We start from the raw sequence: 54,709 nt of genomic DNA, 5'->3' as shown, positions 1-54,709 counted from the left end.
CCGGCCCGGAACAGCAGGGGGGCGGGGTGCCCGGCCTGTGCCCAGGTCAGGGTGCGGGTGTCCGGACGGTAGCGGCAGCACAGGGCGCTGCCCAGGGCGGGCTGGACGGTGGCGTCCAGCAACTGGTTAAGCCAGGTCAGCAGTTGTCCCGGCCCGGTGCCGGCCATGGCCATGCCCCGCAGGGCCCCCAGCATCATGGCGATGTGGGAGGTGACGGCCGGCCCCTGCCCGGTGAGATCGCCGAGCCCGAGCAGCGTGGGGCCGTCGGGCAGTTCGAGGGCGTCGTACCAGTCGCCGCCGATCAGCGAGGCCGTCGCGGCGGGCAGACGGCGGGCGGCGAGATCCAGGGATCCGGGGCCGCGGCCCGGCAGGCTCAGGGGGCCGCGCCACGACGGCAGGACGGCCTCCCGCAGTTCGGTCGTGAGCCGGTGTTCGGCCTGCGCGCGGTGTTGCCCGCGCTGGAGCGAGTCATGGCTCTCGCGCACCTCCCGCTGGCTGCGGCGCAGTTCGCTGACGTCGCGCAGCACGGCCCACATCGAGGCGGTGCCGCCCTCGGCGTCGAGCACGGGCTCGCCCATCATGTGCACGGTGCGCGGGCCGCCGTCCGGGTGGACGACCCGGAACTCGCCGTCGATGGGACGGGAGTCCACCAGGCAGTCGGTGACCATGGCGGTCAGCTTCGGGCGGTCCTCCTCCAGGACGAGCGAGGGCAGTTCGTCGAGGGTGAGGGCGGGGGCGGCGGGGTCGCGGCCGAGGATGCCGTAGAGCTCCTCGGACCAGAGGGCCTCGTCCGTGAGCAGGTTCCATTCGGCGCTGCCGACCCGGCTCAGGAGCGACGCGCGCCGCTCGGCCTCCGGGGCGGCGGGCGCGACCGGGTCGCTCGGCGTCGGCGGGGGGCCGTCCCGTAACTGGGCCAGGTGCGCGTCGAGATCGTCGAGTTGGTGGCGTGCGAGCTCGTAGAGCGCCCGTTGCCAGCGGCCCCGGGGGTCGGTCCGGTCGGCCGGTGCGCCCAGCCGGGCGGCGTCCATGTCGCCCTTGAGCCGCCGCGTCTGCGAGATCAGCGCGTCCACCGAGCCGCGTCCTGGCGGCTGGGCGGCTGAGCGGTCCGCGAAGACATGGGGCGGCATGACGCACTCCGATACGGGACGGTTCGACGGGGGCTGACACATCGGCCGTCACGACTGTTGCACAGCGCGCGACGACGTGTAAGGGCTTCGGCAACACCCGATTCGGTGGTGCTTCTGGCATATGCCAGAGTCTCCCGGACGGTGTGGCGGGGCGCCCTCCGGTCGGCTCGGGGCAGGCTCAAGTCGTATGAGACGTACGTGACTTGAGGGACGGGTGGGTATGCAGGGAAGACCGTCATTCGTGTGTTCGACGACCCTGTGTTCCATGGCTCCGCGGCTCTGTGCTCCACTATTGCATGGGTGTGATGCAGGTCACAATAATTGGACCGCGCTTTCCCGTAATGCGAACGGCCTCCACGAGGTCGTACATGCATGGACATCACTCTGGAACAGGCCGTCCACGCCCGGCTGATCACCGCGGAGGACCAGGAGCTGCCGGTGCCCGCCACGCTCCGCTACGACTGCGCCGACCCCTTCGCCGTGCACGTCGACTTCCCCTCGGAGGTCGCCCTGGAGGGCGAGCCGGTCACCTGGACGTTCGGCCGCGGCCTGCTGGAACAGGGAGTGGACGGCCCGGCCGGGACCGGAGACGTGCACATCTGGCCCTGCGGCCCGAGTCTCACGGTGATGGAGTTCCACTCCCCGCTCGGAATGGCCCTGCTCCAGTTCGACACCGGCGCCCTGCGCCGTTTCCTGCTGCGCAGTTATGCGGTCGTCGCGCCGGGGCGGGAGGACGTGACAGCCGCGGTCGACCGGGGGCTGGAGGTCCTCCTCGGCAACGTCTGAGGCCCGTCCGGCGTCAGCGGCCGGTTCCGGCGTACAGGCCCGGGCGCGGGGCGAGTTCGACGACGGTGCGCGTGCCGCTCTCCAGCGCGCCGACCCCGGCCTCGGCGACGGCGGAGGCCGCGTAACCGTCCCAGACGGTAGGGCCGGTGACCTCGCCACGCCGGGTTGCGTCGACCCAGGCCTGCACCTCGCGGTCGTAAGCGTCCGCGAACCGCACCAGATAGTCCCGGGGCACGTCCGTGCCGGCGGAGCCCCGTGCCGTGACCAGCGGGCCGTGGTCGTCGCCGACGCGCGCGGCGCCCGCCTCGCACACGGCCTCGCAGCGCACCTGGTAGCCGAAGCCGCAGTTGACGAAGACCTCGACGTCGACCAGGGCGCCGCCCTCGGTCTCGAAGAGCACGAACTGCGGGTCCTGCACGCCCTGCGGGGCGCCCGCGGAGACGCGGGGGCGCACCACCGTGACCGCGGTCAGCTCCTGACCGAGCAGCCAGCGGGCCGCGTCGATCTCGTGCGACACCGAGCTGTCGATCAGCATCGCGCTGGTGAAGCCCGGCGGCGAGGAGACGTTGCGGTGCACGCAGTGCAGCATCAGGGGCCGGCCCAGGCGGCCGTCGTCCAGCAGCGCCTTGAGCCTGCGGTACTCGGCGTCGTAGCGCCGCATGAACCCGACCTGCGCCAGCCGTCGTCCGTGCCGCAGCTCCGCCTCCATCACCCGCAGCGCCCCGGCCGAGTCCGGCACCATCGGCTTCTCGCACAGCACCGGCAGGCCCCGGGCGAAGGCGGCGAGCAGGGCGTCCTCGTGCGCGGGGCCCGGCGAGGCGATCAGCACGGCCTCGACGCCGGGCGCGTCGAGCGCGGCCTCCGGGTCCGTGTGGACCGTCGCCCCGTCGATCCCGGCGACGGCCTCCTTCGCGCGCGCGGCGTCCGGATCCGCCACGGCCGCGACCCTGGCTCCGCTCACCACGCCGTCGAGACGGCGCACATGGTCGGCGCCCATGTGTCCGGCGCCCAGCACGGCGACGCCCAGCAGGTCGGCCACGCGTGATCCCCTCCCCGGTCGACGATCACGCCGTAGCGTACGCCGCCGGGGAAGAGGACCGCAGGGGCCCGGTCAGTAGCGCAGCACGCCGGCGAGGCCGTCCGCCGCGCCCAGGGCGCCGTCGGGGAGGAAGCGCACCTCGGCGCCGGTCTCCAGACACTGCTCGACGATCTCGTCCACGATGTCCTCGCGGGCGTCGAGGTCGCCGCTCACGGCGGGGACGAGGTGCTCGCCGTCGTCGCGGACCGTGACGCGGTAGTTCTCCTCGACGGCGAGCAGCCGGACCCGGCCCTCCCGCGCGCTCTGCCACAGCTCGTCGACGCCGGCCGCGAACGTCCGGTGCCCCCGGGCGGAGTCGAGTTCGGCGGCGACGGCCTCGGCGTCCCTGCGGGACCGCTCGTCGAGCACGGGACGCACCGCCTGCCACACCGCCTCGGGCGTGCCGTGGGAGAGCCCGCCGTGCGGGAGGTGCACCGCGTCGCGGACGGCCGGGCCCTGGGCGTCGAGAAGGGCCAGCGCCGCGGGCTCGCCCGTGACGTACAGCGGCTGCGGATCCTCGCGTTGGAGCCTGGCGACGGCGGCCTCGGCGTCCCGCAGGAAGTGCCGGGTGTCCTCGTCGCGGAAGGTGCTGGGCTGGTCGCCGATCCGCTGCCGACGCTCGGCGTCGAAGTTCTCCCGGCTCCTGGTCATCGGGAACCCGCCGCCCCGCGCCTCGGCGACCCGGTCGACGCCGCCGTTCCACAGCGTGACGCGGTCGGCGGACACCGACAGCACCCGGAACGGGCGGTCGGCGGCCTGTGCGGAGACCAGGTTGCGGGTCAGGAACGTGTCGGAGAAGACCACGCGTTCGGGCACGGGCCGGGCCAGGGACCACACCTGGTGCTCGCCGGGGGCCGCGTAGATGATCAGGCCGTCCTCGCTGTGCGCCAGGTCGATCTCGGCCAGCGCACGGTCCAGCCGGCCGGCGACGTCGGCGCGCCGCTCGCGGGTGACCGCCGGGTCGTGCTCCAGCTGCTTCTTCGCCTCGGCCACGACGTTGCGCAGCCGGACGCGGTCCTGGGCGCTCCCGGGTTCGCGCCGGTGGGTCGGGGTCAGCACGGACACCGCCGGATAGGGGCGCGGGCGGCGTAGTTCGGAGAGGGTCGCGGGGCTGAGTGCGTACTCCATACGAGCACGATAGGGCGGATTCGCGTAGGGGGCATTTGGGGCAAGATCGGCATATGTGTGCCATGGGTGCGAGGGGCGCGAATCTCCCGCCGCCGTCGCGAATTCGCCGCCTCCGGCCGGTGACGCGGGGCCGGGCCGCCGGTTACCGTACGCGTCAGTAACCGGAACCGCATCGCAGGAGGCACCATGCCGCAGCTCGAGGTCGACGGCGCAGCCCTGACGTACGACGACGAGGGCCCGCGCGACGGCGGCGGCGTGCCCCTGGTGTTCGTGCACGGCTGGACGGCCGACCGGCGCCGCTGGGACCACCAGATGGCGCACTTCGCCGCGCACCGGCGGGTGATCCGGCTCGACCTGCGCGGTCACGGCGAGAGCGGCGGCGCGGGCGTGCGGACGGTCGCGGAACTGGCGGGCGACCTCCTCGCCCTCCTCGACCATCTCGACGTGCGGCGCTGCGTGCTCGTGGGCCACTCGATGGGCGGCATGATCGCGCAGACCGTCGCCCTCTCCCACCCCGAGCGCGTGGAGCGCATGGTGCTGGTGAACTCCATCGCCCGGATGACCTACAGCCGGGGCAGGGGCCTGCTGATGGGCGCCTCCACGCTGGTCCCCTTCAAGATGTTCGTCGCCGCCAACATCCAGCGCGCCTTCGCCCCCGGCCACCCCAAGGACGAGATCCGCGCCTACGTGAAGTCCTCCGCCGGCACCCCGCGCGAGGTGGTCATGACGCTCTACGGCGCGATGCGCGCCTTCGACGTCCTCGACCGGGTCAAGGAGATCCAGGCCCCGACCCTGATGATCCACGGCTACCACGACATCCAGCTCCCCGTACGGCAGATGCTGCGGATGGCGATGGCCTATCCGGACGCCGTCGTCCGCATCATCGACGCCGGTCACGAACTCCCCGTGGAGAAGCCGGCCGAGCTGACGGCCGCGATCGACGCCTTCGTCACCGACAAGGGCGTGACGGCCGCCGTCACCGACGGGTCCTGAGGACCCCCGTCACCGACGCGGCGTCGAGGGCACGGCCGGGCGCGCGGGCGGACCGTCAGTCGAAGCCGTCCGGGTCCGCCGCCTTCCAGTCCGCCTCCCACGACGGGGGCGGACCCGCGAGCAGCTCGCCCGGCGCCAGCCACTCGTGGAGGTCGGCGTACGAGCGTTCCACGCCGGGGGCGACCCGGCGGACCAGGTGCGCGGGCGTGAGTCCGCCCGGCTCGCGCACGCCCATCGCCGCCATGATCCGCACGGCGTCGCGCACCGTCTCGCGCTGGTAGCGCTCGACCTGCCGGGCCCGGCGGGCCACGTGCAGCGCGCGGGCGCGCAGCGGGTCCTGCGTGGCCACGCCGGACGGGCAGCCGCCGGTGTGGCAGCGGCCGGCCCGCACACAGCCGACGGCGAGCATCATCGCGCGGGCCGCGTTCGTGTAGTCGGCGCCCTGGATCAGGCGCGTGACCACGTCCCGGCCGGTGGCCACCCGGCCGCTCGCGCCGATCCGGATCCGGTCCCGCAGTCCGACGCCCGTCAGCGCGTTGTGCACGGTGACGAGCCCCTGGGTGAGCGGCATGCCGAGCCGCCCCGCGGATGCCGGGGGCGGCGCGCCCGTGCCGCCCTCCGCTCCGTCGACCACCACGAAGTCGGGCGCCACGCCCTCCGCCAGCATCGCCCTGCACAGGGCGAGGAACTCCGACCGGGCCCCCACGCACAGCTTGAGCCCGACCGGCTTGCCGCCCGCCGCCTCGCGCAACCGGGCCACGAACAGCACCAGTTCACGCGGTGTGGAGAACATCCGGTGGGAGGGCGGCGACACCACGTCCACGCCCCGCGGCACCCCGCGCTCCCGCGCGATCTCGGCGCTCACCTTCACCGCGGGCAGCACCGCCCCCGTGCCGGGCGCCGCCCCCTGCGACAGCTTCAGCGACACGCACCTCACCTCGGGCAGCGCCGCCTTGTCCGCGAACTCCCGCCAGTCGAGGCCGCCGTCGTCGGCACGGCAGCCGAAGTACCCCGTGCCGAGCTCCCAGACGAGGTCGCCGCCGCCGCGCAGATGGTGCTCCGACAGTCCGCCCTCCCCGGTGTCCTGCGCGAAACGCCCCAGCGCGGCCCCCCGGTTGAGGGCGAGGACCGCCCGCCCCGACAGCGCCCCGAAACTCATCGCCGACACGTTCAGCAGGGCCATGTCGTAGGGCTGCGAGCAGTCGGGGCCGCCCACCCGCACCACCGGCGGCTCCTGCGCCGCCTCGACCGGCCACAGCGACGGCACCAGGAACTCCGGCTCCTCCCACGCGTCGGGCCGCGGCTCGCGCACGGCTCCCGGGGGAGGCCACCCGGCGGGGCGTCCGAGACGTCCGGCCGACGGGTGGCCGCGCCGCGCGGAGCGGCGCCGCCACAGGAGGTCACCGACGCCCGCGCAGGTCAGCGCCAGCGCCGGGGCGGCCGCCCACCACCACCGGGCGCTCACGAGGAACGCCGCGGACGCCGAGAGGGCGGCGGACAGGGCGACGAGCGGCCACGGCCCCGGCCGGCCCACTCAGCCGGCGTCCTCGTCGGGGCCGCACGAACTGCCGCTGGGCGGCAGGGAGCCGTACAGCAGGAAGTCGTCGACCTTGCGGTGCACGCACTTGGACGACCCGTACCCGGTGTGCCCCTCGCTCCGGTTGTCGAGCACCACGGCCGACGGCCCGAGCCGCTTCGCCGTCTCCACGGTCCAGCGGTACGGCGTCGCCGGGTCGCCGCGCGTGCCGACCAGGAGCATCTTCGGCGTGCGCAGGTCCTTCACCTCGTCGCGGATGAAGTCCGTGCCCCTGGGGCGGCCGTAGCACATCAGGACCTCCGCCAGCCGGTAGCGGCCGAACACGGGCGACGCCTTGTCGTAGGCGGCCCGCAGGCGCGCGAGGTCGGCGGTGATCCGGCGGGCGTCCGGACGGTCGGGGTCGTCCGCGCAGTTGATCGCCATGAGCGCGGCGGGCAGGTTGTCCGGGGGGACGTCCTCGGCGTCGACGAGCGCGCCGGGCGAGGGCCCCGCGCCCGGTGACCGCAGCGGGAAGGGGAGCGGAAGCGCGATGCCGCCGCCGGCGAAGCCCAGGACGCCGCCGGCGTCGCCGCCTTCGACCAGCTGGGCCAGCGCCCGCTCCAGCAGCGGCCACAACTCCTTGCTGTACAGGCCCTGTCCGAGGGCCCCGACCAGGTCCTGGCCGGTGAAGTCGGCGCCGAAGTCCGTCGGCAGCGGATCCTCGTCGAGCGAGCGGACCAGCCGCACGACGTCCTCGCGGGCCGTGCGCGGATCCTGCCCGAGGGGACAGGCGATGTCCTTCGCGCACCAGCCGACGAAGTCGTCCAGCGCCACCTGCTGCCCCCGCGCGCCCGCGATGCCCTGCTCGGTGAGCGGCTCGGTCAGCGTGTCCACGCCGTCGAGGACCATGCGGCCCACCTTGTCGGGAAACCGGGCGGCGTAGACCGCGCCGAGCCGGCTGCCGTACGAGAAGCCCAGGTAGTTGAGCTTCTTGTCGCCGAGCGCCTGGCGCAGCACGTCCATGTCCCGTGCCGCGTTCACCGTGCCGATGTGCGGCAGCACCGGCCCGGAGTGCTCGGCGCAGACGGCGGCGGCCTTCTTCAGCCGGGGCAGCAGGGTCTGCGGATCGGCCAGGGCCGTGTCGTCGTCGAGCGCGCTCAGTGCGCTCTGCTGCCCGTTCCCGCAGCTCACGGGGGACGAGCGGCCGACGCCCCGGGGGTCGAAGGCGACCACGTCGTAGCCGTCGGTGAGATCCATGAACTCCTTGCCGCTGTGGGCGAGTTCGGGGACTCCCGCACCGCCGGGGCCGCCGAAGTCGAGCACCACGGAGCCGCGCTTGTGGCCGGTGGCCCGGTACCGGGCGATCGCGAGGTCGAGCGTGGCCCCGTCGGGGTGGGCGTAGTCGAGCGGCACGGTCACCTTGGCGCACTGCAGGTCCTTGGGCATGCCCTCGCCCCTGCACGCCGACCAGGCGATCTTCTGACCGTGGAACCGGGACAGGTCGAGGCGGTCGTCCGCGTCCGCGTCGCCGTGGGCGGTGATCGTCGGCAGGCCCGCACCGAGCAGGGTCAGTGCGGCGGTGGCGGCGAGCGCACAGCGTCGCAACCCGGGCCGCGTAGACAGCTTGGCCAGCATCAATGCCTCCAGGGACGCCCGCAGCGGTCCGGGGGACGGCGTCCTCGCTCACGATAAGCGGCGGCCCCGCGACCCGCCTCCGGGCGGCCCGCCCGGTCCGCGCGGCTCGCGGGGCCGGCGCGCCGTGCGCGGCCGCAGGGCGGGGTTCGACACCTGTTCGACGGGCGTGCCGTCCGAGCGGGTGAACGGACGATCAGGCATGACCCGGACGGTCCGCCCGCGTTCTGTCCGGTGCGGGCGAGTGCTCGCGACTCATGTCTGGAAGGCAGGGACCCCATGAGGCGGGTTACCCGAACCGAAGTGCTGGCCCTCGCCGCCGTCTCCGGCGCGATGGCCGTGACACTGCCCGCCCACGCCGACTCCGCGGCCGACGGCTCCGCGGTCGGCTCGCCCGGGCTGATCTCCGGCAACGGCGTGCAGCTGCCCGTGCACCTCCCGGTCGATCTGTGCGGCAACACCGTGAACGTGGTGGGCGTGCTGAACCCCGCCGCGGGCACCACCTGCGCCGACGCGGGGGCGGCCGCGCACGGCGCGCACCGGGCCCCGTCCGGCGGCTCCGCCGCGCACGGCGGGCACCGGGCCTCCTCGGGGGGTGGCGCGACGGCGCACGGCGTCGCGGCGGGCTCGCCGGGCGTCGTCTCCGGCGACGGGATCGAGCTGCCGGCGCATCTGCCGGTGAACGTCAGCGGCAACAGCGTCGACGTCGTCGGCGTCGCCGACCCGGCCTTCGGCAACGAGTCCGTCAACGCCTCCGGCGAGGAGCCCGCGCAGCCCGCCGAGCCCGCGTCGCGGCCGCCGGTCCGGCACGACCCGCCGTCGCAGTTGCGGCACCCGGGCCCGCGGGCCGTGCCCCCGGCGCTCGCGTCCCGGGCCGTGGCGCCGGTCGCCTCGCTCGCCCGCACGGGGGCCGACGCCGCCGTCCCCGCCCTCGCCGGCAGCACCGCCCTGATGCTCGGCGGAGCCCTGCTGTACCGGAGGTTCCGCCCGCGCACCGAGCGCTGAGCGGCCCGGCAGGCGGACGCACCGCGGGTGTCGTCGGGCGTGGGCCCGCGGCCGACGAGTCCGTGCCGACGGCCCGGCCCGCGCCGTACGGCATCGCGGCGGAGGGCGCCGCCGCGTCAAACACGTTGTGCGCGGGCGGACACGGGTGCTGGAGTGGGCGCATGGATCACACCGCGGTACTCGCCCTGTACGACCGGGAGATGCGCGAAGGCGCGCGGCCCGAGAGCTCCGACGCCCGGGTCGAGAGGGCCGGGGGCGTGGTCCGGCACGTGGGCGGCGACGGTGGCTGGAGCGGCGTCCTGTGGTCCGACCCGGACGCGGCCGACGCCGACGCGGTCATCGCCGAGCAGATCGCCTATTTCGGCGGCCTGGGCCACGAGTTCGAGTGGAAGCTGTACGGGCACGACCGCCCGGCGGACCTCGGGCAGCGGCTGACGGCGGCCGGGTTCGCGGCCGATCAGGAGGAGACCCTGATGGTCGGCGAGACGCGGGACCAGGTCGGCGACGTCACCCCGCCCGAGGGCGTGCGCATCGTCCCGGTCACGGACCGGGCGGGCGTCGAGCTCATGGTGGAGGCCAACGAGAAGGCCTTCGGCCGTGACGGCTCCTGGCTGCGCGACCTCCTGCTCGCCCGGCTCGCCGCCGACTCCGACGCCGAGCAGTTCGTCGCCCTCGTGGCGCTGGCCGGGGACGAGCCGGTGAGCTCGGCGCGGATGGAACTCGTCCCGGGCACCCGCTTCGCCGGTCTGTGGGGCGGCGGCACCGTCGAGGGCTGGCGCGGCCGTGGCGTCTACCGTGCGCTGATCGCCCACCGCGCCCGCATCGCCGCCGAGCGCGGCTACCGGTACCTCCAGGTCGACGCCCTCGACCAGAGCCGCCCCATTCTGGGACGCCTCGGCTTCGCCGCGCTCACCACGACCACCCCGTACGTCTACACGCCCTGACCCCCGGCCCTCCGAGGTCGACGCACGGATGGCGACGACCTTTCGGCGACCGGGGGTCCCGTCGTCGAGCAGGGCCGACCGCCGTGCGCGGCCCGCCGCGTCGGTGTCAGCGGCGCGACCTGGCGCGGTCCAGCGCCGCGACGCCCACCGCGGCCAGTCCGATCTGGATGAGCCACTCGATCCAGTCGACGCCGTCGGTGTCCGCCACTCCGAGGCCCGCGGCCAGCACGGAGCCGATGAGCGCCGCCACGATGCCGACCACGATCGTCCACAGCACGCCGATGCGCTGGCGTCCCGGGACGACGAGGCGCCCGAGCACACCGATGACGATGCCGATGAGGATGGCACTGATGATGCCGTCGATCTCCATCTCCGCCCCTCCGCTTCTCCGTGAGAGCCCGTCGACCGATGTCTGCCCACGCGGCGGTGGGACAGTCCGCCGCGCCGCGATCCGTCCGGCCGCCGGACAGGCCGTCGCGAGGGCGAGTGACGGGTGCGGGCCGGGTGACGTGTGACGGCCGGGGCGACCCGGATCCGCGGGTCGGCCCGGCCGTGCTCCCGGGTGCGGGAAGGGACTACGGGGTGGGCGTGCGGGTGCTCCGCGTCGCCGTGGCGATGCACATCAGCCCGAGGAGCAGGGCCAGCGCGCCGATGACGATGTTGTTGACCGCGACGCCGGTGTCCGGGCTGTCGCCGACCACCCACGGTGCGACGATCATCCAGATGCCCGCCGCGCACATGGCCCAGCTCAGGCCGTACATCCGGGCGGGAGCCGCCGTGAAGCCGAGGCCCAGCAGGGCGATCGCGATGCCGACGATCAGGTTGTGGGTGACGAGGGCGGGCTGGCCGGCGGTGTAGTGCAGGACCCAGGGGGACACGGCGCAGTACAGACCGAGCAGGAACACCGGTCCGTCCACGAGTGCCACGTCACGCCCGCCGAGCATGCGGGCGTAGCGCGCCTGCATCTCGTGAACGTCGGGGTGCGTCGACATGTCGCCTCTGGTGGGCGAGACGTTGGCCATGATCCGTCTCCTTTGACTCTCAAGGCCGACCGCTTCGGTGCGGTGTGCGGTAGGTGCCGCGCGTGTTCATTCTGCTCTTATTAATCCTTTATGTGTAGAGTTCGCAGCTTCTGATCCGCCCTCGCAGACCGGGCCCGCCGCCCCCCCCGGCGGTCGGGCGTGCCGCTCACGCCGAACGGTCCGCCGGCTCGCTCGTCGTGCGTCGCTTCTGCGTCGTATCGTGGGGCCATGAGCGAGTTGCCGAGTCCGGACGACGCCGGTCTGACCACCGGGGCGCTGGCCCACCGGCTCGGCGTGGCGCCCACCACCCTGCGTTCGTGGGACCGGCGCTACGGCATCGGGCCCGCCGTGCGCGCGGACGGCCGGCACCGGCGCTGGCGGCCGAGCGATGTGGCCGTGCTGGAGGCGATGTGCCGCCTCACGTCCTCCGGCGTGCCGCCCGCCGACGCGGCCCGCGCGGCGAAGGACGCGGTGCTCCGGCCGTCCGCCGCGCCCGCGGCCGCGGTGGCCGAGCGGACGGCGGGCGACGTCGAACGGGTGGCGGGCGTCGTCGAAGAGGCGGATGCGCCGGCCGCCGCCGTGCTCGGCGGCGGCGACGTCCGTCAGGAGTGCCGGGGCCTGGCCCGGGCCGCCGTGCGGCTCGACGCGCCGGCCGTGGCGGAGCGGCTGGAGGCGGCCGTGGCACGGCACGGGCTCGCCGTCGCCTGGCAGGAGGTGATGGTCCCGACCCTGCACGCCGTGGGCCGCAAATGGGCGTCGTCCGGCGACCGGTACGTCGAGGTGGAGCACCTGCTGTCCTGGCAGGTGTCCACCGCCCTGCGCCGTGCGCCCCGCGCCGTCGTGACGGGCGGCCAGGAGGGCGCCCCCGGACCGGTGCTGCTGGCCTGCGTGCCGGGCGAGCAGCACAGTCTGCCGCTGGAGGCGCTCCATGCCGGACTCCTCGAACTCGGCGTCCCGGCGCGGATGTTCGGGGCGGCCGTGCCCGTCGAGGCGCTGACCGCGGCCGTACGCCGGCTGGGCCCGGCCGCCGTGGTGCTGTGGGCGCAGACGCGCTCCACCGCCAGCCTGCCCCTGGCCCGGCACCTCGCGGACACCCGCTGGGGGGTCACCGGGGCCCGACGGGCGCCGACGGTGGTGCTCGGCGGCGCCGGCTGGGCCGGGCGCCCCGCCCCGGGGCTGCCCCGGCCCACGGGCCTGAGCGACGCGCTCACGCTGCTGGCCGGCGTCCACGGACACGGTCCGGCGTGAGGCACGCGGGCGCGCGAGCGGCCCGCCGGGGCCCGTGTCCGGGCCGGCGGGCGGCCGGCGCGCGCTGACCGCCGGGCCGGGGGCCGCGGGCGCGTCGGTTCAGCGCAGCTTCTTCAGCAGTTCGTCCGCGAGCGGGGCCGAGGAGGCGGGGTTCTGGCCGGTGACGAGGTTGCGGTCGACCACCACGTGCGGCGCCCAGGGCTCGCCGACCCGCACGTCGACGCCCGCCTCGGTGAGCCGGTCCTGGAGCAGCCACTTCGCCTTGTCGCCCAGGCCGGCCTGGTGCTCCTCGGCGTTGGTGAACGCGGCGATCCGGTAGCCGGCGAAGGCGTTGACGCCGTCCTCGGCGACCGCGGCGAGCAGGGCCGCGGGGCCGTGGCAGACGACGCCCAGGGGCCTGCCCGAGGCCAGGGCGTCGACCAGGAGGCGACCGGACACGGCGTCGACGGCCAGGTCCTCCATCGGGCCGTGGCCGCCCGGGTAGAAGACGGCGGCGTAGTCGCCGAGGTCGACGTCCTCCAGCCGCAGCGGCCGCTGAAGCTCCGTCATGCCGGCGAGGACGGAGGCGATCCGGTCGGCGCCCTCCTGCCCGCCGTTGACCTCCGCGGCCAGGCTGCCCTTGTCCACGGTCGGCACGACGCCGCCCGGCGTGGCGACGACGACCTCGTGGCCCGCCGCCCGGAACGCCTCGTAGGGGGCGACGGCCTCCTCCGCCCAGAAGCCCGTGGGGTGCTGCGTGCCGTCGGCGAGCGTCCAGTGGTCGGCGCCGGTCAGCACGAAAAGAATCTTGGACATGAGTGATCTCCGAGGGGGTCGGCGCCGACGCTCCGCTCCGCGGACCGCCGACGCATGGGTGCGTGAGCGAACCTAGGCGCTCGCCGCATAGGGATCCAATGAGGAAGTGGATGCCCGCCATCGAAGATCCTATGGGCGGCGGAGGAATACTGGCGCGGTGGAACACCCCGACAGCCGTACCGCCGGCCCCCTGGACCTGAACCTGCTGCGCACCTTCCTCGCCGTGTACCGCTCCGGCTCGTTCACCGGCGCGGCGCAGTTGCTGCGGCTGTCCCAGCCGACCGTGACGACGCAGATGCGGGCGCTGGAGCGGCAGACCGGACGCGAGCTGTTCGAGCGGCTCCCGCGCGGCGTCTCGCCCACCGCCGTCGCCGACGAGCTGGCGGCCCGCGTGTCCGCGCCGCTCGACGAGCTGGCGGTGGTGGCCGACCCGGACCCTGCTGCGGGCCGGGCCGGGCCGGCCGACCCGGTGCACCTGGCCGGACCGGCCGAACTGCTCTGCACGCGTGCGCTCCCCGCCCTCGCGCCGCTGGTGGCCCAGGGTGTGCGGCTGCGCGTCGCGACGGGCCTGACCGACGCGTTGCTGGAGGAGCTGCGCGCGGGACGGCACGACCTGGTCGTCGCCACCACCCGCCCCCGCGGCCGCACCCTGGACGCGGTCCCGCTGACCGACGAGGAGTTCGTCCTCGTCGCCGCCCCGGAGTGGGCCGAGCGGCTCCGGGGGCCGCTGGCCGCCGAGGGCCCGGCCGCCCTGGCCGGCGTCCCCCTGATCACGTACGCCGAGGACCTGCCCATCGCCCGCCGCTACTGGCGGCACGTCTTCGGCCGGCGTCTGTCGGGCTCGGCGGCGGTGACCGTGCCCGATCTGCGCGGGGTGCTGGCCGCGACCGTCGCCGGGGCGGGCGTCACGGTGCTGCCCCGCTACCTCTGCCTCGCCGAACTGGCCCGCGGCTCCCTCGTCCCGCTGCACGAGCCGCCGGACCCGCCGATCAACACGGCGTACCTGGTCCAGCGGCCCGGCGCCGCGGCGAACCGGGACGTGGTCGCGGTGCGCGAGGTGCTGCTGGACGCGGCCCCGCGGTGGTGAGGGACGCTCAGGGACGTTCCCTGGCCCGCTTGAACCGGGCCAGGCCCTCGGAGAGCGTCACGACCGGGTCCGGGTAGTCGAGCGCCGCGCGGTCCGTGCCGGTCAGCTTCCACGGCTCGTGCACCGCGGGCGCCGTCAGGTCCGCCAGTTCCGGCAGCCAGCGCCGCACGTACGCCCCGTCGGGGTCGAACCGCTTCGCCTGGGTGACGGGGTTGAGGACCCGGTTGGGCCGCGAATCGGTGCCCGTGCCCGCCACCCACTGCCAGTTGAGCTGGTTGTTGGCCACGTCCCCGTCGACGAGCAGGTCCAGGAAGTGCCGGGCGCCGACGCGCCAGTCGACGTACAGCGTCTTGGCGAGGAAGCTGGCGGTCAGCAGCCGGCCGCGGTTGTGCATCCACCCCTCGTGGCGCAGCTGCCGCATCGCCGCGTCGACCAGCGGATAGCCGGTGCGGCCCTCCCGCCACGCCTCGACGTCGGCGCGGGCCGTGCGCTCCGAGCGCCAGCGGTCGTGCTTGGTGCGGTAGTCGGCGGACGCGACCCCCGGTCGCGCCGCGAGCACCTGGCGGTGGAAGTCGCGCCAGGCGAGCTGCCGGACGAACGCCTCGGCGCCCGGGCCGCCCACCTCACGCGTGCGGTGGACGAGCTCCCCCGCGGACAGGGTGCCGAAGTGCAGATGGGGCGACAGCCGGGAGGTGACGTCGCCCGCCAGGTCGTCGTGGCCGTCCTCGTAGCCGCCGACGCCCGACCGCAGCCACGAGGCGAACCGCCGGCGGCCCTCCTGCTCGCCGCCCGTCGCCAGCCCCGGCGAGAGCCCCGCCAGGTCCTTGCGGTCCGGCAGTTCCTCGGAGCCGACCCCCTCCGGGACGGGCACGCTGCGGGGCGCGTCGAGCGGCTCGCGCAGCCGTGCCCGCGACCAGTGCCCGAAGTACGGGGTGAACACGGCGAAGTGGTCCGAGGAGGCCGGGGCGAGCTCGCCCGGACTCACGGCGGTCGTCACCTCGTCGTGGACGTGCAGCCGCACGCCCTCGGCCTCCAGGGCCCGCCGCAGGTCCTCCTCGCGCCGCCGCGCGTGGGCGCTCACGTCCGCCGCCAGATGGACCTCGTCCGCCTCCGCCTCGGCCGCCACCCGGCACACCTGCTCCACCAGTTCGCCCGAGCGCACGACGAGCCGGCCGCCGCGTTCGCGCAGTCCCGCGTCGAGGTCGCGCAGACAGTCGGCGAGGAACGCCACTCGGTTCGGGGCGGCGAAACCGGCCCGGTCGACGGCCCGGTCGCGCACGAACAGCGGGACCACCTGCCGGGCGCCGTCGAGGGCCGCGCGCAGCGGCGGGTGGTCGTGCAGGCGCAGGTCGGCGGTGAACAGGACCAGCGAGACGTTCATGAAGCGGCTCCGGGGGAGGGGATCGTTGCGTGCATCGCTTCCGGTCGGCGGGGCCCGGCGGATGCGGCCGGGGCCCGGCCCGCCCGCTCCCCGCCGCGGCCGTCAGCGGGCCGGTTCCCGGGCCCGGGCCGCGGCGTCCGCCACCGCCGCCTGCGCGATGTTGCGGGCCATGCCGCCGAACACGAGCGCGTGGAAGGGCGCCACACTCCACCAGTAGGCGTGGCCCAGCAGGCCGTGGGGGTGGAACACCGCGCGCTGGTGGAAGCGGGCCCGGCCGCCCGCCTCCGGCTCGGCCCGCATTTCCAGCCAGGCCAGGCCCGGCAGCCGCATCTCGGCCCGCAGCCGCAGCAGGCGTCCGGGTTCGATCTCCTCGACCCGCCAGAAGTCCAGCGAGTCGCCCACCCGCAGCCGGGCCGCGTCCCGGCGGCCGCGGCGCAGTCCCACCCCGCCGGCCAGCCGGTCGAGCCGGCCGCGCACGGCCCAGGCGAGCGGGAAGGAGTACCAGCCGTTGTCGCCGCCGATGCCCTCGATCACCCGCCACAGCGACGCGGGCGGCGCGTCGACGGCGAGGTCGCGGACGTCGGTGTAGAGGCTGCCGCCGGCCCAGCCGGGGTCGGTGGGCAGCGGGTCGCTCGGGGCGCCCGGGACGGAGGCCGAGGACCAGCGGGTGGCCACCTGCGCCCCGCGCACCTTGCGCAGGGCGAGCCGGACCGCCTCGTCGAACCCGAGGGGATGGCCCGGCGGGTCCGGCACATGGCGGGCGATGTCGTGCTCGTGGCACACCACCTCGTGCCGCAGCGACTCGGTCAGCGGCCGGGCGATCGAGGCGGGCACGGGGGTGACAAGACCGACCCAGTGGCTCGACAGGCCGGGGGTGAGCATCGGCAGGGACACGATCAGCCGGCGCGGAAGCTCGGCGATCTCCGCGTAGCGGAGCATCATCTCGCGGTACGTCAGGACGTCCGGGCCGCCGATGTCGAAGGTGCGGTTGACGTCCTCCGGGAGCCGGGCACAGCCGACCAGGGCGCGCAGCACGTCGCGCACGGCCACGGGCTGGATCCGGGTGCGCACCCAGCTCGGGGTGACCATCACCGGCAGCCGTTCGGTCAGATAGCGCAGCATCTCGAAGGAGACGGACCCGGAGCCGATCACCACAGCGGCCCGCAGCACGGCGGCCGGGACGCCCGAGTCCAGCAGGATCCGGCCCACCTCGGCACGTGAGCGCAGGTGCGGCGACAGCTCCCGTTCGGGCACGTCGGCCGGGGTGAGCCCGCCGAGGTAGACGATGCGGCGCACGCCCGCGGCCCGGCACTGCTCCCCGAAGATCCGGGCGGCGCGCCGGTCGGTCTCCTCGAAGTCGTCGCCCGTGGCGAGCGCGTGGACCAGGTAGTAGGCGACCTCGACGCCCTCCAGGGCCGACGCTACCGACGCGGCGTCCGTGACGTCGCCGCGCACCGCCTCGACGTCGCCGGCCCAGGGGTGGTCGCGCAGGCGCTCGGGCGCGCGGGCCAGACAGCGCACCCGGTGCCCCGCGGCCAGCAGCTCGGGCACGAGCCGGCCGCCGACGTATCCCGTGGCGCCGGTCACCAGGCAGAGCGATCCGTCGTCGCGGCCCGCTGAGGTCATGGGTCCTCCGTCCTTCGTTCGGTCGGCCCCCTGGGGACCGTCCCGCGACGTCCGGCGGACGGTCCCTTTGCACATCGCTTCCACTCCGGGACGGCGCGCGGATGCACCCCGGGGTTGTGCGCACGAACGAGTGATCGCGCGCGGCGACTACGCTGACCTCGTGGCCACAGCTGACGAGCGTGCGGAGCGGGTGCCGGAAGAGCGGTCCGAGGCCTCCGGCGCGCCGACCGACCTGCATGCCTTCGCCGTCCGGCTGCGGCGGATGAACGGCGAGATCAACCGCCTGGTGCACGGGTTCGCGGGCGACCAGGGGCTGCACCCGACGGACGTCCAGGCGCTCGCCGCCATCCTGGACGCGGACGGGCCGATGACCCCGGGGCGGCTGCGCGAGCACCTCGGGCTCACCTCCGGCGCGGTCACCGCGTGCGTCGACCGGCTGGAGCGCGCGGGGCACATCCGCCGGGTCCGGGAGAGCGCGGACCGCAGGGTGGTCCACCTGCACTACGCGGACGACGCCCGGTCGGCCGCCCGCGACTACTTCCGCCCGCTGGCCCAGGCGACCAGCGCCGCCCGCGCCCGTTTCACCGAGGAGGAGCTGTCGGTCGTGCTGCGCTTCCTCGGCGCGATGGGCGAGGAACTGTCCGGGATTCCCGCGCCCGGGCGCTGAGCGGACCCCTCCCGGAGCCGAGTCGGATCCGGACCCGGACCCGGTCGCGTACCCGGCAGCGGGGCGGGGGAGGGGGACCGACGGCGAGGGGCGGCCGGGGTCCGGCCCGCCCGGGGATCTCTTCGGGACCGGAGCGTGGAGGGTGCATCCGGGGACCGGCCGAGGGCAGAAGGACAGGCGACGTCTAGGATCACTCGACAGATGACTTGCTCAATGATTGAGATTGTTTTTCGTCGAGCATCACAGTCGTCGAGCTTTCCCTGCCCTGCCCCGCCTTCCTCCCGGAGCTCGAGAACGATGTCTGCCACCCCCCGACGCGCCCGCTGGCTCGTCCCGGTCCTCCTCGTCGCCGTGTGGCTGGGCGTCGGCGGCGTCCTCGGCCCCTACGCGGGGCGACTGGGCGAGGTCGCCACCAACGACCAGGCCGCCTTCCTGCCGCGCAGCGCCGAGTCGACCGAGGTCGTCACCGCGCAACGCGCCTTCCGGCAGAAGGAGACGCTGCCGGCCGTCGTCCTGTGGACGGCGGGCGGTGAGGCCGGGTCCGGTGCGACGGCGGCCGGCGGGAGCGCGATCGAGGACCGGCTGGCGGACGCCGACCGGGCCCTGGCCGGGCTCGCCCACGACCGGGGCGCCTCCGGCGCGGTGTCGCCCGCGCTGCTGTCCGAGGACGGCCGGGCCATCGAGGGCGTGGTGCCCCTGCGCCCCGACCTCGGGGACGACCTCGCCCCCACCCTCGACCGGATCCGCGCCGCCGCCGAGCGCGTCCCCGGCACCACGGTCCGGCTGGCCGGACCGGCCGCGACCCAGGCCGACCTGTCCGACGCCTTCGCCGGCATCGACGGACTGCTGCTCGCCGTCGCGCTGGCCACCGTCCTCGTCATCCTGCTGCTCGTGTACCGCAGCGTGCTGCTCCCGCTGGTGATCATCCTCGGCGCGGTCTTCGCCCTCGGCCTCGCCTGCGCCGTCGTGTACGCGCTCGCCGACCACGACGTGGTGCGCGTCGACGGCCAGGTGCAGGGCATCCTCTCCATCCTCGTGATCGGCGCGGCCACCGACTACGCCCTGCTGCTCACCGCCCGCTTCCGAGAGGAACTCGCCACGCGCGAGGACCGGTTCGCCGCCATGACGGCCGCGCTGCGCCAGTCCTGGGGCGCCGTGGTGGCCAGCGCGGCGACCGTCGCCCTCGGACTGCTCGCCCTGCTGCTCAGCGACCTCACCAACAACCGCGCGCTCGGACCGGTCGGCGCGATCGGCATCGGCTGCGCCGTGCTCAGCACGCTGACCTTCCTGCCCGCCGTCCTCGTCCTGCTCGGCAAGGCCGCCTACTGGCCCGCCCGCACCACGGCGCCGGGCGCGGGCCGCGGCGTCTGGCGGCGCGTCGCGGGCCTCGTCGACCGCGCGCCGCGCCGGGTGTGGGCCGTGACGCTCGCCGTCCTGCTCGCCGGGGCCGCCTTCGCCCCGACGCTGGCCTCCCGCGGCGTGCCCCTCGACGAGACCTTCGTGAACGACGCGCCCTCCGTCGCCGCGCAGCAGACCCTGGGCCGGCACTTTCCCGGCGGCTCCGGAAACCCCACCGTGGTGGTCGCGGACGCCGACCGGCTGGACGAGGTCCTCGCCGCCGCCCGGAAGACCGAGGGCGTCGCCTCGGCCGTCGGCGCCACCGCCTCCGGCCGGCCCGGCGACGAACCGCTGGTGGTCGACGGGCGGGTGCGGGCCGACGTCACCCTCACCTCCGCCGCGGACGGCGACGCGGCCCTGCGCACCGTGGCACGGCTGCGCGCCTCCCTGCACGCGGTCCCCGGCGCGGACGCCCTCGTCGGCGGCTACACGGCCCAGCGCTACGACACCCTGCGCACCGCCGAACGCGACCGCACCCTCATCGTCCCCGTCGTCCTCGCCATCATCTTCCTCATCCTGACGGCCCTGCTGCGCTCGCTGCTGATGCCGGCGCTGCTGGTGGCCACGGTGGCGCTGAACTTCCTCGCCACGCTGGGCGTCTCCGCCCTGGTGTTCCGGCACGTGTTCGGCTTCGGCGGCACCGACCCGTCCGTGCCGCTGTACGGCTTCGTGTTCCTGGTGGCGCTGGGCGTGGACTACAACATCTTCCTCATGTCCCGGGTGCGCGAGGAGTCCCTGCGGCACGGCGTCCGCGAGGGCGTGCTGCGGGGGCTGGTCACCACGGGCGGCGTGATCACCTCGGCGGGCGTGGTGCTCGCCGCCACGTTCGCCGCGCTCGGGGTGATCCCGCTCGCCTTCCTCGCCCAGATCGCCTTCATCGTCGCCTTCGGCGTCCTGCTCGACACCCTCGTGGTGCGCTCGCTGCTGGTGCCCGCGCTGGTGCGCGACATCGGCGCCCGCGCCTGGTGGCCCGGACGCCTCGGGCGCGACCGGGAGAGGACGGGTGACGCCCCGTCGGCTCACGGGTGAACATGTTCGCGCCGATCCCGGGAAGCCGGAGTGCGCAGGAGTTGTCCGTTTCGCATCGGGAGGTGTCTGCCGCTATGAGCGCGAAGGTCTTGGAGCGTTTCCCCGCAGGATCCCCGCGAGGGTCGTGGCCGGCGGAGGAGTACGCGGCACGGCGGCGAGCCGAGGGGGAGCCCGCGACCGTGGTCATGGACCTGAAGTCGGATGCCTTCCTCGTCGTGGTCCCCCTGGGCGACGAGGACTGACGCCCCCTCCCCGGGAGAAGCCGGGCCCGCCCGACGGGTGTGCGGGCGGGCCCGGCTCCCGTTGCACCGGACCGCCTGGTCCGCGATGCGAGACCCGTCGGGTTCGTCTTGACTGCCGTCGCAGGCGGCTGCCACGATCAAGGACATGACGATGCGACTGGACCTCACGCGGCGACGCCATGTCGACCTCGCGCGCGTCTCCAGCGCCTCCTGTCGCGCCGCGGCCTGATCCCTCCCGCGATCCGCCGCGCTTCTCCCGCTCTCCGGTTCCCGCCTCCGCCTCTTCTCCGGTCCGCCGTGTCCGCCTACGGCCGCCCGAGCCCGTCGCCCCCGTCGCCCGCCGACGTCGGCGCCGGCTGCGGCGTCCGTGCCCTCGCGCGCGACCACGAGCCCGAGAACGGTCCGCACCGGGAGCTCCGCCGCCCGGATCGGCGAGCCGGCCCCCGTCCCACGGGCCGGCCGCACGCAGTCACCCGGCAGTCCCGCCCCCTCCCACCCGGGGGCGCCCCGTCATGCCGGGGCGCCCCCGGGCTCCTTCGAAAGAGGACCCATGGCCACCGTCCTGTCCGTCTCCGGCAGCCCTTCCGCCTCCTCCCGCACCGGCCGTCTGCTGCGCCATCTCGACGAACGGCTCGCCGCCCAGGGACACCGGGTGATCCCGCTCGACGTCCGCACGATCCCCGCCGCGGCCCTGCTCGGCGCGGACTTCCGGCACCCGGCGATCGTCGAGGCGGCCGAGCTGTTCGCGCGCGCCGACGGCGTCGTCGTCGCCACCCCGGTCTACAAGGCGTCCTACTCCGGCGTCCTCAAGGCGCTCCTGGACCTGCTCCCGCAGTACGCCCTCACCGGCAAGACGGTCCTGCCCCTGGCCACCGGCGGCTCCACCGCCCACGTCCTGGCCATCGACTACGCCCTGCGCCCGGTGCTGAACTCCATGGGCGCGGCCCACATCGTGCAGGGCTGGTTCACCCTCGACAAGGACATCACCGCCCACGAGGACGGCTCCGTCACCGTCGCGCCCGCCGCCATCGAGGCCCTCGCGCAGGTCGTCGACCAGTTCTCGGCCGCGCTCGGACGCACGCCCCACCTGGCCGCGGCGAGCTGACCCCGCGGCCCCGCCGCCCCGCCGCCGGGGCGATCACCCCGTCAGCGCGGCGAGATGCGCGGTGCGCGAGGCCTGGGTCTGGCCCTGGACCATCAGGAACAGGGCCTCCCTCGCCAGACGTTGGGCCCGGTGCGACACCAGCATCGAACGACCGCCGCCGGCCACCACCGCCGCCGTGGTCGCGGCCCGCATCAGCTCGTGCGCCTGCGCCCTGAGGGCCTGCCGTCGCGCGGCGTGCTCGTGGGGATCCGGGTGGTCGGCCAGGGCGTAGGCCTCGCCGCGCAGTGCGTCCAGCCGGGCGCGGAAGGGAGCCGCCGTGTCCTCGTCCAGCAGGCCGAGAGCGCTCCGGGTGAGGCCGAACACCGCGGGGCCGACGTTCGCCGTCCTCGCGCGGTCCGTCCGCGCCCACCGCGCGTACGGGGTGCGCAACGCCACCGCCTCCTCGGGCAGCCACAGGCCGTCCAGCTCCAGGGAGACCGTGCGGGCGGCGGTGAGGGCGGCCAGACGCATCGGGGCCGACGGCCGCAGCCCCGGCTGCGGCCGTGCCTGCGCGAACGCGAACAGGGCCTCGTCCGCGTCGGTGACGCCGGCCAGCAGCATGACGTCGTTGAGGCCCCACCCCGTGTACCAGGGCACGCTTCCGTCGAAGCGCCAGCCGCCGCGCTCCCGGGAGGCCCGCACCGGCGTCCGCGGGTGAGCCCGCAGATGCGCGTACGCCACCCCGGACAGCAGTTCCCCGCTCGCCAGCCGGCCCAGCAGGCGTTCGCGCACCGGTCCCTCGCCGCGGGCCAGCGTCAGCACCGGGGTGTGGTGCTGCGTCTGCACGAACCAGGTCGAGCAGCACGCCCCGGCCAGGATCTCGGCCGTCTCCCGCACCACCGCCGGGGACGCCGCCGCGCCGCCGTACTCCTTCGGGGCGTTCAGCCCGAGCAGACCCGAGCGCCTGATCTCGGCCAGGTGTGCGACGGGCACCTCCCCCTGGTCGACGTGCTCGGCGTGCGGGGCGAGGAGGTCGTCGGCGAGGCGCCGGGCGCGGTCGACCAGAGGGTGCGGTGCGGTCATGGACGGGATTCTTTCCCGGTTTCCGGCGCGGGGTGTCGATCCGGGGCCGCGCCGTTCGTGTAGGAGATGAGACAAGGGCACGACACGGCACGACACCCCAGGAGGACGTCATGACGCACTACCTGCTCAGCGTGGTCCAGCCCGCCGGCGGCGAGCCGCCCGCGGCCGAGGAGCTCGCCGGCATCATGCGCCGCGTGCAGGCCTACAACGACGAGCTGCGCGCCGCCGGCGCCTGGGTCTTCGCCGGCGGGCTGCACGGACCGGAGACGGCCACGATGCTGCGGCCGAAGGACGGCGACGTGCTCGTCACCGACGGGCCGTTCGCCGAGGGCAAGGAGTACCTCGGCGGCCTGTGCCTGATCAAGGCGGCGGACCTGGACGAGGCCCTGGAATGGGGGCGCAAGGCGGCCCTCGCCACCACGCTGCCCATCGAGGTGCGCCCGTTCGCCGACGCGCACTGAGCCGTGCCGGACACCCCGGACGTCGAGGCCGTCTTCCGTGCGGAGTACGGCCGGGCCGTCGCCGTCCTCGTCCGCTTCCTCGGCGACATCGACCTCGCCGAGGAAGCGGTCCAGGAGGCGTTCGCCACGGCCGTGCGGCGCTGGCCGCGGACCGGCGTACCGCCCGGCCCGGCGGGGTGGATCATCACCACCGCCCGCAACCGGGCCGTGGACCGGTTGCGCCGGGAGTCCACCCGGGACGCCCGCCAGGCCGAGGCCGTCCTGCTGCACGCCGCCGACCGGCCCGCGGAGGAGGGACCCGTGCGCGACGACCGGCTCCGCCTGGTCTTCACCTGCTGTCACCCCGCGCTCGCGCCGCAGGCGCGGGTCGCCCTGACCCTGCGGCTGCTGGGCGGTCTCACCACCGCGCAGATCGCCCGCGCCTTCCTCGTCCCCGAGCCGACGATGGCGCAGCGGCTGGTGCGCGCGAAGGCGAAGATCCGCGACGCCCGCATCCCCTACCGGGTGCCCCGCGACGCCGACCTGCCCGACCGGCTCGCCGGCGTGCTCGCCGTCGTCTACCTCATCTTCAACCAGGGCTGCGAGGGCGACCCCGAACTGTGCGCGGAGGCCGTCCGCCTGGGCCGGCTCCTGACCGAGCTGATGCCGGACGAGCCCGAGGCCACCGGGCTGCTGGCGCTGATGCTGCTCGTCGAGTCGCGTCGCGGCGCGCGCGAGGACGCCGACGGCACGCTCGTGCCGCTGCCCGCACAGGACCGGGGCCGCTGGGACCGGGACCTGATCGCCGAGGGGCAGGAGCTCGTCCGCCGCTGTCTGCGCCGCGGCCGGCCGGGTCCCTATCAGATCCAGGCCGCCGTGCACGCGGTCCACAGCGACGCCCCGACCGCCGAGGCCACCGACTGGGGGCAGGTGCTGCGGTTGTACGACCAGCTCATGGCCGTCGCGCCGAGTCCGGTCGTCGCGCTGAACCGCGCGGTCGCCGTCGCCGAGACCGAGGGCCCGCGCCCGGCCCTCGACCTGGTCGACGCGCTGGACCTCGACGGCTACCGCGTCTGGCACGCGGTCCGCGCCGACCTGCTGCGCCGCCTCGGCCGCACCGCCGAGGCGGCGGACGCCTACGACGCCGCCCTCGCGCTGAGCGAGAGCCCGGCGGAGCGCGCCTTCCTGCGAAAGCGACGCGGTGAACTGTCCGCCGGTCCGGGAATGCCACGCGGGGCATGAAAGGTTGGCATATACATCGAGCTGACGCTCGCGCCGACACCACAGGGCCGCAAGGCCCGCTCGACCCAGGGCCGACAGGCCCGCGCACCCCCAGCGAGGCACCGTGACCACCGCAGCCACCACCGAACAGCCCGCCGACGTCGTCGCCCGACTGCGCGCCGCCTTCCGCACCGGCCGCACCAAGCCCGTCGCCTGGCGCACGGACCAGCTGCGCCGGCTGCGCGGCCTGCTCACGGACCAGGGCGCCGAACTCGCCGCCGCGCTCCACGCCGACCTGGGCAAGAGCTCCACCGAGGCCTACCGCACCGAGATCGACTTCACCGTCCGCGAGATCGACCACACCCTGGAGCACCTGGACGGCTGGCTGAGCCCCGAGGCCGCTCCGGTCCCGGCCCACCTCGGCGCCGACGCCCGCGCCTGGACGCTGGTCGAGCCGCTCGGCGTCGTGCTGGTCATCGCGCCCTGGAACTACCCCGCCCAGCTCCTGCTCGCCCCGCTGGTCGGCGCTCTCGCCGCCGGCAACGCGGTGGTCGTCAAGCCCAGCGAACTCGCGCCGGCCACCTCGGCCGCCCTGGCCCGCCTGCTGCCCGCGCATCTCGACACCGAGGCGGTCGCCGTCGTCGAGGGCGGCGTCCCGGAGACCACCGCCCTGCTCGCCGAGCGCTTCGACCACATCTTCTACACCGGCAACGGCGCCGTCGGCCGCGTGGTCCTGCGCGCCGCCGCCGAGCACCTCACCCCGGTCACGCTCGAACTCGGCGGCAAGTCACCGGCCTTCGTCGACCGCGACGCCGATCTGGGCGTCGTCGCCGACCGGTTGGCCCGCGGCAAGTTCCTCAACGCCGGACAGACCTGCGTCGCCCCCGACTACGTCCTGACCGACCCGCGGACGGCCGCCGCCCTCGAACCCCTGCTGAAGAGCGCGGTCGAGGCGCTGTACGGCGCCGACCCGCAGACCTCCGTCGAATACGGCCGCATCGTCAACGAGCGCCACTTCGACCGGCTCAGCGGCCTGCTCGCCTCCGGCCGGGTCGTGGTGGGCGGCGGCGCCGACCGCGCCGACAAGTACATCGCGCCGACGGTGCTCGCCGACGTCGACCCGAAGTCGCCGGTCATGCAGGAGGAGATCTTCGGCCCGATCCTGCCGATCGTCACCGTCGAGGACCTGGACGAGGCGATCGGGTTCGTCAACGACCGCGACAAGCCTCTCGCCCTCTACGTCTTCACCGACTCCGACGACACCCGCGACCGCATCGCCGCCGAGACCTCCTCGGGCGGCCTCGGCCTCGGTCTGCCGCTGGCCCACCTCACCGTCTCCGACCTGCCGTTCGGCGGGGTGGGCGAGAGCGGCATGGGCAGCTACCACGGGCGCTACTCCATCGAGACGTTCAGCCACCGCAAGGCGGTGCTGGAGAAGCCGCTGCACTGAACGGCCGCCCGGACGACCCTCCGGAACGCACCCCGCGGACCCCGCGGACCCCGCGGCCCCCGCGTACACCTGGAACCTCGGCGGTCCGCCCGTCAGCCGCGTCGGTTTCGACGCGACGCGGCTGACGGGCGGCGCCGGCTTCCCCCTCGGCGTTTCCGGCGACCGCGGCCGCTGCCTCGACGACGCCGGCCGACACCGCCGCCGCGGCGCACCTCCCGCTGTCACGGGCCGCTCGGGGCGAGACTGGCGCGCGGAAGGTTTTACGTATAACCTCACCCGTCAATCCCCTTCCGGAGAATCCCTCCGGACCGCTCCGCGCCCGCCTGTGAAAGGTCCCGATGAGCCGCATCGCCCTGGTCACCCTCGTCGTCGACGACTACGACGAGGCGATCCGCTTCTACACCGGGGCGCTCGGCTTCCGGCTCGTCGAGGACGAGCCCCGCGCCGACGGCGCCCGGTGGGTCGTCGTGCGCCCGGGGGACCGCCAGGACGGCGTGGGGCTGCTGCTCGCCCGCGCCAAGGACGACGCCCAGCGCGCCCGGGTCGGGGACCAGACCGGCGGCCGGGTCGGCTTCTTCCTGCACACCGAGGACTTCGCCGGCGACCACGCCCGCATGCGCGCCGCCGGAGTGACCTTCCTGGAGGAACCCCGCCACGAGCCCTACGGCTCCGTCGCCGTCTTCCAGGACCTGTACGGAAACCGCTGGGACCTGCTCCAGCCGGTCACCGCCTGAGCACCGCCCGCCGAACCACTCGCCGAGGAACACGCACATGACCGCGCCCCGCATCGACACCGACACCATCCGCAGGCTCCCCAAGGCCGTCCTGCACGACCACCTCGACGGCGGCCTGCGCCCCGCGACCGTCGTGGAACTGGCCGAGGCGGTCGGCCACACCCTGCCCACCACCGACCCCGACGAGCTGGCCGCGTGGTACTTCGAGGCCGCCAACTCGGGCGACCTGGTGCGCTACATAGCCACCTTCGAGCACACCCTCGCCGTCATGCAGACCCGTGAGGGCCTGCTGCGCACCGCCGAGGAGTACGTCCTCGACCTGGCGGCGGACGGCGTGGTGTACGGCGAGGTGCGCTACGCCCCCGAGCTGAACGTGAACGGCGGACTGACGCTCCCCGAGGTCGTCGAGACGGTCCAGGAGGGTCTCGCGGCCGGCATGGCGAAGGCGGCGGCGGCCGGGACGCCGGTGCGGGTCGGCACGCTCCTGTGCGGCATGCGGATGTTCGACCGGGTGCGCGAGGCGGCGGACCTCGCGGTGGCCTTCCGTGACGCGGGCGTCGTCGGCTTCGACATCGCCGGCGCCGAGGACGGCTTCCCGCCCGCCGACCACCTCGCCGCCTTCGAGCACCTGCGCCGCGAGAACGTCCCCTTCACCATCCACGCGGGCGAGGCCCACGGCCTGCCCAGCATCCACCAGGCGCTCCAGGTCTGCGGCGCCCAGCGCATCGGCCACGGCGTGCGCATCACCGACGACATCGTGGACGGCAAGCTCGGCCGGCTCGCGGGCTGGGTGCGCGACCGCCGGATCGCGCTGGAGATGTGCCCGACCTCGAACCTCCAGACGGGCGCCGCCACGTCGATCGCGGAGCACCCGATCACCGCCCTGAGGGACCTCGGCTTCCGCGTCACCCTCAACACGGACAACCGTCTGGTCTCCGGCACCACGATGACCCGCGAGATGGCGCTGCTGGTCGAGGAGGCGGGCTGGGGCGTCGAGGACCTGCGCACCGTCACGGTGAACGCCCTCAAGAGCGCGTTCATCCCGTTCGACGAGCGCACGGCCCTCATCGAGGACGTCGTCCTGCCGGGCTACGCCGGCGCGCTCTGAAGGAGCCCGCGGACATAGGCGGCCTGTCCGACGTGCTGCAGATCGTCGGACAGGACGCTGACCAGCCGCACGCCCAGCGTGACGGGCGGATCCCAGCGTTCGTCCACGACGCGCTCCAGGTCCGCCGCGGTGAGCGCGCGCAGCGCCGTCAGGGTCTGCGCGTGCACGGCGTCGTGGTACCCGGTCAGCAAGGCGCCGTCCCGGACCCGCACCTTCGCCACCTGCGCGGGGCGGTGGCCGTACCCGGTGTCCCCGGGCGGCAGGTCCAGGCCGAACCGCTTCTCCCAGTCCTGGGCCCGCCACACCTGGTCGAGCCCGAAGGCGTCCGCGACATGGTCGTCCTGGACGCGGGTGAGGTGCCACACCAGCCAGGCGAGAGAGTTGGCCCCGGCGGCGGGCCGGGCGTCGAGGCCCTCGGGCTCCAGGCCCTCGACGGCCGCGTGGACCTCTTCCCGGACGCGGCCGAACCCGTCGATGAGGATGTCCTTGGCATGCATACGTCCACCATGGCCCAGGGCGCGCTCATCCGCCCCCCGTTTCCAGCAGCCCCATCAGCGCCCTGGCCGCGGGGCTGGTCGCGGGGGCGGGCGGCAGCAGGGCGACCGTCTCGTAGGCCGCCTCGCCCGTGCCCTCGAGGGCCAGGGCCGTGAGAGCCTCCCGCTTGTGCCGGAAGTGGCGCGGCACGACCGCGACGCCCAGGTTCTCGTCCACCAGGTCCAGCAGGTCGTGCACGTCGTTGACCTCCAGCGCGACCGTGCGCCGCACGCCCGCCTCGGCGAACGCGGCGTCCGTGGCGCGGCGCGGGCCCCAGTCGGGGTGGAAGTCGACGAACGCCTCGCCCGCCAGGTCCTGGGGCGTCACCGCGGCCGGCGCCCCGGCGAGCCGGTGATCGGGGTGGCACAGGACGTACATCGGCTCGGCGGCCAGCGGCACGCAGCGCAGCTGATCGCTGTCCGGCTGGGTGCGGTAGGCGAACGCCAGGTCGAGGCGGCCGGCCGTGACCTCCTCTCCCAGGGCGGCCGAGCCGGTCTGGCGCAGCCGGATCTCCACGTCGGGATGGCGCCGGCGGAACGCCGCGAGGAGCCCCGCCACGTGCACCCCGGCGACGCACTGCTCGGCGCCCACGGCGAGCGTGCCGCGGACCACGCCCTGGACGGCGGCCACCGCCTCGTGCGCGGCCCGTACCTGCGCCAGGACGCGCTCCGCCTCCCCCAGCAGAGCGCGGCCCGCCTCCGTCAGCGTCACCCTGCGGGTGGTCCGCACGAACAGGGGCGCGCGCAGCTCCCGCTCCAGCGCCCGGATCGACGCCGACAGCCCCGACTGGGAGACCATGAGGCGTTCGGCGGCCCGGGTGAAATGCCGGTCCTCGGCGACGGCGACGAAGTGCTGGAGGTGGCGCAGTTCCATGATTGAGAAGCCTAGCCGCTGAATTCCATCGGATTCTTCTGTTGGACCGCTGCCCGCGGGCGGAGTCAGAGTGGGGAAGAGTTCGGGGAAAGGATCTTCCCGAACCCGATCGTCGTGCCAACCCCTCCTGGAGTCGCGTTGTACACCGCACACCCCGACCGTTACGCGGACATGCCCTACCGGCGCACCGGACGCAGCGGCCTGAAGCTTCCCGCGCTGTCGCTCGGCCTGTGGCACAACTTCGGCCCGGACCGCCCGGTGGAGACTCAGCGGGCGATCCTGCGCCGCGCCTTCGATCTCGGCATCACCCACTTCGACCTGGCCAACAACTACGGCCCGCCGCCCGGAGCCGCCGAATCCGCGCTCGGCGGGTTCCTGAAGAGCGACTTCGGGGCGTACCGCGACGAGCTGGTCATCTCGACGAAGGCCGGCTACCTGATGTGGCCCGGCCCGTACGGCGAGTGGGGCTCGCGCAAGTACGTGCTGTCCTCGCTGGACCAGAGCCTCACGCGCATGGGGCTGGACTACGTGGACGTCTTCTACTCGCACCGCCCCGACCCGGAGACTCCCCTGGAGGAGACGATGGGCGCCCTGCACTCCGCGGTCCAGCAGGGCAAGGCGCTCTACGTCGGCGTCTCCAACTACTCGGCGGAGCAGACCCGGGAGGCGGCCCGCATCCTCGGCGAGCTGGGCACCCCGCTGCTCATCCACCAGCCCCGCTACTCGATGCTGGACCGCCGTCCGGAGTCCGAGGGTCTGCTCGACGCCCTGGACGAGCTCGAGGTCGGCTCGATCGTGTTCTCCCCGCTGGAGCAGGGCCTGCTGACCGGCCGCTACCTGAACGGCATCCCGGAGGACTCGCGGGCGGCGAGCGACAGCCCGTTCCTGAACTCCGAGGCGGTCACCGAGGAGCTGGTGGGCAAGCTGCGCGCCCTCAACGGCATCGCCGAGTCCCGCGGCCAGTCCCTCGCCCAGCTCGCGCTGGCCTGGGTGCTCCGCGGCGGCCGGGTGACCTCCGCGCTGGTGGGCGCGAGCAGCGCCCGGCAGATCGAGGACAGCGTCGGCGCCCTGGACCGGCTGGACTTCGCGGACGAGGAGCTGGCCCGGATCGACGCGGTCATCAACGGCTGAGCCGTTCCGTCCGTGCGCCGGATTTCCGCGCGGGGCGGCGGCATTTCGGTATCCGGTGTTCCGTTCGGTATCCGGTGTTCCGCTTGTGACGCGCGTCGCCGTTGTGGCCGGTGTGACGCCCGTGGTTTCGCCGAGGCGACGGACGTCTTTTACCGATGCCCCGCCCCGATGTCCTCCGCTCGCGGTGATCCCTCGGGCTGAGCGCCGCGAGCGGAGGAATGCGTCGTTCACGCTTCTCGGTTTTCGGCGGGCACACGGTCCAGGAATCCGAGGACGGCGGTGATCCGGTCCCGTGCGTCCAGCGTGATGACGTCGGATCCGGCCACCGGCGCCGAACCGTCCTTCTCGCTGACCAGTTCCCAGGAGAACCGGGCCGTGTCGTGGTGGCCGTCGGCCGCGCCGGTGGGGCGGAACGAGAAGCCCGGGAACTGGGACTGCACGGCCGCGATCAGGGCGACGATCTGCTCGTGGCCCGCGGCGTCGGCGAGAGGGTCGGTGTACCGGCCGTCGCGTGCCCACGCTGCGTCCACAGCCTTGGCCAATGCCTCGGACCCCCGTGCGTTCCAGGCCTCGAAGTAGCGGGCGACGGCGTTTTCGTAACGGTCGGTGTTCGCGGACATGGGGAATCAGCCTCCATCGAGGTCGTCGTGACTGGTCGGAAGCCGGATGCGGGCCTTCGCCGATCCGGTGACCCCAGCCTGCCGGGGTCCGCCGCCGGGGTCGATTACCCGACGGGTAATGACGGCGCTCACCGGCCTGAGCCGAATTCCGGCCACGGGCGAGCCGGAATATGCCAAGAGACTGGCCAAAAAGACATGGTGACAGTGTTTCAGCAGTGAACATACTCGAACGTCAGGGAGCAGTTCACTCCTAGGAGCCGCACGGAAAGCGAGGCACCGCCGGCAAACGAGCACCGGGGGAGAGGGACGTGCACGACGAATTCCTGTGCCATGTCACCGCGTACGGCGTCTGCGACGGCCGGCGCATCGGCGTACCGCTCGGCACCTACCGGGCTCCGACGCTGGCCCTCGCCCTGTGGTGGCTGCGGGACCGGGCCTCCTGGATGGCCGAACGGCTCGACCCCCGGCCCGAGAGCGAGCACTTCCCGGCGGGCGCCCTCGTTCCGGTCGCCGACACCGTGCGCGACGTGCCCGCACTGCTGCGGGCCTGGTGCGCGGACCTGGACCGGCAGGAACTGGTGGCCGACGAGCTGGCGGGCGGCCGACTGGTGCGCATCGCGGTCAGCGACGACACCACCGAGTACGAACTGCTCGCCGAGTCCGTCGACGCGCTGCGCATGCAGCGCACCCTGCCGGCCCTCGTCCTCCCCGTGGGCTGAGAGGCCCGGCGCGGCTGCCGCACCGGCCCGCGGCCCCGTGCCCGCCGCGACCCCGACGGCCGCACCCCGGGGCCCTGCGCCCCGCTCGGCCGTCGGCGCGACGCCCGAAGGGGCGAATCGATAGAATTCCGGCATGGTGGAGCGGCCGGTCCCCGCGACTGCGCCCGCACTCGTGCTGGCGACCGAGACGGGCTCCACCCTGCTGGTCCCGGGCCGCGACTACCGGGTCGGGCGCGATCCGCTCAGCGACGTCGTCATCGACGACGCCCGCGTCTCCTGGCGGCACGCCGTGCTGCGCTGCGCGGGCGGCCGCTGGACCGTCGAGGACCAGCACAGCACCAACGGCACCTACGCCGACGGCGGCCGCGTCCACGCGTGGGGCGTCGGCCCCGGCAGCCTCATCCGCTTCGGCAGCCCGTCCGACGGGCCCTGCGCCGTCCTGTCCTGCCCGCCCCCGTCCGCGACCCGGCGGCCGTCGAGCGTGTCGGCGCCCGCGACGACCGGCGCCTTCCGCCGGCCCGCCGGCGTTCGCACGCTGCCGTCGCACCCGGTGCGGATCGGCCGGGCCGCCGACAACGACCTGGTCGTCGACGACCTCGTGGTCTCGCGCCGGCACGCCTGCCTGCGCGAGCTGCCCGGCGGCGGCCACGAGATCGTCGACCTGGACAGCCACAACGGGACCTATCTCAACGGGCGGCCCGTGGACCGCGCCCCGGTCGGGCCCGGCGACGTCGTGGGCATCGGCCACTCGGCGTTCTGCCTGGTCGGCGACCAGCTCCAGGAGTACGTCGACACCGGGGAGGTCTCCCTCGACGTCCAGGACCTCACGGTCGCCGTCGACCACGGGCGCAGGGTCCTCCTCGACCACGTGTCGTTCCCGGTGGGGCACAAGTGCCTGCTCGGCGTCGTCGGGCCCAGCGGCGCCGGCAAGTCCACCCTGCTCGGCGCCCTGACCGGGCAGCGCCCCGCAGACCACGGCACGGTCGTCTACGACGGCCGCGACCTCTACCGCGACTACGCCGAGCTGCGCCAGCGCATCGCACTGGTGCCCCAGGACGACATCCTGCACGTCCAGCTCACCGTGCGCGCGGCCCTCGGCTACGCCGCCGAACTGCGCTTCCCCCAGGACACCCGCAGGGCCGAGCGCCGCGCGCGGGTCGAGGAGGTCATCCGCGAGCTCGGCCTGGAACAGCGCGCCGGCCAGCACGTGCACAGTCTCTCCGGCGGACAGCGCAAACGGGTCAGCGTGGCCCTGGAACTGCTCACCAGGCCCTCGCTGCTCTTCCTGGACGAGCCCACCTCCGGCCTCGACCCCGGGATGGACCGCTCGGTGATGCACATGCTGCGCGGTCTCGCCGACGACGGCCGCACGGTCGTCGTCGTCACCCACAGCGTCCTCAGCCTCGACGTCTGCGACCGGCTGCTGGTGCTCGCACCGGGCGGCCGGGTCGCCTACTACGGGCCGCCCGGGGAGGCCCTGCCCTTCTTCGGCTTCGACCAGTGGCCCGAGGCCTTCGAGGCGTTCGAGCACGACCGGGACCGGGACTGGGCGGGGCGGTACCGCGACTCACCGCTGCGGCGGCGGTACGTGGTCGACGCCGGTGAGCAGCCCCGGCTGCCCCGCTCCGGACCGGTGATCATGCTGCCGCCGCCGCGGCCCCGCGGCCGGGTCGCGCAGCTCGCCACCCTCGTGCGGCGCTACGCCGCCGCGCTGGCCGCCGACCGCACGTTCCTCGCGATCATGGTCGTCCTGCCGTTCGTCATGGGAGCCATGGCCCGGGCCCTCGCGGGGAGCGAGCTGACCCGGGAGACGGCCCTGAACGCCCTGCTCGTCCTGTGCGTCGGCGGCGTGCTCACGGGGGCGGCCAACGCCGTGCGCGAACTCGTCAAGGAACGGGCGATCTACCGCCGGGAACGCGCCGTCGGCCTGTCGCGATCGGCGTATCTGGCGTCCAAGATCGTCGTGCTGGGGACGGTCACCGTCGGGCAGGCGGTGGTGCTGACGCTCGTCGCCCTGCTCGGAGTGGACCTGCACGCGCCCGGCGGCCGGGGCGTGCTGTCGCCGTCGCCCCTGGTGGAGATCGCCGTGGCGGTGGCGCTGCTGGCCTTCACGGCGATGATGCTCGGTCTGGTGGTGTCCGCGCTGGTCCGCAGGGAGGAGGTGACCATGCCGCTGCTCGTGCTGCTCACCCTGGTCCAGGTGGTCTTCTGCGGGGCCCTGCTGAAACTGGACGCGGTGCCCGGGCTGGAGCAGTTCGCGTGGCTGGCGCCCGCCCGGTGGGCGCTGGGCGCGATGGCCGCCACGGTCGGACTGTCGCGGCTCGTGCCCGGTGACGTCACCGCCGATCCGTTGTTCGAGCACGCGGCCGGGGTGTGGCTGCTCGACACGGCGATGCTGGTCGTGCTCTCGGCCGTCTTCGGGTTCGCGGTCTCGCGCCTCCTGCGCCGGCACGAGCCGACCGTGATGCGCGGGTGACGCCCGGCGCTCCGGGCCGGGCTGCCACGACAGCGCGCCCGCGGTCACCGGCGTTCCGCTTCCCGTCCGCGGCGCAGCACCCCGACGGCCCACCCGGCGGCCAGGCCCGCCGCCGATCCCCACAAGGCGGCCGCGGCCGCCGCCGACCACACCTCGGGACGCAGGATCAACCGTCCGGACAGCCCGCCGCCCAGATCGCCGAAGCCGAGGACGGACAGGCCGTAGTGGGCGGAGATCCGGCCGACCAGGCAGATCACCAGCACCGTGACCAGCAGCGCGACCGCCGTGCGCAGCGCGTGCCACCGAACGGGCGTCCGGGGCGGCGCGTGCGCGGCCATCAGGAACGCGGCCGCCAGGACCAGGACCGCGTCGACGACGACGAGCCACCACACCCGGCCGTCGTGCTCGGCGAGGGCGCCGAGATTCAGCCGCACGGTGTCCGGACCGCGCAGCACCTCGTCCAGGACGTGCGGCATCGGCAGCGCGAACGGGCCCTCCACCCGGCCGTTCCAGGTGGCCCCCAGGCCGACGGTGAACACCGGCCACACCACGTTGGGCAACCCGAGCAGCACCAGCGCGAGCGTCTCGGCCGGACGCCCGCGGGTCGCCGCGACGACGAGCGCCACGACCGCCCCGACGGCGACGCAGACCAGCAGCAGCACGAGCATCGCGTGCGCGGCCGGCCGGACGGACTCCCGCAGCCGCAGCAGCCGGAGGGGCAACGGAGCCGATCGGGAGACCAGCAACGCGGTCACGAGCACGCCGGCCAGCCACGCCGAGCCGGCCACGAGTGTCCACGGCACGTCGGCGGTGAAGCCCGCCCGCGGGCGGACGCCGAACAGTTCGCCCAGGTCGTTCAGCGTGTCGTCGCCGAGGGGGACGGCGAACGTCCGGTGCGCCGTGAGCGCGGCGCCGAGCAGGCCGGCCAGCCAGACGAGAGCGATCCGCGCCGACCAGCCGGTCAGCTCCGCGGTGCTCACGACCGCCCGGCGCCGCAGGGGCCGCAGGAATCCCGCGCCGATCACCAGGGCCCCGACGAGCGTGACCGACAGCGGCATCACCGTCAGGCCGGCCCGGGCGCCGGCGAGCCCGCCCGCGTCGCCGGAGATCCGGACGGCGCCGCCCGCGGCGGTGACGACGGTCGCCGCGAGCACCGGGAGGAAGGCGCCGCTCGGCAGGTCCGAGGCTCCGGCCGCCCACAGGCCCAGCGCGGCGACCACGGCCATGGCGAGCAGGGCGGACAGGGCCACGACGACCGCCCGGCCCCACCCGGGGCGGGAGACCGCCTGGTCACGGGGGCTGCGGGCGCTCACCCCGCCACGCTAGGCAGCGCCGACGGGGCGCGCCTGCCGGGAGGGCCGTTCGCGGTGGGCCGGATGACCAGGCCGCGGTGGGGGAGACGGTGTGAGGCACTCCATATTCGTCGCGTGCGGGAGGTGATAAATGAGGGAGACTGCACGGAGCGACTCGGGGTACGAGCATTGGTGCACAGCAGCGACCGGCCAGGCCGGCCTCCTAGAGGGAAACGCATGATCGAGCACATCGAGCACCTGGACGGGGCAGTGATACCGATTGGTTTCGATGTACCCGTGGAACCGCTCAGGCGGGCTGCGCACTACACCGGCGAGCCCGGCTGCATAGCCGAGGCCCGCGCTTTCGCCTCCCACTTCGTGGAGCAGCTGCGGACGGAGTGGTGCGCGACGGCCGGCGACCGGGTCATCGGCGAGGTGATGCTCGTGGTCAGCGAACTGGTGACCAACGCCGACCGGCACAGCAACGGGCCCTACATCCTGGAGCTGGAGGGCACCGACTCCTCGGTGACGGTGTGCGTCTACGACAGCAGCGACGCCCTGCCCATGCGCTTCCCCAAGGACCCCCAGCGGGTCGGCCGGCACGGACTGGAGATCGTGCACGCGGTGGCCGCGGAGGTCACCGCCGAGCGCGTCCCGGTCGGCAAGCGCGTCCGCGCCGTGCTCAAGCTCGGGGCCTAAGGCGTGTTTCGAAAGTCCCGTCTGCCCGGCGACGTCTGGCACGCACGCTCGCCGCGTTGTCGGGATCACCCCGATACAACCAGTATCGGGGTGACCCTCCGCCTTGCGATCGCACGCACCAGACGCCGCCGGGCCCGCCCTCCGGGCGGACGACGCTACTTTCGAAACACGCCCTAGCCGTGTGGGGCGCTGCGCCCCACACCGTCCGCCCCCACACCGTCCACCCGCGCGCGGCTCCGGCCGCGCCGTCGTCCGTCCGTCGAGCCGTGCCCTCGACCGTCGGCGGGCCCGTGGCGTGCGTATCGGGGCCTCGGGAACCGGGGCGTGGTCGTGGCCCGGTCGGGTCGTCTCCGGCTGCCGCGGCCGTCGCCGTCAGGCGCAGCCCAGCTCGCCCAGCATGCCCTGGCGCAGCCGGGCGATGATCCGCTTGATCAGGCGGGAGACGTGCATCTGGGAGCAGCCGAGCCGCTCGCCGATCTCCGCCTGCGTGGCCTCCTCGACGAACCGCATATGGATGATCCGGCGGTCGCGCTCGCTGAGCTCGGCCATGAGCGGGGCGAGCGAGTGGTAGTCCTCGACGAGGCGCAGGCCCTCTTCCTCCACGCCGATGAAGTCGGCGAGGACCGCCTCGCCGTTCTCCGGGCCGTCGCCGGTGAGCGCGGCGTCGAGGGAGGAGGAGTTGTAGCCGTTGGCCGCGATCTGCGCCTCGACCACCTGGCTCTCGGCGATGTTCATCAGCGTGGCCAGCTCGGCCACCGTCGGCTCCCGGTCGAGACGGCTGGCGAGCTCGTCGCGCGCCTTGGCCAGCTCGACGCGCAGCTCCTGCAACCGGCGCGGCACGTGGACCGCCCAGGTGGTGTCCCGGAAGAAGCGCTTGATCTCACCGACGATGTAGGGGAGCGCGAACGACGTGAACTCCACCTCGCGCGCCACCTCGAACCGGTCGATGGCCTTGATCAGGCCGATCATCCCGGTCTGGACGACGTCCTCCATGTCGTCCCCGCGGCCCCGGAACCGACCGGCCGCGAACCGCACCAGTGACATGTTCATCTCGATGAGCGTGTTGCGCGCGTACTGGTACTCGTGGGTGCCCTCCTCGAGCACCGCGAGGCGCGCGAAGAACTGCCGGGACAACGCGCGGGCGTCGCGAGGAGCGATGCTGCGGGGCTGCTCGATGCCCGGCAGGGGTGCGCCGACCGTGCTCGCTGCGGCGCCGCTCTCGACGACCTCTGCCCCCGACCGGTTCACGGCGGTCTGCATGGTCTCTCCCTCGACAGTCACGGTTCGGCGTCTGTTGTTCTCGGTCCGTGAGCGCACACATGTGTGCACGCCCGTCAACGGGGCGGGTACCCGGTCTTCGCGGACCCATGCATGCGAATGCCGAACAAAATCGTAGCCCCGCCGAGCCGTCCCGCACCCCCCCCTGGAACCGTTCGCGCCGCGCGGGGGACGCCCCGGGTCCCGCGAGGACGGCCCCGGCCCCGCCGATTCCACCGAGGGCGCAACACCCGGCCCTTGCGGGACCGACCGGCGCTCCTAGGCTTGGACGGTGAGCAATCAAGAGGTGAGCAGCCAAGCGCCGGACCGAGCCCGGGTGATCCCGTTGCGCCCGCCCTCCCCGCGGCCACGCGTCCCGGCCTCCGTGCCCGCCCCCGTCCCCGGCGCCTCCCGGCCCGCCGTCCGCGAGCCCCTGTGGCGGGACCTGGTCGGGGACGTCCTGCGCCGCGAACGTCAGGCGCAGGAACGCACCCTCAAGGACGTCGCCGACGCCGCCCGCATCTCCATGCCCTACCTGTCGGAGGTCGAGCGCGGCCGCAAGGAGGCCTCCTCGGAGGTCCTCGCGGCCGCCGCCCAGGCCCTCGGCCTCAGCCTGGGCGACCTGCTGACCCGGGCCCAGGGCGAGCTGACCAGGCTCGCCGGCCGGCATCCCGTGCGACGCCGCGCCACGCCCTCCGCGTCGCACGACGGGCTCTGCCTGGCCGCGTGACGCACCCGCGGGGCCGGCGTCTCACACCGTGGAGAGACGCCGGCTCAGCACCTCGTCGGCCAGCCCGTAGGCCACCGCCTCCTCGGCGGTGAACACCTTGTCGCGGTCCATGTCGGCGCGCAGCATCGTGATGTCGTGCCGGGTGTGCCGGGCCAGCACCTCCTCCACCTGCGCGCGGATGCGGACCATCTCCTTGGCCTGGAGCGCCAGATCCGACACGGTGCCCTGCCGGCCGCCGCTCGCCGGCTGCCCGAGCAGCACGCGCGCGTGCTCCAGCACGAACCGACGGCCGGGATCCCCGCCGGCCAGCAGCACGGCCGCGGTCGAGGCGGCCTGTCCGACGCAGAACGTCGAGATCGGTGCCTGGACGAACGTCATGGTGTCGTAGATCGCCATGAGCGAGGTGAACGAGCCGCCGGGGGAGTTGAGGTAGATCGCGATCTCGTTCTCCGGCGCCGACGACTCCAGATGGAGGAGTTGCGCGATGACGACGTTGGCCACGCCGTCGTCGATCTCCGTGCCGATGAAGATGATCCGCTCGGAGAGCAGCCGGCTGAACACGTCGTAGGACCGCTCGCCCTGCGGGGTGCGCTCGACGACGTTCGGAATCGTGTAGGTCCCCATGTCACAGCCCCATCCGTCGCTTGGAGGCGGCGGGCTGGACGTCCGCGAGGGACTCCACGACCCGGTCCACCATGCCGTACTCCCTGGCCTGCTCGGCCGTGAACCAGCGGTCGCGGTCCCCGTCCCGGGAGATGGTCTCGGGGGACTGGCCGGTGTGCTCGGCGGTGATGCGCTCGATGGTCCGCTTGGTGAACTCCAGGTTCTCGGCCTGGATCTCGATGTCCGCGGTGGTGCCGCCGATCCCGGCCGACGGCTGGTGCATCATGACGCGTGCGTGCGGCAGCGCGTACCGCTTGCCGGGCGCGCCGACGCTGAGCAGGAACTGGCCCATGCTGGCCGCGAACCCCATGGCGAGCGTCGAGACGTCGTTGGGGATCAGCTGCATCGTGTCGTAGATCGCCAGCCCCGCGTGCACCGATCCGCCCGGGCTGTTGATGTACAGGCTGATGTCGGTGCGCGGGTCCTCGGCCGACAGGATCAGCAGCTGGGAGCAGACGCGGTTCGCGGAGACCTCGTCGACCTGGGTGCCGAGCAGGACGATGCGCCGTCCGAGCAGCTGGGCGGCCAGCTGGTCGTCGAACCGGGTGGGCGCCGTGTCGCCCTCCTCGGCCCGGGGGGCGAACGTGGTGAGTGGAGTCATCGGTTCTCCTCGTCGTGGCGTGGATGCCGTCGACCCCACTGTCGACCGGTAACCGCGGCCGGACGCCGATTCTCTGCCCGCGGCAGATTCGCTGCGGGCAGAGCGGCCCGCGGCCGATGAGTTCCAAAGCAGGCGGGAGTCCCTACCCGAGACCGCGTCCCACGCCCAGGAGGTATGCCATGACCACCGACGGATTCACCACGTGTCTCTGGTTCGACGGCCAGGCCGAGGAGGCCGCCCACTACTACGTCTCGATCTTCAAGAACTCCTCGATCGGCAGCATCGGCCGGTACAACGAGGCCGGCCCCGGTCCGGCGGGCTCCGTGCTGGCCGTCGAGTTCACGGCCAACGGCCAGAAGTTCGTCGGGATCAACGGCGGCCCGCAGTTCACCTTCAGCGAGGCGATCTCCTTCCAGATCCACTGCGCGGACCAGGAGGAGGTCGACCACTACTGGGCCAAGCTCACCGAGAACGGCGGCGAGCCCGGCCCGTGCGGCTGGCTGAAGGACCGGTACGGCCTGTCCTGGCAGGTCGTACCGGACGGGGTGATCGAGATGATCGGCGACCCCGACCCCGAGAAGGCGGCCCGCACCACCCGCGCCATGTACGCCATGGGCAAGCTCGACATCGCCGCCCTGCGCAGGGCCTACGAGGGGGAGTAGGCGCCGGACGCCGGGGGCGCCGCGGCCGCTCCGGCCTCGGCGAGGATCTCGCGGATCACGTGCCGGGAGTTCTCCGCCAGCGGCGGGTTGGTGTCCCAGTAATACGGCAGCTGGATCAGCGAGATCGACAGCGCCCAGCCCCGGCCGCGCGCCCACTCGGCGTCGTCCGCGCCCACGGCCTCGCGGAAGGCTCCGCGCGCCGACGCGGGCAGCAGGTTCCACGCGATGATCAGGTCGACGGCCGGGTCGCCGACGCCGACGCCGCCGAAGTCGATCACCGCAGTGAGCCGCCCGTCCCGGACCAGCACGTTCCCGGGGGAGAGGTCCCCGTGGGCCCACATCGGCGGCGCCGCGTGACCGGGCGCCCGCAGCGCCTCCTCCCACAGGGCGGTGACGGCGTCGACGTCGATCCGTCCGGTGAGCCGGGCGAGGGCGTCGCGGGTGGGGCCGTCGCGCTCGGCCAGCGGGACGCCCCGGCCGTTCGGGGGGCAGCCCCGCGGGTCGATCGTGCGCAGGGCGGTGACGAACGCCGCCAGCTCCGCCGCCAGCGACAGCGGTCGTTCCACGGCGCCCGCGACCGGGTTGCGGCCGTCCAGCCAGCGGTAGACCGACCAGGGCCAGGCGAACCCGTCGTCCGGTCCGCCCCGGGCGAGCGGCTCCGGCGTCGCCACCGGCAGCGCCGGCCCCAGCCGGGGCAGCCAGCGCTGCTCGTGTCCCACGCTCTCGACGGCCTCGGGATGGCGGGGCAGTCGCACCACCTTGTCGTCGCCCAGCCGGAACATCGCGTTCTCCGTCCCGGAGGAGGGCAGCCGCCGCACGGGCAGCCCCGCCCATCGGGGGAGCTGGGACGCCACCAGCCGGCTCACCAGCGCGTCGTCGAGGTCGACTTCGCCCGGACGCATCTTCACCGCAGCACACATGCACCCCATTGGACGCGGCAGGTCGCGTCGCCGTCCAACGATTTCCCGCCCCGCGACCCGCGTCGGCCGGGGCGCCGGGCGGGCCCCGCCCGCCCGCGCCGCCTGCGCCGGTCCGTGCGCTCGGCGCGCGGGCCGGGGGCCTGATGGCTAGCGTGAGGAACCGGACGAATCCGTCTCATCCCGTCTCATCAGGAGGGCCGTCGTGATGGCCGTACGACCAGAGGGGGCCCCGTGCTGGGCCGACGCGATGTTCAGCGATCTGGAGGGCGCCAAGAGCTTCTACGGCGACGTCCTCGGCTGGACTTTCGGCGAGGCGACGTCGGAGTACGGGAACTACACCCAGGCCTACGTCGGCGGCAAGGCGGTGGCCGCCGTCGTCCCGCCGATGCCGGGCCAGGAAGGGCAGTCCCAGTGGTGCCTGTACTTCGCCTCCCCGGACGCCGCCGCGACGGCCGGCAGGATCCGTGAGCACGGCGGCGAGGTGCTGATGGAGCCGATGCGGGTCGGCGAGTTCGGCACGATGTGCCTCGCCCGTGAACCCGGCGGCGCGGTGTTCGGGGTGTGGCAGGCGGGCGTCCACGAGGGCTTCGAGGCGCCGCCCGAGCAGCCCGGCGCGTTCTGCTGGGCCGAGGTCTTCACCCGTGAACCCGAGAAGACGGACGCGTTCCTCCCGGCCGTCTTCCCCTACAGGGCCAAGCAGATGAGGGACGACGCGGTCGACTTCCGGATGTTCGACGTCGGCGACGAGACCGTGCTCGGCCGCATGCGCATGGGGGAGGAGTTCCCGCCCGAGGTGCCGTCGTACGTCAACGTCTACTTCACCGTCGACGACTGCGACGAGGCCGTGGCCAGGGCCACCCGGCACGGCGGCGTGCTGCGGTTCGGCCCCATGGACACGCCGTTCGGCCGCTTCGCCGCGCTCAGCGACCCCCAGGGCGCGAGTTTCTCGGTGATCGACGTGACCACCACGGCGGGCGAGATGCCGCAGACCGACGACGTGTCCTGAAGCCCCTCCCCTCGACCGCGCCGGGTCGCGCGGGGGCCGTGGCCTTCCGACGGCCGCCCCCGCGCCCCGGCGGGATCCGGGGCCCCGCCGGGCGGCGGGGCGTTCCCGCGACCCATGGCATGATCGTGCGCATGCGTGAACGAGTGGTGGCCGCGTGCGACGGGGCCTCGAAGGGGAACCCGGGCCCGGCGGCCTGGGCGTGGGTGGTCGCGGACGACGCGCAGGCGCCGGCCCGCTGGGAGGCGGGGCCGCTCGGCAGGGCCACCAACAACGTCGCCGAACTCACCGCGCTGGAACGCCTCCTGGCGGCCACCGACCCGGCGGTGCCGCTCGAGGTCCGGATGGACTCGCAGTACGCCATGAAGGCCGTCACCACCTGGCTGCCCGGCTGGAAGCGCAACGGGTGGAAGACCTCCGGCGGGAAGCCGGTGGCCAACCAGGAACTGGTCGTGCGCATCGACGGCCTGCTCGACGGCCGCTCGGTCGACTTCCGCTACGTGCCGGCCCACCAGGTCGACGGCGACCCGCTCAACGACTTCGCCGACCGCGCCGCCAGTCAGGCCGCGATCGTCCAGCAGCCGGCCGGCAGCGACCTGGGCTCCCCCGAGCCGCCCGCCTCGCCGGACACCCCGAAGTCGTCCGGACACAAGAACGGCCGCTCCGCCGGGAGCAAGTCGTCCCGGCGGAGCGGCGGTTCGTCCTCGCGCACGATCAAGGCCAAGTTCCCCGGCCGCTGTCAGTGCGGCCGCCCCTACGCGGCGGGCGAGGACATCGCCAAGAACGCGCAGGGCTGGGGACACCCGGAGTGCCGTACGGCGGAGGCCGGTTGAGCGGGCGCGCGGCCGTCACAGCACCGCGCCGCGCCAGCCGCCGGTCTCCAGTCCGCGGTCCTCGATGAACTCCTTGAAGCGCTCCAGGTCGCCCTTGGTCTGACGCTTCACGAAGCCCAGCTTGTCGCCGACGGTCTCGGCGACGCCCTCCGGCTGGAACTCCAGCTGGAGCATCACCTTGGTGTGGGCGTCGTCGAGCCGGTGGAAGGTCACCACCCCGGCCTGCCGGGCCTCGCCCGCGACGGTCGTCCAGGCGACCCGTTCGTCGGGGATCTGCTCCGTGATCTCCGCGTCGAACTCCCGGTGTACGCCGTTGACACTGGTCACCCAGTGCGTGAGCGTGTCGGAGCGCTGCTCGATCCGCTCCACCCCGCTCATGAACTTCGGGAACGTCTCGAACTGCGTCCACTGGTTGTAGGCGGTGTGCACGGGCACGCCGACCTCGATGGATTCCTCGACCTGCGACACGGTCGTCTCCTCCTGCGTTGTCGTGGTTCGTTGTGGTCGGTGACGTCGGTGCGGGTACCCGTGAGCCGCACCCCAAACCGGCCGACGCGGATCGGTCGCGCAACGGCGGCGGAGCCGGCCGGCGAGGGTGGTCAGCCGGCGACGGCGCGCGCGGGACGGTCGGCGTCGAGGGCGTCGAAGGTGTAGAACGCGGTGTGGTCGAGGAGATCCGCCGGAGTGGTGTCGTTCCAGGGCTTCATCGTCTCGTGCAGGTCGACGACGTCCGGCGTTCCGCCGCCCGGGACGTAGGCGGACCCCGGGTGGCGGCGCTGCCACTGGGCCCACAGCCTGTCGATGAAGGCGTGGTGCAGCCAGAACACCGGGTCGTTGGGGGAGACCCCGGTGGCCATCTGGCCGCCGACCCACACATGGACCCGGTTGTGCAGATTGACCCCGCGCCAGCCCTCCAGATGGTTGCGGAAGCCGTCGGAGGCGCTGTTCCAGGGGGCCATGTCGTAGGTCGCCATCGCCAGCACCGAGTCGACCTCGGCGCGGGTCGGCAGTTCGCGCACTCCCGTCCCCAACGCCCGCCGCAGATAGGTCCGCCCGTCCACCCGCACGTTGATCGGCCAGCGGCCCGCCGAGGCGGCGAACGGGCCGTCCATCACCTGGCCGTCCCTGCTGCGCCCGCTGCCGCCGAGGAAGTCGGGCGCCCACAGGGACGAGCGCGGCGAACGGTCGGCGGACCAGTCCCAGTAGGGCAGCGCCACCGACGCGTCCACGGACTGGAGCGCCCGCTCGAACTCCAGCAGGAATCTGCGGTGCCAGGGCAGGAACGACGGCGAACGGTGGCCGGTGCGCTCGCCGTTGTCGGTGTCGCCCAGGATGAACGCGTTGTGGGTGGTGACGAAGGCGTCGTAGCGGCCGTTGCGCTTGAGTTCGAGGACGGCGGCGACGAACCGCCGCTTCTCGTCGGAGGTCAGGGACGCCTGGTTCTTGCGGACGGTCATGGTGCGGAGCTCCAAGGGTGCGGGAGAGGAGGGCGGACGGCGGTCGGTCAGCCGGCGGGGAAGGGCTCGAGCCGGGCGCCCTGCAACTCGTCGACCGCGGCGCGGGCGGCGGCCCTCGGCGTGGAGACCGGGTCGTCGTGGCTGACCACGCTGATCCAGGAGCCGTCGGCGTTGCGCATCACGTGCAGTTCCACCCCGTCGACGTACACGGCGTAGCCGCCGCCGTGGTGGTGGCCGCCTCCGGCGGCGGGCCGGCCCTGTATGCGACGGCCCCGGTAGACCTCGTCGAAGGACTCGGGGGAGCCGTGGGAGCCGCCGTGGGGGTCGTGGTGCGGCTCGGCGGCCCGGGCGGCGGTGGCGGCGGCGAACGGGGCACCGGCGACGACGGCCGCCGCGGTGAGTGCGCGACGACGGCTGAGTTCCGGCATGCGGGACCTCCTGGAGTGCGTTCGGTTGACGACTCCGCATGCCTATCCGCGGCGGGGAGAGGGGGAGAAATCGCCTCCGACCGGTTGGCCGCGATCCGGACAATCAATGACAAGAAGTGCAGCGTTGAACGAAGATGATCTTGTCCCGCGACAGCCCCGATCGCGGCGGAACGGGCAATTCCTTTGCGACGGGGCCCCGCTTTCGGTGGACTTTCGCGCGGCCGCGCTCCGCCGGTGGTGTGGCTCACGTGCGAAAAGTGGCGTGAACGGACGCGAGAGGCGCCCGGCGGCCGAGCCCGGCCCTGCTACCCTGCGTCGTCAATCCACCACGACCGGTAACCCCTGGGGGTGCGCGTGAAGGTCGCCTGTGTCGGCGGCGGGCCCGCCGGCCTGTATCTCTCGATCCTGCTCAAGCGGCAGGACCCGTCCCACGACGTCACCGTCCACGAGCGCGACCCGGAGGGCTCGACCTACGGCTGGGGCGTCACCTACTGGCAGGGTCTGCTCGACAGACTCCGCGCCTGCGACCCGGAGTCGGCGGAGGCGATCGAGGAGAACTCCGTCCGCTGGAACGAGGGCGTCGCCCACGTGCGGGACCTGGCCACCCGTCAGCCCGGGGACGAGGGGCACGGCATCGGCCGGCACCGGCTGCTGGAACTTCTCGCCGCCCGCGCCCGCGCCCTCGGCGTGCGCCTGGAGTTCGAGAGCGAGATCACCCCCGACGACCTGCCGGACGCCGATCTGGTCGTGGCCGGCGACGGCGTACACAGCGCTCTGCGCTCCCGTCACGCGCAGGACTTCGGCGCCACCCTCACGCCGGGCCGCAACCGCTACGTCTGGCTCGGCACGACCAAGGTCTTCGACTCCTTCACCTTCGCGTTCGTCGAGACCGAGCACGGCTGGATCTGGTGCTACGGCTACCCCTTCAGCGCCGAACAGAGCACCTGCGTCATCGAATGCGCCCCCGAGACCCTGGCCGGCCTCGGCCTCGACCGGGCGAGCGAGGCCGACAGCCTCGCCGCGCTGGAGAAGCTCTTCGCGCACATCCTCGACGGCCACCCCCTCATCGGCCGCGCCGCCTCCGACGGCGGCTCCCCGTGGCTGACCTTCCGCACCCTCACCAACCGCACCTGGCACCGGGACCGCCTCGTCCTCCTCGGCGACGCCGCCCACACCACGCACTACTCGATCGGCGCCGGCACCACCCTCGCCCTGGAGGACGCCATCGCCCTGGCCGAAGCCCTGCGCGACGCCCCCGACCTGCCGCAGGCGCTCGCCCGCTACGAACGGGAGCGCCGCTCCGCGCTGCTCTCCCTACAGAGCGCCGCGCGCTACAGCGCGCAGTGGTACGAGAACCTCAACCGGTACATCCACCTGCCCCCGGAGCAGATGTTCGCCCTGCTCGGCCAGCGCCACTCGCCCCTGCTGCCCTATGTGCCGCCCCAGCTGTACTACCGGCTCGACCGGGCGGCGGGAAGGCTGGAGGCCCTGCGCCGCCTCAAGCGCTGGCTGGGTCCGAAGCTGGCCCGCGGCGCGCACGCGCGGGCGCTGAGCTCACGCGAATAGCGGGCCCGGCCCCGCGCGGAGCGACGCCGAGACCTGCCGAGACCTTGGGTGAATGGCCATTCACTGCTACGGTGAATTCCCATTCACCCATGTTCTCGTGCCGTACCGGCCGCTGGAGTGTCCATGGCGTCGCCCGCCCCGATATCCGCTCCGGCCGGGGAGGCCGCAGGTGTGCGGGCCCGGCTCACCATCCCGGTCCTGGCGTACTGCGGCATCCTCATGGCGGTCATGCAGACCGTCGTCGTCCCCCTGCTGCCCGACCTGCCCCGGCTGACCGGCGCCTCCGCCGGCGCGGTCTCCTGGATGGTGACCGCCTCGCTGCTGTCCGGCGCGGTCCTCACCCCCGTCCTCGGCCGGGCCGGCGACATGTACGGCAAACGGCGGGTGCTCCTGCTGTCGTTCGCGCTGATGGCCGCCGGCTCGGTGATCTGCGCCCTCACCTCCGACATCGGCGTGCTGATCGCGGCTCGCGCCCTACAGGGCGCCGCGTCCTGCGTCGTCCCGCTGTCCATCAGCATCCTGCGCGACGAGCTGCCCCCGCAGCGGCGCGGCTCCGCCGTGGCGCTGATGAGCTCCACCGTCGGCATCGGGGCCGCGCTGGGGCTGCCCGCGGCGGCCGTGGTCGTGCAGTACGCGAACTGGCACGTGATGTTCTGGGTGACCGCCGCCCTGGGGGCGACCGGCGTCGCGCTGATCCGGTGGGCGGTGCCGGAGTCCCCCGTGCGCGAACCCGGCCGGTTCGACGTCACCGGCGCGCTGGGCCTGGCGGCCGGGCTGGTCTGCCTGCTCCTGGCGGTGTCCCAGGGCGGCCAGTGGGGCTGGACGAGCACCCGCGTCCTGGGCCTGTTCCTGGGCGCGGCCGTGGTCCTCGCGCTGTGGCGCCGGCAGCAGCTGCGCGCGGAACGCCCGTTGGTCGACCTGCGCCTGGTCTCCCGGCCCCGGGTAGGCCTCTCCCACGTGGCCGCGCTCCTGACCGGCTTCGCCTTCTACGCCAACTCGCTGGTGACCGCCCAGCTGGTGCAGGCTCCGAAGGCGAGCGGGTACGGACTGGGGCTGTCCATCGTCCAGACCGGTCTGTGCCTGCTGCCCGGCGGCGTCACCATGCTGCTCTTCTCACCGGTCTCGGCCCGTATCTCCGAGGCGCGCGGACCCCGCGTCACCCTCGCCCTGGGCGCCGCCGTCATCGCCTCGGGGTACGCCGTGCGCGTCGCCGACAGCCGCGAACTGTGGATGATCATGGTGGGGGCGACGGTCGTGGCGACCGGGACCACCCTCGCCTACTCCGCGCTCCCCGCGCTCATCCTGCGCGCCGTGCCGCCCGGACAGACCGCCTCGGCCAACGGCGTGAACGTCCTGATGCGCACGATCGGCCAGGCCGTCTCCAGCGCGGCCGTCGCCGCCGTGCTCGTGCACCACACGGGCCTCGTCGACGGACGGCCGGTGCCGACGCTGCACGGCTACCTGATCGCCTTCGCGGTGGCGGGCGCGGTGGCGCTGGCGGCCTGCGCCGTCGCGCTCACCATCCCCGGCGACCGCGACCGCGAAGGTGACCGCGAGCACGGTCCGCACGACACGCCACACGCCCGGAGCCGCACCCGGCGGGTGAACGACGGGGCGAGGGAGGGAGCATGAGTGCCGTGAGCACCGCACCCGGCGCCGCACGCGGCGCCCCACCCGAGGCAGCGGGACCCGGCGGCGGCCGGGCCCCGGCCCGGCGCGACGCCGAGGCCACCAAGGCCGCCATCCTGCGCGCCGCCCGCCACCTCCTCGCCCGCCACGCGCACGCCGACCTCACCCTCAAGGCGGTCGCGGAGCGCGCCGGGGTGAGCCCGCCGCTGGTGCTGAAGTACTTCGGCAACAAGGACGCGCTCTTCGCCCGCGTCATGTCCTTCGAGGAGGACGCCGACGCCCTGCTCGACGCCCCGCCGGCCGAACTCGGCCGGCACATGGTCCGGCACGTCCTGGTCAGCCAGCTCGAGCGCGGCGCCGACCCCGTGCTGCGCATCGCCTTCGCACCCCTGCACGGCGAGCACGGCGACGTCCTGCGCGCCACCTTCCGCGCCCAGGTCAGCGACAAGCTCGCCGCCCGCCTGACCGGCCCCGACGCGGCCGTGCGCGCCGAACTCGCCATCGCCGCGCTGCTCGGGCTCGGCGTGATGTTCGGCATCGCGCGCGGCGCCGCCCTGCGAGCGATGCCGGTCGACGACGTCGTCGACCGCTACGGGCCCACCGTGCAGGCCCACCTCGACGGCCGGGCCCCGCGGCCCGGGTCCGCACCGGCCGCCGAGTGATCCACGTGCGCGGCCCGCGTACGGGCGGCCGCGGCCGCACGACGGGGCGCCGGATGACAGACTGACGCCATGGACGAGCGCGAATTCGGCAGGTCTGGTCAGCACGCATCCGTCGTCGGTCTCGGGACCTGGCAGCTGGGCGCCGACTGGGGAGACGTCGACGACAAGGAAGCACTGACGGTTCTGGAGGCGGCCGCCGAGTCGGGCGTCACCTTCTTCGACACCGCGGACGTCTACGGCGACGGCCGCAGCGAGCAGACCATCGCCGCGTTCCTCAGCGGCCGGCCGGACCTGCACGTGCTGGTCGCCACCAAGATGGGCCGCCGCGCGGAGCAGATCCCCGAGAACTACGTCCTCGACAACTTCCGTGCCTGGAACGACCGTTCCCGCCGCAACCTCGGCGTCGACCGGATCGACCTGGTGCAGCTGCACTGCCCGCCGACCCCCGTCTACTCCAGCGACGAGGTGTTCGACGCCCTCGACACGCTCGTCGAGGAGGAGCGCATCGCGCACTACGGCGTCAGCGTCGAGACCTGCGCCGAGGCCCTGACCGCGATCGCCCGGCCCGGGGTGGCGAGCGTGCAGATCATCCTCAACCCGTTCCGCCTGAAGCCCCTGAACGAGGTGCTCCCGGCGGCGCGCGCGGCCGGCGTCGGCGTCATCGCCCGCGTCCCGCTCGCCTCCGGCCTGCTCTCGGGCAAGTACACGGCGGACACGGTGTTCCCGGAGAACGACCACCGCGCCTACAACCGGCACGGCGAGGCCTTCGACCAGGGCGAGACGTTCTCCGGCGTCGACTACACGACCGGCGTCGAGGCCGCCGTCGAGTTCGCGGCCCTGGCCCCCGAGGGATACACCCCGGCCCAGCTCGCCCTGCGCTGGATCGTCCAGCAACCCGGCGTGACCACGGTGATCCCGGGCGCCCGCTCGCCCGAGCAGGCCCGCGCCAACGCGGCCGCCGCCAAGCTCCCCGAGCTCTCCGGGCAGACCCTCGCGGCCGTGCGCGACCTCTACGACCGGCGCATCAGGGAGCAGGTCGAGGGGCGCTGGTAGACGAGGGCGGCGGCGACCTGCGAAAACCGCCGTTCACGGGGTACTCGCGGTGATGAGGGGGTCGAGGGACCACTCGGAATCGGGAGGACGGTAAAGGTGACGGACACGGCGACGAGTTCCGAGCGGCGCACGGGGCGCGACGAGACCGAGGAGGAGAGAGCCGACCGGATGTGGGTGGAGCTCCTCCAGGAGATCCGCGTGGCCCAGACGGGTGTGCAGATCCTCTTCGGCTTCCTGCTGACCGTCGTGTTCACTCCGCGCTACGCGGACCTTCAGGACGTGGACAAGGTCATCTACATCGTGACCGTGGTCCTCGGGGCCTGCGCGACCGGCGCCCTGATAGGGCCGGTGTCGCTGCACCGGCTCGTGTCGGGGCGGCGGGTGAAACCGCAGACGGTGCAGGTGGCGTCCAGGCTGACCGTCATCGGTCTGGTCCTGCTGCTCGCCACCATGACCTCCTCGCTGCTGCTGATCCTGCGCGTGGCCACCCACGACGCCTTCGTGCCGTGGCTCGTCGCGGGCGTGGTCTCGTGGTACGGGCTGTGCTGGTTCGTGGTGCCCCTGTGGACGCGCCGCCGCTACACGACGAACTGAGCCGGAACGACGAGGGGGGCCGGCACGACGGGGCCGGATGCTCGGCCCGGCTCCGGCCCGGCTCCGGAGCCCGCCGCCCCGGAGCCCGGCCCGACCGGGCTGTCAGGCCCCGGGCGCGGAGCCCTGGGCACCGCGCAGCGCGGCGATGCAGGTCCCGATCGCCTGCTGGAGCTCCTCCAGCTGCTGCACCATGTCGTCCTCGTAGAACTCCTGCGCGTCGACGTCGTCGAACGTGAGCTCCTCGAAGACCTTCGTCGCCCGCTGGAGACTGCTGTAGAACTTCGTGCGCCGCTCCTGGACGCGCAGGTCGGGGTCGGCCTCGACGGTCTCCACGACCAGGGACTTCATGGTGTCGTAGGCGTCGCTCGCCCACTGCCCGCAGTCCTCGTCGTCGTCGAGTTCGTCGAGCAGCGACAGGTGCCGCTCGGCCTCCTGGCGCAGCTCGACGGGCGCGTCCACCGTCTGGCCGGCGGGAGTCCTGATCATGCCCGACTCGGCGATCTGACGGACGTACCCGATCCGGTCGGCCGAGCGGCTCTCGGTGGCCACGGCCTTCTTGAGGTCGTCGGTGCGCACCACGTCCCGCGCCAGCTCGGTCTGTAGGTCCGGGTCCTCCCGGACGCGGTCCAGCAGGGCGGCGCGGGCCGCGCGGGCGGTCGAGGGGTCGGCGAGGATCGCCGCGCGCAGCGCGGTCGGGTTCTCCGCGACCTCCAGCGCCTTCGTCGGGCGGATGCCCTCGGCCTCGGCGGCCTGCGTGATCGCGGCGCCGCGTTCGGAGGCCGCGCTGGAGCGGGCGACGTAGTAGGCGAGCCACACCTCGGCGTCCGGCAGCTCGACTTCCTGGCCCGGCGACAGCTCCTCGAAGTGCGGGACCAGGCCGTCGTCGGCGGCCCGGTCCCACGCCTTGTAGTAGCGCATGACGCGTTCGGGGGAGCAGCCGGCCAGGTCGGCGAACTCCTTGGCCGACACCTTCGGCGTCTCGTCCGCGCTCTGCCCGCCGGGGCGCACGCTGCGCGCCACCATCAGGCCGAAGGCCCACCCGCCGGTGCGCGCGTAGACGCCGAACTCGCGGGCGTCGCGCGCCACGAGGTCCGACAGGGGCGCCGGGAGCGGTGCGCCGGGCGTGTCGGCGGACGCCTCGAGGGGCGTCTCCACGGTCGGCTCGACGGGCGTCCCGACGGACATCTCGGCGGGCGTCTCGGGCAGGTCGGTCGCCAGGGTCACGGATGACTCTCCTCTGCGGGCTGCTGGCCAGGGGATCGGCACCGCGCAAGTGCCGGTCCGCAGCCTATAAGGACCGTTGACGGTGCTTTGCCCGACCCGCCCGCCGTCCTGCCCGCACGCGGGCCGTTGCCCCCGGGGTTCTCAGCCGAACTCCTTGCGCAGGGCGGGCAGCAGGGTCTTCTCCGACCAGTCGAGGTAGGCCGGCTGCGAGTCGCCGCCGATCTGCACCAGGGCGATCTCCGTGAAACCGGCCTCCGCGTACGGGCGGACGGCCTCGACGAAGTCGTCCGGGTCGTCGCCGCAGGGGATCGAGGAAGCGACGTCGTCGGGGGTCACGAACTGCGTCGCGGCCTCGAAGGAGTCCGGGTGGGGCAGTTCGGAGTTCACCTTCCAGCCGCCGGAGAACCAGCGGAACTGGTCGTGCGCCCGCCGCACCGCGGCGTCCCGGTCGGCGTCGTGGCAGACCGGCAGCTGGCCCACGCGCGGCTTGCCCGCGCCGCCGTGCCGGTCGAAGGACTCCAGCAGCTCGGGCTTCGGCTCCGTGGCGATCACCAGGTCGGCCAGCCGGCCGGCGAGCGCGCACGACCGCTCGCCCGAGACGGCGATCCCGATCTGCGGCGGCTCGTCCGGAAGGTCCCACAGCCGCGCGGAGTCCACGTCGTAATGCGCGCCGTGCCGCGTGACGTGACCGCCCTCGAACAGGGCGCGGATGATCTCGACGGCCTCCTCGAACATCTCGTGCCGTACGTCCACCGGGGGCCAACCACCGCCGACCACGTGCTCGTTGAGGTTCTCACCGGAGCCCAGCCCCAGCCGGAAGCGCCCGCCGGACAGCAGTTGCATCGTCGCGGCCTTCTGCGCCACCACCGCGGGGTGGTAGCGGAACGTCGGACAGGTCACGTACGTCATCAGCGGGATCCGTGAGGTGGCCTGGGCCGCGGCTCCGAGCACGCTCCACGCGTACGGGGAGTGCCCCTGGGAGCGCAGCCACGGGAAGTAGTGGTCCGACGTCACGGAGAAGTCGAACCCCGCCTCCTCGGCCCGCACCACGTGGTCGACCAGGTCACGAGGGCCGGCCTGTTCGGTCATCATCGTGTATCCGATTCGCACCATGGAGTCCGGGTCCCCGGCCGCCGCCGGGGGAAACGGACCGCCCGCCACCGGAAAAACCCGTCGATCACCGGGCTCGGGCGGGGCAGGATGCGGGCATGAGCGCCCATCCCCCCTCCCATGCCACCGCGTCCGCCCTGCCCTTGAGCCCCCCGTCCGCCGAGGGCGTCGACGCGCTCGGCGTCCTCGCGTTCCTCGACGCCCTCGAGGCGACGGAGGCCGTGGAGCCGCACAGCCTGATGATCCTTCGGCACGGCCGGCTCGTGGCCTCCGGCTGGTGGGCGCCGTACGCCTGCGACCGGCTCCACCTGCTGTACTCGCTGAGCAAGAGCTTCACGTCCACGGCCCTCGGCTTCGCCGTCGCCGAGGGGCTGATCGGCCTCGACGACCCGGTCGTGTCGTATTTCCCGGAGTTCGAGGCGGAGATCACCGACCCGCGCAGCCGGGCGATGCTGGTGCGCCACGTGGCGTCGATGGCGAGCGGGCACGAGGAGGAGACACTCGACCGGGCGCGCGCCCTCGACCGCGACGACCTGGTCCGGGGCTTCCTGCTGCTGCCGCCCGAGCGCGAGCCGGGAAGCGTGTTCGCCTACAACCAGCCCGCCACGTACACGCTCGCCGCGATCGTGCAGCGCGTGACCGGCCAGTCGCTCACCGCGTACCTGCGACCGCGCCTGCTGGACCCGCTGGGCATCGGCGAGGTGGCCTGGCTGACCGACCGCACCGGCCGCGAGCTCGGCTTCAGCGGACTGCACGGCACGACCGACACGGTCGCCCGGCTCGGCCAGTTCTACCTGGACCGGGGCGCCTGGCAGGGGAAGCGGCTCCTGTCGGAAGAGTGGGTCGCCGAGGCCACCCGCGTCCACGTGCCGACCGCTCCCGGACTCCCCGCGGACGCGGATCCCCTGGACTGGGAGCGCGGCTACGGCTTCCAGTTCTGGGGTTCGCGCCACGGATATCGGGGCGACGGGGCCTACGGGCAGTTCTGCCTGGTGCTGCCCGAGCACGACGCCGTGATCGTGACCACCGCGGCCACCGCCGACATGCAGGCGCTGCTGGCCCTCGTCTGGGAACACCTGGTGCCCGCGTTCGCGCCGGGGCCGCTGAGCGGCCGTGAGGAGGCCGACACGGCCCTGGCCGGGCGGCTGACCCGCCTCGCGCTGGCGCCGGAGGCGGGCGAGCCGGAACCGCCGCGGGGAGCGGACGGCTGGGCGGGCGCCGTGTTCGCCCCCGCCGACGGGGTCTGCGCCGACCAGCCGGGGCTGACGGCCGTCACGGTCGCCCACGGGGCCGACGGCTGGACGCTCCGCCTCGCGGAGCAGCAGGACGAGCTCACGCTGGGTCTTCCCGCGGCGGGCGGCTGGCGGGTGAGCGACGAGCCGGCGCCCATCGCCGTCGGCGGCGGGTGGACGGATGCCGGCACGCTCACCGCGCACCTGGTGTTCCTGGAGACGCCGCACCGTCTGCGGGTGACCTGCTCGCTCGCCACGCGGACCTTCACCGCCCACTGGAACCTGACGCCGCTGCACCGCGGGGCGCTGGCCTCGATGCGGGCGCCGCGCCGTTCGCCCCGGTCAGGCGGCTGAGCCGGGCCGGAAGGTCCTCAGGAACGTGTCGAGGGCCTGCCGGTCGGCCTTGGAGCCGAAGTCCTCGGCGGGCGTCGTCCAGCGCAGCGAGAAGCTGCGGTGCCCGCCGAGCAGGAACCCGCGGCCGAGGGTCCGTTCCGGGCCGTCGGCCGCGTTCTGGACCCACTCCATGTCGGCGGCCTTGTAGCCCAGGTACGTCGTCGCCCTGATCGCGCCGATCCGCCGGAATCCGTCGGCCTTCCTCAGGTTCGGCTCGACGTCGTCCCGCCAGACGGCGACCGGGTCGGGGCCGGCGTTCTCGCTGTAGGTCACCGCGAGCGTGCGCGGATCGCCGGACGCGCCGAAGGTGACGCGGTAGGCGTGGTCGGCTCCGCGCGCGGTCTCCAGCCGCTTCCATCCCGCGGGCAGCGCGACCGAGAAGCCCTCGGGCGCCCGGTAGACCCGGAAGCCCCGGGGGAGGGCGGTCGTGGTGGCGGAGGGCGGGGCGTCCGGCGAGGCGCTCGCCGAGGGCCGGGCCGGCGCCGTCGTACCGGCGGCCGTCGGCGGCGGGGTCGGCGTGGGGG

At 74.1% G+C, this 54,709-nt stretch carries 55 protein-coding genes (1 of these 55 cut by a window edge); 30 read left to right on the top strand and 25 right to left on the bottom strand.

Annotated elements, in window-relative coordinates; all coding sequences use genetic code 11:
* Positions 1–1,127 carry the 5' portion of a PP2C family protein-serine/threonine phosphatase gene (locus tag KMS84_RS06395; RefSeq protein ID WP_256915075.1) on the bottom strand. Its footprint begins 271 nt before the window's first position, so 1,127 of the gene's 1,398 nt are visible here — the first part of the coding sequence; the start codon lies at positions 1,125–1,127; the stop codon falls past the left edge of the window.
* A 372-nt stretch (positions 1,128–1,499) separates the two neighbouring features.
* On the opposite strand from KMS84_RS06395, the gene KMS84_RS06390 reads away from it, so the two are divergent.
* Positions 1,500–1,913, top strand: a complete 414-nt coding sequence (locus KMS84_RS06390; RefSeq protein ID WP_256915074.1) for an SsgA family sporulation/cell division regulator — start codon at positions 1,500–1,502, stop codon at positions 1,911–1,913.
* 13 nt (positions 1,914–1,926) lie between these two features.
* On the opposite strand, the gene KMS84_RS06385 is transcribed toward KMS84_RS06390, so the two are convergent.
* Both KMS84_RS06385 and KMS84_RS06380 read right to left on the bottom strand, forming a co-directional pair.
* On the bottom strand, positions 1,927–2,952 hold the full coding sequence (locus KMS84_RS06385; RefSeq protein WP_256915073.1) for a Gfo/Idh/MocA family protein: 1,026 nt from the start codon (positions 2,950–2,952) through the stop codon (positions 1,927–1,929).
* Positions 2,953–3,024: 72 nt separating this feature from the next.
* Complete coding sequence (locus KMS84_RS06380; protein ID WP_256915072.1) at positions 3,025–4,119, bottom strand: baeRF3 domain-containing protein; 1,095 nt, start codon at positions 4,117–4,119, stop codon at positions 3,025–3,027.
* Between the two features lie 186 nt (positions 4,120–4,305).
* On the opposite strand from KMS84_RS06380, the gene KMS84_RS06375 reads away from it, so the two are divergent.
* Positions 4,306–5,112 carry an alpha/beta fold hydrolase gene (locus tag KMS84_RS06375; protein ID WP_256915071.1) on the top strand — a complete coding sequence of 269 codons (807 nt, stop codon included), beginning with the start codon at positions 4,306–4,308 and terminating at the stop codon, positions 5,110–5,112.
* 55 nt (positions 5,113–5,167) lie between these two features.
* On the opposite strand, the gene KMS84_RS06370 is transcribed toward KMS84_RS06375, so the two are convergent.
* Positions 5,168–6,646 carry a glutamate synthase-related protein gene (locus KMS84_RS06370; protein WP_256915070.1) on the bottom strand — a complete coding sequence of 493 codons (1,479 nt, stop codon included), beginning with the start codon at positions 6,644–6,646 and terminating at the stop codon, positions 5,168–5,170.
* Positions 6,647–8,263: an alpha/beta hydrolase gene (locus KMS84_RS06365; protein ID WP_256915069.1), complete on the bottom strand. Its 1,617-nt coding sequence runs from the start codon at positions 8,261–8,263 to the stop codon at positions 6,647–6,649.
* Between the two features lie 276 nt (positions 8,264–8,539).
* On the opposite strand from KMS84_RS06365, the gene KMS84_RS06360 reads away from it, so the two are divergent.
* Positions 8,540–9,265, top strand: coding sequence for a chaplin family protein (locus KMS84_RS06360; RefSeq protein ID WP_256915068.1), 726 nt, complete (start codon positions 8,540–8,542; stop codon positions 9,263–9,265).
* Between the two features lie 161 nt (positions 9,266–9,426).
* The gene (locus tag KMS84_RS06355; protein ID WP_256915067.1) at positions 9,427–10,209 is read left to right on the top strand and encodes a GNAT family N-acetyltransferase; all 783 of its coding nucleotides are present in this window, start codon (positions 9,427–9,429) and stop codon (positions 10,207–10,209) included.
* 106 nt (positions 10,210–10,315) lie between these two features.
* On the opposite strand, the gene KMS84_RS06350 is transcribed toward KMS84_RS06355, so the two are convergent.
* Positions 10,316–10,579, bottom strand: coding sequence for a GlsB/YeaQ/YmgE family stress response membrane protein (locus KMS84_RS06350; protein ID WP_256915066.1), 264 nt, complete (start codon positions 10,577–10,579; stop codon positions 10,316–10,318).
* Positions 10,580–10,784: 205 nt separating this feature from the next.
* The gene (locus tag KMS84_RS06345) at positions 10,785–11,231 is read right to left on the bottom strand and encodes an SPW repeat protein (RefSeq protein WP_256915065.1); all 447 of its coding nucleotides are present in this window, start codon (positions 11,229–11,231) and stop codon (positions 10,785–10,787) included.
* 228 nt (positions 11,232–11,459) lie between these two features.
* Here KMS84_RS06345 and KMS84_RS06340 point away from each other — a divergent pair, with 228 nt between their 5' ends.
* A complete protein-coding gene (locus tag KMS84_RS06340) occupies positions 11,460–12,479 on the top strand; it encodes a MerR family transcriptional regulator (RefSeq protein WP_256915064.1) in 1,020 nt (339 codons plus the stop codon).
* Between the two features lie 99 nt (positions 12,480–12,578).
* Here KMS84_RS06340 and KMS84_RS06335 read toward each other — a convergent pair whose 3' ends face one another.
* Entirely contained in the window at positions 12,579–13,274 is a 696-nt protein-coding gene (locus KMS84_RS06335; RefSeq protein WP_256915063.1) for a type 1 glutamine amidotransferase domain-containing protein, read from the bottom strand.
* 157 nt (positions 13,275–13,431) lie between these two features.
* Between KMS84_RS06335 and KMS84_RS06330 the strand changes: the two genes are divergently transcribed.
* Positions 13,432–14,361, top strand: coding sequence for a LysR family transcriptional regulator (locus KMS84_RS06330; RefSeq protein ID WP_256915062.1), 930 nt, complete (start codon positions 13,432–13,434; stop codon positions 14,359–14,361).
* Between the two features lie 7 nt (positions 14,362–14,368).
* Here KMS84_RS06330 and KMS84_RS06325 read toward each other — a convergent pair whose 3' ends face one another.
* Together KMS84_RS06325 and KMS84_RS06320 are read right to left on the bottom strand one after the other, a co-directional pair.
* A complete protein-coding gene (locus tag KMS84_RS06325) occupies positions 14,369–15,742 on the bottom strand; it encodes a cryptochrome/photolyase family protein (protein ID WP_256915061.1) in 1,374 nt (457 codons plus the stop codon).
* Positions 15,743–15,844: 102 nt separating this feature from the next.
* A complete protein-coding gene (locus KMS84_RS06320; protein WP_256915060.1) occupies positions 15,845–17,368 on the bottom strand; it encodes an SDR family oxidoreductase in 1,524 nt (507 codons plus the stop codon).
* A gap of 160 nt (positions 17,369–17,528) precedes the next feature.
* Here KMS84_RS06320 and KMS84_RS06315 point away from each other — a divergent pair, with 160 nt between their 5' ends.
* The 5 genes from KMS84_RS06315 to ssuE all read left to right on the top strand — a co-directional run bounded on the left by KMS84_RS06315 (position 17,529) and on the right by ssuE (position 21,809).
* Positions 17,529–18,035, top strand: coding sequence for a MarR family winged helix-turn-helix transcriptional regulator (locus KMS84_RS06315; protein WP_438818904.1), 507 nt, complete (start codon positions 17,529–17,531; stop codon positions 18,033–18,035).
* Positions 18,036–18,332: 297 nt separating this feature from the next.
* A complete protein-coding gene (locus KMS84_RS06310) occupies positions 18,333–20,462 on the top strand; it encodes an MMPL family transporter (RefSeq protein WP_256915059.1) in 2,130 nt (709 codons plus the stop codon).
* Positions 20,463–20,536: 74 nt separating this feature from the next.
* Positions 20,537–20,704: a DUF8839 family protein gene (locus KMS84_RS06305; protein ID WP_176741484.1), complete on the top strand. Its 168-nt coding sequence runs from the start codon at positions 20,537–20,539 to the stop codon at positions 20,702–20,704.
* A gap of 145 nt (positions 20,705–20,849) precedes the next feature.
* Entirely contained in the window at positions 20,850–20,933 is an 84-nt protein-coding gene (locus KMS84_RS41865; protein ID WP_350710819.1) for a putative leader peptide, read from the top strand.
* A gap of 321 nt (positions 20,934–21,254) precedes the next feature.
* Complete coding sequence (gene ssuE / locus KMS84_RS06300) at positions 21,255–21,809, top strand: NADPH-dependent FMN reductase (protein WP_256915058.1); 555 nt, start codon at positions 21,255–21,257, stop codon at positions 21,807–21,809.
* 33 nt (positions 21,810–21,842) lie between these two features.
* Here ssuE and KMS84_RS06295 read toward each other — a convergent pair whose 3' ends face one another.
* Positions 21,843–22,871, bottom strand: coding sequence for an acyl-CoA dehydrogenase family protein (locus KMS84_RS06295; protein ID WP_256915057.1), 1,029 nt, complete (start codon positions 22,869–22,871; stop codon positions 21,843–21,845).
* 110 nt (positions 22,872–22,981) lie between these two features.
* Here KMS84_RS06295 and KMS84_RS06290 point away from each other — a divergent pair, with 110 nt between their 5' ends.
* The 5 genes from KMS84_RS06290 to KMS84_RS06270 all read left to right on the top strand — a co-directional run bounded on the left by KMS84_RS06290 (position 22,982) and on the right by KMS84_RS06270 (position 27,824).
* Positions 22,982–23,332 carry a YciI family protein gene (locus tag KMS84_RS06290; protein WP_256915056.1) on the top strand — a complete coding sequence of 117 codons (351 nt, stop codon included), beginning with the start codon at positions 22,982–22,984 and terminating at the stop codon, positions 23,330–23,332.
* Between the two features lie 3 nt (positions 23,333–23,335).
* Positions 23,336–24,553: an RNA polymerase sigma factor gene (locus KMS84_RS06285; protein ID WP_256915055.1), complete on the top strand. Its 1,218-nt coding sequence runs from the start codon at positions 23,336–23,338 to the stop codon at positions 24,551–24,553.
* Positions 24,554–24,656: 103 nt separating this feature from the next.
* A complete protein-coding gene (locus KMS84_RS06280; protein ID WP_256915054.1) occupies positions 24,657–25,982 on the top strand; it encodes an aldehyde dehydrogenase family protein in 1,326 nt (441 codons plus the stop codon).
* Positions 25,983–26,320: 338 nt separating this feature from the next.
* Complete coding sequence (locus tag KMS84_RS06275; protein WP_256915053.1) at positions 26,321–26,716, top strand: VOC family protein; 396 nt, start codon at positions 26,321–26,323, stop codon at positions 26,714–26,716.
* 37 nt (positions 26,717–26,753) lie between these two features.
* Positions 26,754–27,824, top strand: a complete 1,071-nt coding sequence (locus tag KMS84_RS06270) for an adenosine deaminase (RefSeq protein WP_256915052.1) — start codon at positions 26,754–26,756, stop codon at positions 27,822–27,824.
* Here KMS84_RS06270 and KMS84_RS06265 read toward each other — a convergent pair.
* Both KMS84_RS06265 and KMS84_RS06260 read right to left on the bottom strand, forming a co-directional pair.
* On the bottom strand, positions 27,806–28,321 hold the full coding sequence (locus KMS84_RS06265) for a mycothiol transferase (protein ID WP_256915051.1): 516 nt from the start codon (positions 28,319–28,321) through the stop codon (positions 27,806–27,808). The genes KMS84_RS06270 and KMS84_RS06265 overlap by 19 nt on opposite strands.
* Positions 28,322–28,346: 25 nt before the next feature.
* Positions 28,347–29,231, bottom strand: coding sequence for a LysR family transcriptional regulator (locus KMS84_RS06260; protein ID WP_256915050.1), 885 nt, complete (start codon positions 29,229–29,231; stop codon positions 28,347–28,349).
* A gap of 138 nt (positions 29,232–29,369) precedes the next feature.
* Here KMS84_RS06260 and mgrA point away from each other — a divergent pair, with 138 nt between their 5' ends.
* Positions 29,370–30,362: an L-glyceraldehyde 3-phosphate reductase gene (mgrA, locus tag KMS84_RS06255; protein WP_285893208.1), complete on the top strand. Its 993-nt coding sequence runs from the start codon at positions 29,370–29,372 to the stop codon at positions 30,360–30,362.
* 227 nt (positions 30,363–30,589) lie between these two features.
* Here mgrA and KMS84_RS06250 read toward each other — a convergent pair whose 3' ends face one another.
* Positions 30,590–30,982, bottom strand: coding sequence for a nuclear transport factor 2 family protein (locus tag KMS84_RS06250; RefSeq protein WP_256915049.1), 393 nt, complete (start codon positions 30,980–30,982; stop codon positions 30,590–30,592).
* A 308-nt stretch (positions 30,983–31,290) separates the two neighbouring features.
* Between KMS84_RS06250 and KMS84_RS06245 the strand changes: the two genes are divergently transcribed.
* Positions 31,291–31,701: a hypothetical protein gene (locus KMS84_RS06245; RefSeq protein ID WP_256915048.1), complete on the top strand. Its 411-nt coding sequence runs from the start codon at positions 31,291–31,293 to the stop codon at positions 31,699–31,701.
* Between the two features lie 133 nt (positions 31,702–31,834).
* The gene (locus KMS84_RS06240) at positions 31,835–34,177 is read left to right on the top strand and encodes an FHA domain-containing protein (protein ID WP_256915047.1); all 2,343 of its coding nucleotides are present in this window, start codon (positions 31,835–31,837) and stop codon (positions 34,175–34,177) included.
* A gap of 44 nt (positions 34,178–34,221) precedes the next feature.
* Here the strand turns inward: KMS84_RS06240 and KMS84_RS06235 are convergent, their stop codons facing one another.
* On the bottom strand, positions 34,222–35,490 hold the full coding sequence (locus KMS84_RS06235; protein WP_256915046.1) for a streptophobe family protein: 1,269 nt from the start codon (positions 35,488–35,490) through the stop codon (positions 34,222–34,224).
* 216 nt (positions 35,491–35,706) lie between these two features.
* Between KMS84_RS06235 and KMS84_RS06230 the strand changes: the two genes are divergently transcribed.
* On the top strand, positions 35,707–36,168 hold the full coding sequence (locus KMS84_RS06230) for an ATP-binding protein (RefSeq protein ID WP_256915045.1): 462 nt from the start codon (positions 35,707–35,709) through the stop codon (positions 36,166–36,168).
* Between the two features lie 372 nt (positions 36,169–36,540).
* Here KMS84_RS06230 and KMS84_RS06225 read toward each other — a convergent pair whose 3' ends face one another.
* On the bottom strand, positions 36,541–37,428 hold the full coding sequence (locus tag KMS84_RS06225) for an RNA polymerase sigma factor SigF (RefSeq protein ID WP_256915044.1): 888 nt from the start codon (positions 37,426–37,428) through the stop codon (positions 36,541–36,543).
* Between the two features lie 304 nt (positions 37,429–37,732).
* On the opposite strand from KMS84_RS06225, the gene KMS84_RS06220 reads away from it, so the two are divergent.
* Positions 37,733–38,155, top strand: a complete 423-nt coding sequence (locus tag KMS84_RS06220) for a helix-turn-helix domain-containing protein (RefSeq protein WP_256915165.1) — start codon at positions 37,733–37,735, stop codon at positions 38,153–38,155.
* A gap of 21 nt (positions 38,156–38,176) precedes the next feature.
* Here the strand turns inward: KMS84_RS06220 and KMS84_RS06215 are convergent, their stop codons facing one another.
* Together KMS84_RS06215 and KMS84_RS06210 are read right to left on the bottom strand one after the other, a co-directional pair.
* The gene (locus KMS84_RS06215) at positions 38,177–38,779 is read right to left on the bottom strand and encodes a ClpP family protease (RefSeq protein WP_256915043.1); all 603 of its coding nucleotides are present in this window, start codon (positions 38,777–38,779) and stop codon (positions 38,177–38,179) included.
* A 1-nt stretch (position 38,780) separates the two neighbouring features.
* Positions 38,781–39,419 carry an ATP-dependent Clp protease proteolytic subunit gene (locus KMS84_RS06210; protein ID WP_256915042.1) on the bottom strand — a complete coding sequence of 213 codons (639 nt, stop codon included), beginning with the start codon at positions 39,417–39,419 and terminating at the stop codon, positions 38,781–38,783.
* 179 nt (positions 39,420–39,598) lie between these two features.
* Here KMS84_RS06210 and KMS84_RS06205 point away from each other — a divergent pair, with 179 nt between their 5' ends.
* Positions 39,599–40,081 carry a VOC family protein gene (locus KMS84_RS06205; protein WP_256915041.1) on the top strand — a complete coding sequence of 161 codons (483 nt, stop codon included), beginning with the start codon at positions 39,599–39,601 and terminating at the stop codon, positions 40,079–40,081.
* Here KMS84_RS06205 and KMS84_RS06200 read toward each other — a convergent pair.
* Positions 40,066–41,010 carry an aminoglycoside phosphotransferase family protein gene (locus KMS84_RS06200; protein WP_256915040.1) on the bottom strand — a complete coding sequence of 315 codons (945 nt, stop codon included), beginning with the start codon at positions 41,008–41,010 and terminating at the stop codon, positions 40,066–40,068. The two genes, KMS84_RS06205 and KMS84_RS06200, sit on opposite strands and share 16 nt — an antisense overlap.
* Before the next feature lie 196 nt (positions 41,011–41,206).
* On the opposite strand from KMS84_RS06200, the gene KMS84_RS06195 reads away from it, so the two are divergent.
* Positions 41,207–42,007: a VOC family protein gene (locus tag KMS84_RS06195; protein WP_256915039.1), complete on the top strand. Its 801-nt coding sequence runs from the start codon at positions 41,207–41,209 to the stop codon at positions 42,005–42,007.
* A 119-nt stretch (positions 42,008–42,126) separates the two neighbouring features.
* A complete protein-coding gene (locus KMS84_RS06190; RefSeq protein WP_256915038.1) occupies positions 42,127–42,837 on the top strand; it encodes a ribonuclease H family protein in 711 nt (236 codons plus the stop codon).
* A gap of 15 nt (positions 42,838–42,852) precedes the next feature.
* Here KMS84_RS06190 and KMS84_RS06185 read toward each other — a convergent pair whose 3' ends face one another.
* The 3 genes from KMS84_RS06185 to melC1 form a co-directional block, all read right to left on the bottom strand.
* Entirely contained in the window at positions 42,853–43,305 is a 453-nt protein-coding gene (locus tag KMS84_RS06185) for an SRPBCC family protein (protein ID WP_256915037.1), read from the bottom strand.
* Positions 43,306–43,436: 131 nt separating this feature from the next.
* The gene (gene melC2, locus KMS84_RS06180; RefSeq protein WP_256915036.1) at positions 43,437–44,294 is read right to left on the bottom strand and encodes a tyrosinase MelC2; all 858 of its coding nucleotides are present in this window, start codon (positions 44,292–44,294) and stop codon (positions 43,437–43,439) included.
* A 47-nt stretch (positions 44,295–44,341) separates the two neighbouring features.
* Positions 44,342–44,722: an apotyrosinase chaperone MelC1 gene (melC1, locus tag KMS84_RS06175; RefSeq protein WP_256915035.1), complete on the bottom strand. Its 381-nt coding sequence runs from the start codon at positions 44,720–44,722 to the stop codon at positions 44,342–44,344.
* A 348-nt stretch (positions 44,723–45,070) separates the two neighbouring features.
* Here melC1 and KMS84_RS06170 point away from each other — a divergent pair, with 348 nt between their 5' ends.
* The 5 genes from KMS84_RS06170 to KMS84_RS06150 all read left to right on the top strand — a co-directional run bounded on the left by KMS84_RS06170 (position 45,071) and on the right by KMS84_RS06150 (position 50,226).
* Complete coding sequence (locus KMS84_RS06170) at positions 45,071–46,288, top strand: FAD-dependent monooxygenase (protein WP_256915034.1); 1,218 nt, start codon at positions 45,071–45,073, stop codon at positions 46,286–46,288.
* A gap of 123 nt (positions 46,289–46,411) precedes the next feature.
* The gene (locus KMS84_RS06165; RefSeq protein WP_256915033.1) at positions 46,412–47,920 is read left to right on the top strand and encodes an MFS transporter; all 1,509 of its coding nucleotides are present in this window, start codon (positions 46,412–46,414) and stop codon (positions 47,918–47,920) included.
* Complete coding sequence (locus KMS84_RS06160) at positions 47,917–48,579, top strand: TetR/AcrR family transcriptional regulator (RefSeq protein WP_256915032.1); 663 nt, start codon at positions 47,917–47,919, stop codon at positions 48,577–48,579. Before KMS84_RS06165 ends, KMS84_RS06160 begins: the two co-directional genes overlap by 4 nt.
* Positions 48,580–48,648: 69 nt before the next feature.
* On the top strand, positions 48,649–49,632 hold the full coding sequence (locus KMS84_RS06155) for an aldo/keto reductase (protein WP_256915031.1): 984 nt from the start codon (positions 48,649–48,651) through the stop codon (positions 49,630–49,632).
* 96 nt (positions 49,633–49,728) lie between these two features.
* On the top strand, positions 49,729–50,226 hold the full coding sequence (locus tag KMS84_RS06150; RefSeq protein ID WP_438818903.1) for a DUF6328 family protein: 498 nt from the start codon (positions 49,729–49,731) through the stop codon (positions 50,224–50,226).
* Positions 50,227–50,328: 102 nt separating this feature from the next.
* Here the strand turns inward: KMS84_RS06150 and KMS84_RS06145 are convergent, their stop codons facing one another.
* Together KMS84_RS06145 and KMS84_RS06140 are read right to left on the bottom strand one after the other, a co-directional pair.
* The gene (locus KMS84_RS06145; protein ID WP_256915030.1) at positions 50,329–51,450 is read right to left on the bottom strand and encodes a hypothetical protein; all 1,122 of its coding nucleotides are present in this window, start codon (positions 51,448–51,450) and stop codon (positions 50,329–50,331) included.
* Between the two features lie 141 nt (positions 51,451–51,591).
* Positions 51,592–52,563, bottom strand: a complete 972-nt coding sequence (locus KMS84_RS06140; RefSeq protein WP_256915029.1) for an LLM class F420-dependent oxidoreductase — start codon at positions 52,561–52,563, stop codon at positions 51,592–51,594.
* Between the two features lie 95 nt (positions 52,564–52,658).
* Between KMS84_RS06140 and KMS84_RS06135 the strand changes: the two genes are divergently transcribed.
* Entirely contained in the window at positions 52,659–54,146 is a 1,488-nt protein-coding gene (locus tag KMS84_RS06135) for a serine hydrolase domain-containing protein (protein ID WP_256915028.1), read from the top strand.
* Here KMS84_RS06135 and KMS84_RS06130 read toward each other — a convergent pair.
* Positions 54,135–54,709 (bottom strand): serine/threonine kinase C-terminal domain-containing protein (locus KMS84_RS06130; protein WP_498066924.1); only part of this gene is annotated, 575 nt, incomplete at its 5' end. The two genes, KMS84_RS06135 and KMS84_RS06130, sit on opposite strands and share 12 nt — an antisense overlap.

Origin of the sequence: Streptomyces hilarionis (genome assembly GCF_024539675.1) — a bacterium.
GTDB classification, from domain to species: domain Bacteria; phylum Actinomycetota; class Actinomycetes; order Streptomycetales; family Streptomycetaceae; genus Streptomyces; species Streptomyces hilarionis.
Note: the sequence above shows the minus strand (reverse complement) of the source record. Positions and strands in the feature narration are given on the sequence as shown.

Bases quoted from the DNA above. Each gene is read 5' to 3' on its own strand.
- KMS84_RS06390 (WP_256915074.1), top strand. From the start codon at position 1,500: ATGGACATCACTCTGGAACAGGCCGTCCACGCCCGGCTGATCACCGCG.
- KMS84_RS06380 (WP_256915072.1), bottom strand. From the start codon at position 4,119: ATGGAGTACGCACTCAGCCCCGCGACCCTCTCCGAACTACGCCGCCCG.
- KMS84_RS06375 (WP_256915071.1), top strand. From the start codon at position 4,306: ATGCCGCAGCTCGAGGTCGACGGCGCAGCCCTGACGTACGACGACGAG.
- KMS84_RS06365 (WP_256915069.1), bottom strand. From the start codon at position 8,263: ATGCTGGCCAAGCTGTCTACGCGGCCCGGGTTGCGACGCTGTGCGCTC.
- KMS84_RS06360 (WP_256915068.1), top strand. From the start codon at position 8,540: ATGAGGCGGGTTACCCGAACCGAAGTGCTGGCCCTCGCCGCCGTCTCC.
- KMS84_RS06355 (WP_256915067.1), top strand. From the start codon at position 9,427: ATGGATCACACCGCGGTACTCGCCCTGTACGACCGGGAGATGCGCGAA.
- KMS84_RS06350 (WP_256915066.1), bottom strand. From the start codon at position 10,579: ATGGAGATCGACGGCATCATCAGTGCCATCCTCATCGGCATCGTCATC.
- KMS84_RS06345 (WP_256915065.1), bottom strand. From the start codon at position 11,231: ATGGCCAACGTCTCGCCCACCAGAGGCGACATGTCGACGCACCCCGAC.
- KMS84_RS06340 (WP_256915064.1), top strand. From the start codon at position 11,460: ATGAGCGAGTTGCCGAGTCCGGACGACGCCGGTCTGACCACCGGGGCG.
- KMS84_RS06335 (WP_256915063.1), bottom strand. From the start codon at position 13,274: ATGTCCAAGATTCTTTTCGTGCTGACCGGCGCCGACCACTGGACGCTC.
- KMS84_RS06325 (WP_256915061.1), bottom strand. From the start codon at position 15,742: ATGAACGTCTCGCTGGTCCTGTTCACCGCCGACCTGCGCCTGCACGAC.
- KMS84_RS06320 (WP_256915060.1), bottom strand. From the start codon at position 17,368: ATGACCTCAGCGGGCCGCGACGACGGATCGCTCTGCCTGGTGACCGGC.
- KMS84_RS06310 (WP_256915059.1), top strand. From the start codon at position 18,333: ATGTCTGCCACCCCCCGACGCGCCCGCTGGCTCGTCCCGGTCCTCCTC.
- KMS84_RS06305 (WP_176741484.1), top strand. From the start codon at position 20,537: ATGAGCGCGAAGGTCTTGGAGCGTTTCCCCGCAGGATCCCCGCGAGGG.
- KMS84_RS41865 (WP_350710819.1), top strand. From the start codon at position 20,850: ATGACGATGCGACTGGACCTCACGCGGCGACGCCATGTCGACCTCGCG.
- ssuE (WP_256915058.1), top strand. From the start codon at position 21,255: ATGGCCACCGTCCTGTCCGTCTCCGGCAGCCCTTCCGCCTCCTCCCGC.
- KMS84_RS06295 (WP_256915057.1), bottom strand. From the start codon at position 22,871: ATGACCGCACCGCACCCTCTGGTCGACCGCGCCCGGCGCCTCGCCGAC.
- KMS84_RS06290 (WP_256915056.1), top strand. From the start codon at position 22,982: ATGACGCACTACCTGCTCAGCGTGGTCCAGCCCGCCGGCGGCGAGCCG.
- KMS84_RS06275 (WP_256915053.1), top strand. From the start codon at position 26,321: ATGAGCCGCATCGCCCTGGTCACCCTCGTCGTCGACGACTACGACGAG.
- KMS84_RS06270 (WP_256915052.1), top strand. From the start codon at position 26,754: ATGACCGCGCCCCGCATCGACACCGACACCATCCGCAGGCTCCCCAAG.
- KMS84_RS06265 (WP_256915051.1), bottom strand. From the start codon at position 28,321: ATGCATGCCAAGGACATCCTCATCGACGGGTTCGGCCGCGTCCGGGAA.
- KMS84_RS06260 (WP_256915050.1), bottom strand. From the start codon at position 29,231: ATGGAACTGCGCCACCTCCAGCACTTCGTCGCCGTCGCCGAGGACCGG.
- KMS84_RS06250 (WP_256915049.1), bottom strand. From the start codon at position 30,982: ATGTCCGCGAACACCGACCGTTACGAAAACGCCGTCGCCCGCTACTTC.
- KMS84_RS06240 (WP_256915047.1), top strand. From the start codon at position 31,835: ATGGTGGAGCGGCCGGTCCCCGCGACTGCGCCCGCACTCGTGCTGGCG.
- KMS84_RS06230 (WP_256915045.1), top strand. From the start codon at position 35,707: ATGATCGAGCACATCGAGCACCTGGACGGGGCAGTGATACCGATTGGT.
- KMS84_RS06225 (WP_256915044.1), bottom strand. From the start codon at position 37,428: ATGCAGACCGCCGTGAACCGGTCGGGGGCAGAGGTCGTCGAGAGCGGC.
- KMS84_RS06215 (WP_256915043.1), bottom strand. From the start codon at position 38,779: ATGGGGACCTACACGATTCCGAACGTCGTCGAGCGCACCCCGCAGGGC.
- KMS84_RS06210 (WP_256915042.1), bottom strand. From the start codon at position 39,419: ATGACTCCACTCACCACGTTCGCCCCCCGGGCCGAGGAGGGCGACACG.
- KMS84_RS06205 (WP_256915041.1), top strand. From the start codon at position 39,599: ATGACCACCGACGGATTCACCACGTGTCTCTGGTTCGACGGCCAGGCC.
- KMS84_RS06200 (WP_256915040.1), bottom strand. From the start codon at position 41,010: ATGGGGTGCATGTGTGCTGCGGTGAAGATGCGTCCGGGCGAAGTCGAC.
- KMS84_RS06195 (WP_256915039.1), top strand. From the start codon at position 41,207: ATGGCCGTACGACCAGAGGGGGCCCCGTGCTGGGCCGACGCGATGTTC.
- KMS84_RS06190 (WP_256915038.1), top strand. From the start codon at position 42,127: ATGATCGTGCGCATGCGTGAACGAGTGGTGGCCGCGTGCGACGGGGCC.
- melC2 (WP_256915036.1), bottom strand. From the start codon at position 44,294: ATGACCGTCCGCAAGAACCAGGCGTCCCTGACCTCCGACGAGAAGCGG.
- melC1 (WP_256915035.1), bottom strand. From the start codon at position 44,722: ATGCCGGAACTCAGCCGTCGTCGCGCACTCACCGCGGCGGCCGTCGTC.
- KMS84_RS06165 (WP_256915033.1), top strand. From the start codon at position 46,412: ATGGCGTCGCCCGCCCCGATATCCGCTCCGGCCGGGGAGGCCGCAGGT.
- KMS84_RS06160 (WP_256915032.1), top strand. From the start codon at position 47,917: ATGAGTGCCGTGAGCACCGCACCCGGCGCCGCACGCGGCGCCCCACCC.
- KMS84_RS06155 (WP_256915031.1), top strand. From the start codon at position 48,649: ATGGACGAGCGCGAATTCGGCAGGTCTGGTCAGCACGCATCCGTCGTC.
- KMS84_RS06140 (WP_256915029.1), bottom strand. From the start codon at position 52,563: ATGGTGCGAATCGGATACACGATGATGACCGAACAGGCCGGCCCTCGT.
- KMS84_RS06135 (WP_256915028.1), top strand. From the start codon at position 52,659: ATGAGCGCCCATCCCCCCTCCCATGCCACCGCGTCCGCCCTGCCCTTG.